Annotated in this window: 54 protein-coding genes and 1 pseudogene (1 of these 55 cut by a window edge); 27 read left to right on the top strand and 28 right to left on the bottom strand. The window is 38.7% G+C overall.

From position 1 onward, the window contains the following. Window positions 1–147 precede the first annotated feature (147 nt). Complete coding sequence (locus FW778_RS08920; RefSeq protein ID WP_150414250.1) at window positions 148–669, top strand: transposase; 522 nt, start codon at window positions 148–150, stop codon at window positions 667–669. Between the two features lie 352 nt (window positions 670–1,021). Beyond that, entirely contained in the window at window positions 1,022–1,543 is a 522-nt protein-coding gene (locus FW778_RS08915) for a transposase (RefSeq protein WP_150414249.1), read from the top strand. Between the two features lie 151 nt (window positions 1,544–1,694). Here the strand turns inward: FW778_RS08915 and FW778_RS08910 are convergent, their stop codons facing one another. The 4 genes from FW778_RS08910 to FW778_RS08895 form a co-directional block, all read right to left on the bottom strand. Then, window positions 1,695–2,042 (bottom strand): hypothetical protein, encoded by a 348-nt coding sequence (locus FW778_RS08910; RefSeq protein WP_150414248.1) that lies wholly within the window; start codon window positions 2,040–2,042, stop codon window positions 1,695–1,697. 309 nt (window positions 2,043–2,351) lie between these two features. Continuing rightward, window positions 2,352–2,675: an MmcQ/YjbR family DNA-binding protein gene (locus tag FW778_RS08905; RefSeq protein ID WP_150414247.1), complete on the bottom strand. Its 324-nt coding sequence runs from the start codon at window positions 2,673–2,675 to the stop codon at window positions 2,352–2,354. Window positions 2,676–3,633: 958 nt separating this feature from the next. Next, window positions 3,634–4,278: a YHS domain-containing protein gene (locus FW778_RS08900; protein WP_150414246.1), complete on the bottom strand. Its 645-nt coding sequence runs from the start codon at window positions 4,276–4,278 to the stop codon at window positions 3,634–3,636. Window positions 4,279–4,749: 471 nt separating this feature from the next. Further along, the gene (locus FW778_RS08895; protein ID WP_150414245.1) at window positions 4,750–6,276 is read right to left on the bottom strand and encodes a sensor histidine kinase; all 1,527 of its coding nucleotides are present in this window, start codon (window positions 6,274–6,276) and stop codon (window positions 4,750–4,752) included. A 177-nt stretch (window positions 6,277–6,453) separates the two neighbouring features. Here FW778_RS08895 and FW778_RS23075 point away from each other — a divergent pair, with 177 nt between their 5' ends. Continuing rightward, complete coding sequence (locus tag FW778_RS23075; protein WP_202552126.1) at window positions 6,454–6,600, top strand: hypothetical protein; 147 nt, start codon at window positions 6,454–6,456, stop codon at window positions 6,598–6,600. 101 nt (window positions 6,601–6,701) lie between these two features. On the opposite strand, the gene FW778_RS08890 is transcribed toward FW778_RS23075, so the two are convergent. The 3 genes from FW778_RS08890 to FW778_RS08880 are packed head-to-tail and all read right to left on the bottom strand — an operon-like array spanning window position 6,702 to window position 9,659. Further along, window positions 6,702–7,544, bottom strand: coding sequence for a metal ABC transporter permease (locus tag FW778_RS08890; protein ID WP_150414244.1), 843 nt, complete (start codon window positions 7,542–7,544; stop codon window positions 6,702–6,704). A gap of 26 nt (window positions 7,545–7,570) precedes the next feature. Next, complete coding sequence (locus FW778_RS08885; RefSeq protein WP_202552125.1) at window positions 7,571–8,476, bottom strand: metal ABC transporter substrate-binding protein; 906 nt, start codon at window positions 8,474–8,476, stop codon at window positions 7,571–7,573. Between the two features lie 31 nt (window positions 8,477–8,507). Beyond that, on the bottom strand, window positions 8,508–9,659 hold the full coding sequence (locus FW778_RS08880; protein ID WP_150414242.1) for a hypothetical protein: 1,152 nt from the start codon (window positions 9,657–9,659) through the stop codon (window positions 8,508–8,510). Between the two features lie 872 nt (window positions 9,660–10,531). Between FW778_RS08880 and FW778_RS08875 the strand changes: the two genes are divergently transcribed. After that, entirely contained in the window at window positions 10,532–10,804 is a 273-nt protein-coding gene (locus tag FW778_RS08875; protein WP_150414241.1) for a hypothetical protein, read from the top strand. 236 nt (window positions 10,805–11,040) lie between these two features. Here FW778_RS08875 and FW778_RS08870 read toward each other — a convergent pair whose 3' ends face one another. The 3 genes from FW778_RS08870 to FW778_RS23070 all read right to left on the bottom strand — a co-directional run bounded on the left by FW778_RS08870 (window position 11,041) and on the right by FW778_RS23070 (window position 14,692). Next, window positions 11,041–12,537 carry a sulfatase gene (locus FW778_RS08870; RefSeq protein ID WP_150414240.1) on the bottom strand — a complete coding sequence of 499 codons (1,497 nt, stop codon included), beginning with the start codon at window positions 12,535–12,537 and terminating at the stop codon, window positions 11,041–11,043. A gap of 59 nt (window positions 12,538–12,596) precedes the next feature. Continuing rightward, window positions 12,597–14,249: a sulfatase gene (locus tag FW778_RS08865; RefSeq protein ID WP_150414239.1), complete on the bottom strand. Its 1,653-nt coding sequence runs from the start codon at window positions 14,247–14,249 to the stop codon at window positions 12,597–12,599. A 203-nt stretch (window positions 14,250–14,452) separates the two neighbouring features. Next, the gene (locus FW778_RS23070) at window positions 14,453–14,692 is read right to left on the bottom strand and encodes a RagB/SusD family nutrient uptake outer membrane protein (protein WP_262714405.1); all 240 of its coding nucleotides are present in this window, start codon (window positions 14,690–14,692) and stop codon (window positions 14,453–14,455) included. 211 nt (window positions 14,693–14,903) lie between these two features. On the opposite strand from FW778_RS23070, the pseudogene FW778_RS08855 reads away from it, so the two are divergent. Further along, window positions 14,904–15,164, top strand: a pseudogene (locus FW778_RS08855) (T9SS type A sorting domain-containing protein); the annotation flags it as partial. A gap of 104 nt (window positions 15,165–15,268) precedes the next feature. Here FW778_RS08855 and FW778_RS23065 read toward each other — a convergent pair. Next, window positions 15,269–15,670 carry a hypothetical protein gene (locus tag FW778_RS23065; protein ID WP_202552122.1) on the bottom strand — a complete coding sequence of 134 codons (402 nt, stop codon included), beginning with the start codon at window positions 15,668–15,670 and terminating at the stop codon, window positions 15,269–15,271. 207 nt (window positions 15,671–15,877) lie between these two features. On the opposite strand from FW778_RS23065, the gene FW778_RS08845 reads away from it, so the two are divergent. Both FW778_RS08845 and FW778_RS08840 read left to right on the top strand, forming a co-directional pair. Beyond that, window positions 15,878–16,765, top strand: a complete 888-nt coding sequence (locus FW778_RS08845) for a hypothetical protein (protein WP_150414236.1) — start codon at window positions 15,878–15,880, stop codon at window positions 16,763–16,765. A gap of 152 nt (window positions 16,766–16,917) precedes the next feature. Further along, window positions 16,918–17,238, top strand: a complete 321-nt coding sequence (locus FW778_RS08840) for a hypothetical protein (protein WP_150414235.1) — start codon at window positions 16,918–16,920, stop codon at window positions 17,236–17,238. Window positions 17,239–17,685: 447 nt separating this feature from the next. Here the strand turns inward: FW778_RS08840 and FW778_RS08835 are convergent, their stop codons facing one another. Together FW778_RS08835 and FW778_RS08830 are read right to left on the bottom strand one after the other, a co-directional pair. Beyond that, window positions 17,686–18,369, bottom strand: a complete 684-nt coding sequence (locus tag FW778_RS08835) for an MBL fold metallo-hydrolase (RefSeq protein ID WP_235906177.1) — start codon at window positions 18,367–18,369, stop codon at window positions 17,686–17,688. Window positions 18,370–18,767: 398 nt separating this feature from the next. Further along, window positions 18,768–19,301, bottom strand: coding sequence for a c-type cytochrome (locus FW778_RS08830; RefSeq protein ID WP_150414233.1), 534 nt, complete (start codon window positions 19,299–19,301; stop codon window positions 18,768–18,770). A gap of 258 nt (window positions 19,302–19,559) precedes the next feature. Here FW778_RS08830 and FW778_RS08825 point away from each other — a divergent pair, with 258 nt between their 5' ends. Next, window positions 19,560–20,294 (top strand): hypothetical protein, encoded by a 735-nt coding sequence (locus FW778_RS08825; protein ID WP_150414232.1) that lies wholly within the window; start codon window positions 19,560–19,562, stop codon window positions 20,292–20,294. A gap of 90 nt (window positions 20,295–20,384) precedes the next feature. Here the strand turns inward: FW778_RS08825 and FW778_RS08820 are convergent, their stop codons facing one another. The 5 genes from FW778_RS08820 to FW778_RS08800 all read right to left on the bottom strand — a co-directional run bounded on the left by FW778_RS08820 (window position 20,385) and on the right by FW778_RS08800 (window position 31,367). After that, window positions 20,385–23,531: a hypothetical protein gene (locus FW778_RS08820; protein WP_150414231.1), complete on the bottom strand. Its 3,147-nt coding sequence runs from the start codon at window positions 23,529–23,531 to the stop codon at window positions 20,385–20,387. Window positions 23,532–23,651: 120 nt separating this feature from the next. Further along, window positions 23,652–24,092, bottom strand: coding sequence for a LytTR family DNA-binding domain-containing protein (locus tag FW778_RS08815; protein ID WP_150414230.1), 441 nt, complete (start codon window positions 24,090–24,092; stop codon window positions 23,652–23,654). A gap of 135 nt (window positions 24,093–24,227) precedes the next feature. After that, on the bottom strand, window positions 24,228–25,907 hold the full coding sequence (locus FW778_RS08810) for an adenylate/guanylate cyclase domain-containing protein (RefSeq protein WP_150414229.1): 1,680 nt from the start codon (window positions 25,905–25,907) through the stop codon (window positions 24,228–24,230). A 33-nt stretch (window positions 25,908–25,940) separates the two neighbouring features. Then, window positions 25,941–26,321 (bottom strand): response regulator, encoded by a 381-nt coding sequence (locus FW778_RS08805; protein ID WP_150414228.1) that lies wholly within the window; start codon window positions 26,319–26,321, stop codon window positions 25,941–25,943. Between the two features lie 60 nt (window positions 26,322–26,381). Continuing rightward, the gene (locus FW778_RS08800; RefSeq protein WP_150414227.1) at window positions 26,382–31,367 is read right to left on the bottom strand and encodes an ATP-binding protein; all 4,986 of its coding nucleotides are present in this window, start codon (window positions 31,365–31,367) and stop codon (window positions 26,382–26,384) included. A gap of 318 nt (window positions 31,368–31,685) precedes the next feature. Here FW778_RS08800 and FW778_RS23060 point away from each other — a divergent pair, with 318 nt between their 5' ends. Then, complete coding sequence (locus tag FW778_RS23060; protein ID WP_202552121.1) at window positions 31,686–31,832, top strand: hypothetical protein; 147 nt, start codon at window positions 31,686–31,688, stop codon at window positions 31,830–31,832. Window positions 31,833–32,246: 414 nt separating this feature from the next. Next, a complete protein-coding gene (locus FW778_RS08795; RefSeq protein ID WP_150414226.1) occupies window positions 32,247–34,433 on the top strand; it encodes a sulfatase-like hydrolase/transferase in 2,187 nt (728 codons plus the stop codon). Window positions 34,434–34,485: 52 nt separating this feature from the next. Here the strand turns inward: FW778_RS08795 and FW778_RS08790 are convergent, their stop codons facing one another. Both FW778_RS08790 and FW778_RS08785 read right to left on the bottom strand, forming a co-directional pair. Next, entirely contained in the window at window positions 34,486–35,253 is a 768-nt protein-coding gene (locus tag FW778_RS08790; protein WP_150414225.1) for a LytR/AlgR family response regulator transcription factor, read from the bottom strand. Between the two features lie 5 nt (window positions 35,254–35,258). Next, complete coding sequence (locus FW778_RS08785; RefSeq protein ID WP_150414224.1) at window positions 35,259–36,281, bottom strand: sensor histidine kinase; 1,023 nt, start codon at window positions 36,279–36,281, stop codon at window positions 35,259–35,261. Between the two features lie 271 nt (window positions 36,282–36,552). Between FW778_RS08785 and FW778_RS08780 the strand changes: the two genes are divergently transcribed. From FW778_RS08780 to FW778_RS08765, 4 genes are all read left to right on the top strand, one after another. Continuing rightward, window positions 36,553–37,080: a GNAT family N-acetyltransferase gene (locus FW778_RS08780; RefSeq protein ID WP_202552120.1), complete on the top strand. Its 528-nt coding sequence runs from the start codon at window positions 36,553–36,555 to the stop codon at window positions 37,078–37,080. Window positions 37,081–37,227: 147 nt separating this feature from the next. Continuing rightward, a complete protein-coding gene (locus FW778_RS08775; protein WP_150414223.1) occupies window positions 37,228–38,079 on the top strand; it encodes a DoxX family protein in 852 nt (283 codons plus the stop codon). Window positions 38,080–38,118: 39 nt separating this feature from the next. After that, on the top strand, window positions 38,119–38,991 hold the full coding sequence (locus tag FW778_RS08770) for an alpha/beta hydrolase (RefSeq protein ID WP_150414222.1): 873 nt from the start codon (window positions 38,119–38,121) through the stop codon (window positions 38,989–38,991). A 30-nt stretch (window positions 38,992–39,021) separates the two neighbouring features. After that, the gene (locus tag FW778_RS08765; protein ID WP_150414221.1) at window positions 39,022–40,185 is read left to right on the top strand and encodes a DUF1624 domain-containing protein; all 1,164 of its coding nucleotides are present in this window, start codon (window positions 39,022–39,024) and stop codon (window positions 40,183–40,185) included. Window positions 40,186–40,471: 286 nt separating this feature from the next. Here FW778_RS08765 and FW778_RS08760 read toward each other — a convergent pair whose 3' ends face one another. From FW778_RS08760 to FW778_RS08740, 5 genes are all read right to left on the bottom strand, one after another. Then, entirely contained in the window at window positions 40,472–41,677 is a 1,206-nt protein-coding gene (locus tag FW778_RS08760; RefSeq protein WP_150414220.1) for an NAD(P)/FAD-dependent oxidoreductase, read from the bottom strand. 35 nt (window positions 41,678–41,712) lie between these two features. Further along, a complete protein-coding gene (locus FW778_RS08755) occupies window positions 41,713–42,090 on the bottom strand; it encodes a glycosyl hydrolase 53 family protein (protein WP_150414219.1) in 378 nt (125 codons plus the stop codon). Between the two features lie 220 nt (window positions 42,091–42,310). Further along, window positions 42,311–43,051, bottom strand: a complete 741-nt coding sequence (locus FW778_RS08750; protein ID WP_150414218.1) for an NUDIX hydrolase — start codon at window positions 43,049–43,051, stop codon at window positions 42,311–42,313. A 74-nt stretch (window positions 43,052–43,125) separates the two neighbouring features. Continuing rightward, entirely contained in the window at window positions 43,126–43,392 is a 267-nt protein-coding gene (locus FW778_RS08745) for a T9SS type A sorting domain-containing protein (protein ID WP_150414217.1), read from the bottom strand. Between the two features lie 8 nt (window positions 43,393–43,400). Next, entirely contained in the window at window positions 43,401–43,889 is a 489-nt protein-coding gene (locus FW778_RS08740; RefSeq protein WP_150414216.1) for a hypothetical protein, read from the bottom strand. 201 nt (window positions 43,890–44,090) lie between these two features. Between FW778_RS08740 and ligA the strand changes: the two genes are divergently transcribed. Genes ligA through FW778_RS08725 form a run of 3 tightly spaced genes read left to right on the top strand, consistent with a single transcriptional unit; the run spans window position 44,091 to window position 47,479 of the window. Continuing rightward, window positions 44,091–46,172 carry an NAD-dependent DNA ligase LigA gene (ligA, locus tag FW778_RS08735; protein WP_150414215.1) on the top strand — a complete coding sequence of 694 codons (2,082 nt, stop codon included), beginning with the start codon at window positions 44,091–44,093 and terminating at the stop codon, window positions 46,170–46,172. Between the two features lie 29 nt (window positions 46,173–46,201). Then, window positions 46,202–46,765 carry an HNH endonuclease gene (locus tag FW778_RS08730; RefSeq protein ID WP_150414214.1) on the top strand — a complete coding sequence of 188 codons (564 nt, stop codon included), beginning with the start codon at window positions 46,202–46,204 and terminating at the stop codon, window positions 46,763–46,765. 45 nt (window positions 46,766–46,810) lie between these two features. Then, a complete protein-coding gene (locus FW778_RS08725; protein WP_150414213.1) occupies window positions 46,811–47,479 on the top strand; it encodes a DUF2461 domain-containing protein in 669 nt (222 codons plus the stop codon). A gap of 251 nt (window positions 47,480–47,730) precedes the next feature. Here FW778_RS08725 and FW778_RS08720 read toward each other — a convergent pair whose 3' ends face one another. After that, window positions 47,731–48,618, bottom strand: a complete 888-nt coding sequence (locus FW778_RS08720) for a cupin-like domain-containing protein (RefSeq protein WP_150414212.1) — start codon at window positions 48,616–48,618, stop codon at window positions 47,731–47,733. A gap of 167 nt (window positions 48,619–48,785) precedes the next feature. Here FW778_RS08720 and FW778_RS08715 point away from each other — a divergent pair, with 167 nt between their 5' ends. From FW778_RS08715 to paaI, 8 genes are all read left to right on the top strand, one after another. Next, window positions 48,786–49,379, top strand: a complete 594-nt coding sequence (locus FW778_RS08715; protein WP_150414211.1) for a TetR/AcrR family transcriptional regulator — start codon at window positions 48,786–48,788, stop codon at window positions 49,377–49,379. Between the two features lie 9 nt (window positions 49,380–49,388). Beyond that, window positions 49,389–50,462 (top strand): 1,2-phenylacetyl-CoA epoxidase subunit PaaE, encoded by a 1,074-nt coding sequence (gene paaE / locus FW778_RS08710; RefSeq protein ID WP_150414210.1) that lies wholly within the window; start codon window positions 49,389–49,391, stop codon window positions 50,460–50,462. An 80-nt stretch (window positions 50,463–50,542) separates the two neighbouring features. After that, complete coding sequence (gene paaA, locus FW778_RS08705) at window positions 50,543–51,505, top strand: 1,2-phenylacetyl-CoA epoxidase subunit PaaA (protein ID WP_150414209.1); 963 nt, start codon at window positions 50,543–50,545, stop codon at window positions 51,503–51,505. Between the two features lie 66 nt (window positions 51,506–51,571). After that, window positions 51,572–51,856: a 1,2-phenylacetyl-CoA epoxidase subunit PaaB gene (gene paaB, locus FW778_RS08700; RefSeq protein WP_150414208.1), complete on the top strand. Its 285-nt coding sequence runs from the start codon at window positions 51,572–51,574 to the stop codon at window positions 51,854–51,856. A gap of 3 nt (window positions 51,857–51,859) precedes the next feature. Then, window positions 51,860–52,618, top strand: coding sequence for a 1,2-phenylacetyl-CoA epoxidase subunit PaaC (paaC, locus tag FW778_RS08695; RefSeq protein ID WP_150414207.1), 759 nt, complete (start codon window positions 51,860–51,862; stop codon window positions 52,616–52,618). Window positions 52,619–52,623: 5 nt separating this feature from the next. Continuing rightward, entirely contained in the window at window positions 52,624–53,121 is a 498-nt protein-coding gene (gene paaD / locus FW778_RS08690) for a 1,2-phenylacetyl-CoA epoxidase subunit PaaD (RefSeq protein WP_150414206.1), read from the top strand. A gap of 48 nt (window positions 53,122–53,169) precedes the next feature. Beyond that, window positions 53,170–53,946: an enoyl-CoA hydratase-related protein gene (locus FW778_RS08685; protein ID WP_202552119.1), complete on the top strand. Its 777-nt coding sequence runs from the start codon at window positions 53,170–53,172 to the stop codon at window positions 53,944–53,946. A gap of 48 nt (window positions 53,947–53,994) precedes the next feature. Further along, window positions 53,995–54,417 (top strand): hydroxyphenylacetyl-CoA thioesterase PaaI, encoded by a 423-nt coding sequence (gene paaI / locus FW778_RS08680; RefSeq protein ID WP_150414204.1) that lies wholly within the window; start codon window positions 53,995–53,997, stop codon window positions 54,415–54,417. A gap of 58 nt (window positions 54,418–54,475) precedes the next feature. Here paaI and FW778_RS08675 read toward each other — a convergent pair whose 3' ends face one another. Next, window positions 54,476–54,814, bottom strand: coding sequence for a DUF6970 domain-containing protein (locus FW778_RS08675; RefSeq protein WP_150414203.1), 339 nt, complete (start codon window positions 54,812–54,814; stop codon window positions 54,476–54,478). A gap of 141 nt (window positions 54,815–54,955) precedes the next feature. On the opposite strand from FW778_RS08675, the gene obgE reads away from it, so the two are divergent. Next, entirely contained in the window at window positions 54,956–55,966 is a 1,011-nt protein-coding gene (gene obgE, locus FW778_RS08670) for a GTPase ObgE (RefSeq protein ID WP_150414202.1), read from the top strand. Between the two features lie 34 nt (window positions 55,967–56,000). Further along, window positions 56,001–56,897: a diacylglycerol/lipid kinase family protein gene (locus tag FW778_RS08665; RefSeq protein ID WP_150414201.1), complete on the top strand. Its 897-nt coding sequence runs from the start codon at window positions 56,001–56,003 to the stop codon at window positions 56,895–56,897. On the opposite strand, the gene FW778_RS08660 is transcribed toward FW778_RS08665, so the two are convergent. Next, window positions 56,894–57,671 carry the final stretch of a hypothetical protein gene (locus FW778_RS08660; protein ID WP_150414200.1) on the bottom strand. 1,442 nt of this gene lie beyond the right edge of the window, so only the last 778 of its 2,220 coding nucleotides appear in the window; the start codon falls outside the window, past its right edge — the gene reads right to left on this strand; its stop codon occupies window positions 56,894–56,896. The two genes, FW778_RS08665 and FW778_RS08660, sit on opposite strands and share 4 nt — an antisense overlap.

Below are 57,671 nucleotides of genomic sequence, written 5' to 3'. Positions count from 1 at the left end.
ACTCCATAATACATTAAAACAGCAGCAAGAAACAAAAAATATAAACGGCTGTAATTTCGGGAGGGCGCTAATATCATGCCTCCTGCTGATGTTGGCGTCCCGCCAACATCTGTATTTATAATCAGCAGATAATATTTATATTTATTGATGCTTCAAACTTATCACACTGAATTTTTAACCGGAACGATTTTTAACTGGGAACATCTTTTAGTAAGTGACGCTTTTAAAAATATCATTATCAGCTCTTTTGAATGGCTTGTTCAGAAAAAAAAATGTACTATAAACGCTTTTGTCATAATGCCAAATCATATCCATATGCTTTGGAAAATTTCGGACGGCTTCGACAGGGAGGATGTTCAGGGGGCGCTATTTAGCTTTACTGCCCACGAATTTAAAAGACATTTAAAGACAAAAGATGCTATTACTCTGCAAAAATATTCTGTAAAAAGCTCAGACCGGGATTACCAGTTTTGGGAAAGAGAGCCAATGGTGAAAGAATGCTGGACCCAAAAATTTTTTCGGCAAAAATTGAATTACATTCATTTTAATCGCTGCCAGCAACATTGGAACCTGGCTGGCTCGCCGGAAGAATATAAGTGGTCATCGGCATTTTTTTATGAAACCGGGATAAAGAGCTCTTCCTGGCTGAGTCATTTCAATGATTATTAAATGTTGGCGGGGACGCCAACATTAGCAGGGGTAACCACCGACGAAGAATACAATACGAACCTTAATAAACTAATTCTTTCAACCAAGGGAATTTGGCAGGATAACAACACACAATCTTTTTATAATGTAGTTAAAGTGGGCTTTACTCTGTTATTGTAAACCTTAATTGCTGCAAAATGCCAGATAGTGTTGATATAAAATACAAAAGTAGCCCTTCCTTTACTCCGGGTAACGATACAATGATTTGCATTGGCCCGCACTTAACTCTGCCATTGCCGGTGTTCCTCCTGCTGATGTTGGCGTCCCGCCAACATCTGTATTTATAATCAGCATATAATATTTATATTTATTGATGCTTCAAACTTATCACACTGAATTTTTAACCGGAACGATTTTTAACTGGGAACATCTTTTAGTAAGTGACGCTTTTAAAAATATCATTATCAGCTCTTTTGAATGGCTTGTTCAGAAAAAGAAATGTACTATAAACGCTTTTGTCATAATGCCAAATCACATCCATATGCTTTGGAAAATTTCGGACGGCTTCGACAGGGAGGATGTTCAGGGGGCGCTATTTAGCTTTACTGCCCACGAATTTAAAAGACATTTAAAGACAAAAGATGCTATTACTCTGCAAAAATATTCTGTAAAAAGCTCAGACCGGGATTACCAGTTTTGGGAAAGAGAGCCAATGGTGAAAGAATGCTGGACCCAAAAATTTTTTCGGCAAAAATTGAATTACATTCATTTTAATCCCTGCCAGCAACATTGGAACCTGGCTGGCTCGCCGGAAGAATATAAGTGGTCATCGGCATTTTTTTATGAAACCGGGATAAAGAGCTTTTCCTGGCTGAGTCATTTCAATGATTATTAAATGTTGGCGGGGACGCCAACATTAGCAGGGGTTTTTAATTGCAAAACTCCATAATACATTAAAATAGCAGCAAGAAGCAAAAAATATAAACGGTTGTAGTTCCGGGAGGGTTCTATTCCTTTAGTGTCCCGGTGGGTTTTCATAGCAAATCTTAATGGCAACTATAATAAAAATTTGTTTTACCATAAAAAGCTGCGATTCCCTGTTGCAAATCTCCGCTAGCTTCTCCGGACAAAAGATAGCCATTCAGGTCAACCTTATAATTGCCATAATTAGTTGTCCAGGTATCAAGCAAGTTGCCTGAGGAAGGATCATAAATTTTAGTAACAACCTGTTTTAATGGATTGGCAGCATGGTTGCCAAAATTCAACACGGTTAAATATACATATCCTTCCAGCGCATCAGGGAAAGTATATATCCAGTTTTTTATCTTTAAAGAATTATCATAAGTGAGAGTCGATTCAAGAACTTTTAAATTACCGGAGCTTGCAGCTGTCATTACGCAGTTGGTTAATAAATTACCGGAATAAGTATAGGCCGTACTAAAGTTTGGAAGCCTGGAACCATTTATATATAGATTTTTTGTCGACAGGTACCCGTTACTGTTATATATATATTCAAATACATAATTATCCGAATGCACAGGATCGGCAAGATCAGATTTAGTAGCAAAGCGGACAACCCGTTTATTGGCATTTTTTTCTTATAGAAGCTGGAATTTAAAATTCCAGCATGTTGATTCAAGGGAAATCCTATTCTGCAATCGTAGAACTTATTTTTATGGCCACTATTCACCAATGACTGCTATTCAAGTTGCCTGCTTCTTTTTCAAAACATTTTCATAAGCACTGTTCAGTGCATCGAGTATTACGGGCCGTTCAGCTTTTTTTAGTTCAAAAGTAGTCCAGCCTTGTAGGCCCCACTTATTAGGAACAGGATAAATGGATTCGTCTATAGAACTGAATGCTTTTTGCTCTTCCGGAGTCAGCAGCATATTTACGGATTCACTTTTTTCATGCAGTGTGACAAAAATTCTTTTGCCGGTTATTTTAAATGCGGTCCTCTCAAAATGCGGCTGGGAAACCGTCCCGGGGAATGATAAGGCCATTTCTTCAAATTCTCCTGGAGTCATAAAGTATATGATGAGGTGTTAGATTCTTAAATATAAGAAATGTATTCTTTCGTGTAAAAATTACTGCGGCAGCGGGAGCAGGCATTTTTAATTTAGCTGCTGTGCGTATGTTTTGCTTTGCCAACTTCCATGAACAGATAATTGTTTCGTGTGCCAACCAAGGCTGAGTTTACAAAGCTGGGGATGTAAAGTAATCTTGCCGAAAACCCGGTATACCTGTCATCAATACAAAAGAAGCGCGCTTATACAATAATTATTTACCTCACTCCGTTATTCCATATGTACATAAAAAGTTAGTTTTTGAATTAAAAAAATGAAAGCCGGATTAACATCCGGTTTTTTGTTTTTAATGATGCAGCTACCTGTCCTGTTAGCACCAGCGCCCACCGGAATGATTTTGTGCAAATTTTTCGAAAATCGTTTACCCCCCTGCTATCTGAAGTAACCTTATAATTAAAAGAGCCACTGTCCGTACGTCTGTGACTACGGACATTATTGTCAATTATAAACGGCGATTTATTTCCTTCCAATAACGAATAAAATATTTTTAACGCTACTATAAGACCTTAACAAGGCGAATGAAGGCCCTTTAGCGAGAAAAAAAATGCAAAAAAAATTGCTGGATTCACAGAATCTTAAGTCAAAATAATTTATACCAGGTAAACAGTTTATGCAGTGCAAAGGTTGTTAAATGTTTATGAACGACCTAAATAACATCAACGCATAAACGAAACGAGTAAAAGGGAGAGAACGGTTCTGACATTTGCAAACCCCTTTGGAATCGGGTTTCCTTTTTAATGATTTCCCGGGCGACCTGTTTTTTATTAAGGCTTTAAAAACTTCCAGGTTTTTTAGGCTATTTAATGAAGCACAACTCGTGTTAAAGATGGGCGTTATTTTTTGTTTTTATAACCCCACTGGCCTCGCGGGTTTGAGATAGAAACAAGGATTACGGTCACTAAATATTATTTAAGGACTTGTATATGTCAACACACTTCTGCGAACAGAAATAATAGCGTTCTTTTTTATACTCCAGTTGAAGAGCGTCCGCAGGTGATTTGATAAGCATATGACATACTGGATCGATCACATACTTTTTAGTCATGAATTCAATACAGCAGGACATGTGAAATAATTCCACGGGTTTCATTACATTTTTGAGTACATGCATACCCTTTCGCTCCACAATATAGGGGTGGCCTTCCGGCAATTGATTTAAAAATTCGGCTGAACAAAATATCTGGCCTTTCTCTGCTACCGATGCGATCCTTGATGCAGTATTGATGGTGCTCCCATAATAATCACCATCTTTTTTTACGATAGGTCCATAATGTAAGCCGGCATGCAGTGGTAAAAATTGATTCTGATCCTGGGCCTGTTCAAAAAGAAAGATGGCAGTATAGGCAAGGTCTTCAGCTGAGTCTGCTACTATCACCATTTCGTCACCTACCCGCTGGTGTAAATGGCTGCTGCCCACCAATGATTTATTTACAAGAGAAAGGTATTTATCAATAATGCCGGCCGCGGAATCAGCTCCATGTACCTCGGTCATGGCGGTATAGCCAGAAAGATCAGCCATCATTATTGCTATGTTTGTTTCCATATTTTAAAATACAAAAGGTTCACAACGCAAGTGTCTTTATTTCCTCACTTTTTACCGTCTTCATTTCCTGGCTCTATTCCCTTGGGTACGTAAATTCATATAACAAAAGTAATTTTTCTTTTCAGCAAAGTCGGCCTGTGATATAATTTAATGATTCGCTTTAAAAAACAAAGAAATATTTTTTTAAGCGTACGCGCCGGGAAGTAAAATGCTGGGTTCACAGGTCAAATTTTAGCCAATGTCGGTGTTCACTGAGCCAGTTGTGTCGGCGGCCGCTGTGCAACTTCCAAAAACTTCTTTTCAAATCGTTTGTCCCTCTCAGCTATGTAATAAAGTTTTTAATAACAACATGCCACCATACATTAAAACACCAGCCAGAAAACAAAAAATATAAACGTTGCGGTAATTCCCGGAAGGCACTGATATCATGCCTCTGAAAAACCTGCTAATACAGTAATCGCTTATGCAGCTTTATACAATGGATTTATTCTGTGAAAATTCGATAGTAAATGCAGTGCCTTCACCAGGTTTACTTATCACACTAATACTTCCCTCCAGCAATTCAACATATTTCTTTACAATACTTAGCCCCAGGCCTGTGCCCTTTATATTTTCTGCGTTCCCGGCCCGGAAGAATTCGGTGAACAATTTTTGTTGGTCCTCCTGTGAAATTCCAATACCATTATCTTTTACAGTGATGGATACCATATCATCAGCAACAGATGAAATAACCTGGATCTCTTTTTCCCGGGGAGAATATTTGATGGCATTGGAAAGCAGATTTAATATTATATTTTTCAGTATTTTTTGTGATTGCTCAATGATTTCCCTGCCATGGTGATAATATTTAACCTGCTGGTTCTTTTCATTCGCCATTGCCGCCATTTCTTCCCCTACCTTCTTTAAAAATCCGGGTAAATTAAAGACGATGCTTTCCGGTTGGATAATACCTTTCGTCAACATTTCGTGCAGGAGAAAATCATCAAGGATGCCACTAAGATTTTTTACAGAAGAGAAAATATTATCTACCGCCTTTAACCTTTCTTCTTCGGCTTCCGGTTCGTTGGCCATCCCGATTAAAGAGGCGTTTAAAAGAATAATAGATAAAGGAGTGCGAAACTCATGGGATGCCATATAAACAAAACGTGATTTCATTTCACCTAATTCTTTTTCACGCCTGATCGATTCGGTAAGTTCTAAAGTTCGTTCCTTTACTTTGGCCTCCAGTATTTCCCGGGAGCGTATTTGTTTCGAAATGTCTATTATTAAGGATTGCGCTAAACTTTTATCAGCATTTAATTTAATATACATATCGGCCCAAAAGTGGGTGCCATCTAATTTTTTCATTTCTATCACCCTGTTTCTTATTTCGCCCTTTTCTGCCAGCGTTTCTAAGTTTTTTTTTCTCTCTTCAAGGTTTATGAAATGAGCTGATGGATCATAATTATTTAAAAAATCGGTTGGTGATTTGTATCCGAAAAGCTGTGAGCAAACTTCATTAACCCTAATTGTTTTTAATAACCGCATATCTGTGGTTACCATTGGTACCATAGTGTTTTCATAAATATCCCGGTACTTTTCTTCACTGGCTTTAAGCTCCTCAATACCGCGTTTACGTTCTGTAATGTCCGACCGGATGGCAAGGTATTTAAATGGCTTTCCATGTTCGTCGAGAAAAGGAACAATGGTAGTATCCACCCAATAGAAAGTTCCGTCTTTTGCTTTATTTTTTATTTCGCCTTTCCATATATTACCCTTTGCAATAGTTACCCAAAGATTTCGAATAAACTCTTTTGAATGATAGCCTGAGTTGATGATACGGTGATCCTGTCCTATCAACTCATCTTTTGTGTATTTTGAAATTCTGCAGAAGTTTTCATTAACGTGTTGTATAATTCCTTTTTGATCGGTTATAGCTACAATATTGGATACATCTAATGCATATTTATAATCAACGCCATCTTTATTTATACTTCCTGGTTGTGCTCTGCTCTTCATTGCTTCCTGTTACATTTCCCGGTTAAGAATTTTGTATTGCATCCGGACGATTGCATAATTCTGTTTCCTTTTCAAACCGCCATATATGTAAATCGTCAATTGCCTTCTCCCTGGCAGTATTGTAATAAATATATTGGTCAGAAGGGTGAATAACTATGAGGAAGGTCAAAACTATGAGTGATCTGCATCATCCCTGCTAACGGGGACAGGGGAACACCTGCAAGGGGTAGAAATCTTAAAAGCCATTCCAGGAGTGATGGCATTATAGACGTGATAGAAAATAAAAAAACATTCAAAAATTTATCTCAACATTTAACAGGTTAAAACATACATTATCATCCCGGGCGCCTGCGGTAATGTATGGGAATTTAGAAATGAATGTTGCTTAAAAGAGATATTAGTTTCCCGTTTCTATGCAGCATACTTCATATAATTACTTTCTCTTTTTTCCTGCTTACCTGAGATTTCAGGATATTATATAATGAAGCCAAAACAAAAATAATCCCCAATACAGTTACAATGGAAGAGCCCGCCGGGAAGTCGTAATGGAATGAAAAACTCAATCCAAAAAAGCTTGCCAGTATGCTAAGAATACATGCCACTATTATTACAACTATTTTATTTTTTGAAATCAATATAGCCGAGACAGCCGGAATAATAAGGAAAGAAAAAACAGGTATTACCCCATTCACTTTTACTGCAAATACAATTGCCAAACCAATGGACATATAGAAAAGAAAATTCCAGACATTAAAAATGCCTACCAGGTGATTTTCCCCGTTTTCAAATGATTCAGTTAATGCAAAAAATTTACGAAAGAAAATTAAATGCACCAATGCAATAGAGCCGAAAACAATAGCAATCAATGATATCTGCTGCCAGCTTATTGATAATAAATTTCCGAATAATACTTCCTGTATGTCAGAATCGCCATGCGGTGTTTTTGAAATAAGTAACACAGTAAGAGCGGATGAAAATGCATAGAGTATTCCGATGATTGCCTCCTGCTTCAGTCTCTTGTCGTGTATATTAATGAACGACATAAGAAGCGCACCCACTAAGGTAAATATCAGTGGAATTGAAGTAAGGCCGGTGCCGATAAAAGCCCCGAAAGCCACGCCCAATGATGAAATCTGCCCGAGTGCGAGGTCAACAAATACAATTCCCCGCCCTACAACATGTACGCCCAGGTAAGATAATAAAATGCCTGTTATCATGGCAGCTGTAAAAGCCTGTACCATAAATGGCAATTGAAACATATCAAACATAATCTACCAAATTTAATTTATAAATATTATTTAAGCACTGCGCTCAGCTGCTTAATATCATAATCAAATAAGTCAAAATAATTTTTTATTGATGGGAATGCGCCTACTGAAGTGGCCATTGTTAAAACTTTAATTCCGGTTTGCTTTGCTACAACATCAGATGATGAAGTGGAAAAATAAGGCGATGAAATAATCACTTTTATATTGTTGGCTTTCACTTCTCCAATTACTTTTACTAACTGCGAGGGCGTTGGCGGTATGCCCGGCTTAGGTTCCATAAAGTCAACGATCTTCAGTCCGAAACGGGTTTCAAAATAAACCCATTCATTATGGTAGGCAATTACTTTTGATCCTTTAAACGGAGCCATTTCAGCCTGCCATTCCCTCATCTTTATATCTATATTATTAAAGAAGGCCTGCAGGTTATTTTCATACATCGCTTTATCTGAAGGGTCAATTCTTTCCAGTCCGTTTGCTATATTCCTTGCAATTACCTTTCCATTCAGCGGATCGAGCCAGTAATGTGGGTTTCCAAAAATATGAATATCTCCTTCTCCCCTGTTTGCAGAGGTGGGAACCTGGTACAAACCTATACCCTGGGAGGCATCTACATATCCTGCTGAACCTTTCTGAATTTTTGTATTCCTTGAACTTGCTAATAATTGGGGAGACCAGCCAATTTCAAGATCAAGCCCTAAAGTCACAAACATATCGGCATTACTAAGGTTGATAATATAGCTTGGCTTGGGATCTACAAAGTGAGGATTCTGGTATCCCGTTGCAATAGAAGAAACCGATACTTTATTGCCGCCAATTAATTCAGTAATGCTTTTCAGGTCGGTGGTAGTAGTTACTACTTTAATCGTGCCTGCATTGGCAAATGCGAAACCCCAAAATAAAAGGGAAATACTTATGACTAATCTTTTTTTCATCTTGTTGATTTTATCTTTAAAATAATTTTTTTTAATATTGATGTGCGCCATGTGCGCCAATTACAAATATCCACCGCAACCATGCCTGGTAAAACCGCGCCTGGATATTATCATCGGTTGTTTTTGCTTCCAGCTCAATTTTAGAGAACTCTGTAGCGTACCATCCTGCTGTTAATGAATATGCCTGTTCCCTTATTGATTTATTATAAGGTTTTTGCGCATAATCATACCTTGCTGTTAAAAACCATCTTTGTGCCAGTTGGTATTGAAAAAAGGAATATAAGCCAAATGAATTAATGGTATTGCCCGGCGCATTATGATTATTACTATAATAAAATTCACTTTGCCATGTTACGGAATGGTACGTATTCAATTGAACTGGTTTCCATTTGTAAGTTAAATCGCCGGCAGCAATATTCGTGGTTCTGGAAGAATCGTTTGGTCCGGAAATTCCTGTAAGGCCTAATTCTAATGTAGCATTATCACTAAGGGTAAAGAAATTTTTAAGATGGGCGAGATATACCAAATGATTTCCTTCACTACGGGTAAAAGCCGGGGATTCGGAAAATCCTGATGTGGTTTGGAATATAAGTTCCTGGTAAAATGCTTTAGTAGGCATCAGCCAGCTAAGCGATGCACCTTCATCATTCAGTCCCTCCTCGCCAAATAAATTCACATAGGCATTTGGTAAATCAATAAAAGGAAGTGCATGTGGATGTGTTGGATTTATTCTGCCCACCGCTTCCCTGAATTTTCCCACCTTCAGTTGCAGTTTTGCAGGCAAAGAAAGCGTGGTAAGGTATCCTTCTTCCACTGCAGCGCCATATTTGCCTGTTAGCGGATCTCTTCCAAACGTAAGAAAAAAATCTGCACGTATATAAGGATCCACAACTGCCTGCAACGAAACTTCTGTTTCATTTAAATACATATCAAAGTTCTTTTTAGCCCGGCTTACATAAGAAGACTGAAAATCTCCAATAACGCCTATATCAGGATTGAAGGTAAGGCTGGAACGTGTTTGCGTAGGAGCCGGTTGTTCAGTTGCACTGGCCTGCATTTGCTGTTCCACCTGTTTCAGTAATACAGAATCTGTTGAAGTGCTGTCTGCAGGAACCTGGGCAAAAGATATAATGCTGATAAAAAGAGCAGGGAGAAAAAAAAGATTAACTACTATTAATTTCATACTTGTTTTTATAGTTTCATTTTTATACTTGAGTAAGAATACCTTTAGCTGGTTAATGCAGAATGCGGTTTTCCCAAAGGTATTGAATAGTGTGATTGAAAAACCTGATTGCAGGTTAGTTATATTTTTTTACAAACATGTGTCTTTTTAATGTAAAGAAATGAAGATTAAATTATTGCAATATTTATTTACGTTGTTATAAAATAATAACGGGGTGGCTTATACGATTTTTTTTAGCTGAACCCGGCCAACGTCGGTGTTCCCTTTCGTTTACAAGCTCACACTGACCGCACAAGGCAGCCAGCGCCTGGTCTCCGACCTGCGCCCGTTAACGAAGCAATGACATCTGTAATTTTGGATATTGCTGCATGGCCCAAAACGAAAGGCAGCATAAAGATGAACCCCTGTTTGCGTCGGCGTCCGCTGTGCAACTTCCAAAAACTTCTTTTCAAATCGTTTGTCCCTCTCAGTTATGTAATAAAGTTTTTAATAACAACATTCCACAATACATTAAAACAGAAGCGGGAAACAAAAAATATACACGGCTGTAATTCCGGGTGGGTTCTGTTCCTTTCTGTCTCCATTTTTCAATAAAACTTACTTTTTGCAGAGCAGTTAAGGCAAAGTATTCCTAAGGCTGGAAATATAAAAGCCATAATAAAAAGAAGAACAAATTTCAAAGGCATTATTATATCATCAGTATTGTCCAGCCGGGACAACAAATGGCTGTTAAAAGACCGGGCGCTGTGAAAGTGGTATTATCCTGCTGTAAAAGATATAAATTCTTCCTGTATTTTGACGCCTGGAGACCGTTGAAACCAGCGATGTTAATTTGTGGCAAAGCGTTTGGAAGACTTATTTAAAACATAGTTATGAAAAAAACAATTATCGCTGCCGTTCTAACATTCCTACTAATGTCATGTGGCAATAATACCAGCTCCAATAGTAAAACCTCTGACAGTACTTCAATAAATTCTGCCTTTGACAGCTCCAGTTCTATGCCCGGCAGCGGAGCCCCCTCCGCAGGCTCAACCGGCACAACCGGTACTGGTACTGTATCAGACTCAGGAAATGCGGCCCATCCCGGTTCAGACACCATGCACATGCACAATAAAATGAAGGATTCTTCTATGAAAAAGAAATAAAGGATATTTTGTTACGGCAGGTTTTCCGTTTATAATCTCTAAAGTAAAAAATAACCTTCCCGGAAACTCTGCCTTCCCAGGTGTTCCCCTTTGTTTCACAATGCCGTAAGGGCAGGCTTGTGTGAATTACCGGAAGATTACCATTGGCAACCCCTGCTATCTGAAGTGATCTTATAATTAAAAGAACTGATGTCCGTACGTCTGTTACTACGGACATTATTGTTAATTATTATACCTTACTTTATTTCTTTACTTACTACTCCGTCTTTCTTCTTATCATAAACACCGGTATTCCCTTTTTCCCACGTCTTCATTAATTTTTTTACGAGCGCCGGATGTGCTGCTGCAACATTATCATTTTCGAACGGGTCTTTTTTATGATCATACACTTCTATCGTAGGTTCTTCTGCCCTGAAATATTTTGTGAGGCGATACCGTGTAGTCCTTACTGTTATCCCATTGTTAAAATAGCTGTAAGCTGTGTTTCCCCAATCTTTCATATTTGGTTTTTTTAATAACCGGGTAAAACTTGTCCCATCCGTTTTATGAGGCATTTCAATTCCGCATAATTCCATCAAGGTTGGGTATATATCCACAGAACTTATTACTTTATTGCATGTAGAGCCGATTTTCATACCCGGGGCTTTCACTATTAAAACACTTCTTAAAGCCCAATCAAAAAGTGTATGTTTACCCCAAACCAAGTCGTCGCCGAGATGCCATCCATGATCACTCCATAGAATTACAATGGTATTCTTGTCTAATCCCAATTGCTTTAATTCACCCAGCACTTTTCCAACCTGGGCATCCGAATAACTGGCAGCAGCAAAATAGGCATGTTTTAATTTTCGTGCATAGTCATCAGAAACTGGCCTTTCCAAAGAAGCCTTTTCATCTCCAAGCTTATATTGATTAAACTCACCACTTTCATGCAAACTTTTTTTGTTGACATTTTTGGGTATTCCCGGTGAAGGCGTTAAAGGTATTTTTGATTCGTCATATAAATCCCAATATTTTTTAGGCGAATTGAAAGGGAGGTGTGGCTTAAAAAAACCTACCGCAAGAAAGAAGGGTTGATCTTTCTTCGCTAATTCCTGCATTTTTTTTACGGCCAGGTCAGCGCTCAATCCGTCCGGGTAGCCGTCATCACCCACTTCACCTTTCTCATATGGTTTTACCTGGGCCTTAAGAGTATTTCGGTTGGTACCGTTGGCATAAGCAAAAAATGCATTCCAGCCATCTCCCCATTTGCCTGGATTTAACAGCATTTCATCCCAACTGTAAGGCAATTCCAGTTGGTTACTTCTTGGCGCCAGATACGGATATACATATCCATCGGGAGAATGGCTTATTTTACCAATCCCCACCGTATAATAACCATGGCGCCTCAGGTTATCTATGAATGTTTCCGGGATATTCGTTTTTGGCATTTTGGAAAGGGTTCCCTCAGAGGCACCATTATCCAATTCTACTTTTTTTCGTGGAAGCATTCCTGTTAAAAGACTGTTACGGGATGCACCACAGGTAGGCACAGTAACAAACTGATTTGTGAAAACACATCCCTGTGACTCCAGTGCGTCTATATTCGGTGATTTAATAAGAGGATAGCCAAAGCCCTTTATATCAAAAGGCCGCAAATCATCTACCATAATAAATAACACATTGGGGGAGTGAGAGGATGATGATTGGGTAAAAGCGCCAAAACACACAAATGACAAAAAAATAACGAGCATTACTGATTTTATTAATGTCATAATAAAGGTTCCTCTGATTGGTTTAATATATATTGAATTTAGTTTTTATTATGGTATAAACGGTTATATTGATCCCGAAGATCTTTCGACACATTTGGATCGTATATTTCTTTACTAAAGAGTGTATCATAATGAGATAAATATTGTCGCATACTTTCATTATTTTTCTTCATTAGCTCCTTATAATCCGGATTGTAATAAGGATTAATTGCAGGCATTTTAGCACCTGCTTGCTTTTTCCAAAGGTTCAATAAGTGTAACATATCAGCAGTTCTTCCTGGTAATGTATAAGATAGATCACGTCGTTCTTCAATATCTGCACGCAGGTTATATAACTCAACATGATTGTCTTCATAGAACTGTACTAGTTTCCAATTATTTTCCCGAATGGCGGCACCGGGGCCACCTCCCTGGTTACTATAATGTGGGTAATGCCAGTAGATAGCTGGTTGGTCAATGCTCTTTTTACCTTCCAGCAGAGGTGCCAGGCTTACTCCATCCTTATGTTGTTCAGGCATCAAAGGCATCCCTGCCATCTGCAAAAATGTAGGATAAAAATCAGTATTGACAACAGGAAAATCAGATATCGACCCACCTTTTGTCACGCCCGGCCATTTGATAATTAATGGAACTCTTATACCGCCTTCATAGTTCCACCCCTTGCCATAACGTAACGGGTAGTTTGATGTTGGTGACCCTTCCGATGTGGACAAGCCTCCGTTATCGGATGAAAATACTATAATGGTGTTTTTTTCTATACCCAGTTGCTTCAATAATTTTAAAATACGGCCAACATTTTCGTCAACACTATAAAGCAGGGCCGCATAAACTGGGTTAGCCTGTACAATTCGTTCTTGAAAGCCTGATTCGTCCTTCATCCATGCGGCATCTTTCACAAATTGCTGCATGGTATCCAGTCCAAGATGATGCGCTTTCTCTTTAAATTTAGTTATATATTCCTGTTTAGCTTCTATGGGCTGATGAACTGCATAAAAGGATATGTCTACAAAGAAAGGGAGACCCTTTGACGTTTTTTCTTTTATAAAACTAATCGCTTCGTTAGTCAAACGATCTGTAAGGAATTCACCTTTTGGACCGTCACTCAGCCTCGGATTGTGATAGGGGCTAAAATACCCACCCATGCCATAAGCTTTTGGATTACCTGCTGCCCAACCGCCTTTATTTACATCAAAACCTTCTTGTTCAGGCCAATATCTTTCCGTAAGCCCCAAATGCCATTTACCGGCAAAAAAAGTAGCATATCCTGCATTTTTTAATGACTGGGCAATAGTAACCTCAGAAGAATCCATTTGAAAAGCAAAAGCGGGGGGCAATAGCTTATCATAAGGCATTGGTCCTCCGGATTGCCTGCCGGTAATCCAGTCGGTAATACCGGTATGAACAGGATATTGCCCGGTCATAATGCTGGAACGGGACGGAGAACATACATTGCAACTGGCATAGGCATCCGTAAAAAGCATGCCTTCGGATGCCAGCTTATCCAGGTTAGGTGTTTCATCAAATGTACTTCCATAAACACCCAAGTCTCTCCACCCCAGGTCATCGGTCAAAACAAAGATAATATTAGGCCTGGATTGTCTTGCTTTTTGTTGTGCAGATAATACCAATGGGCAAAACAGGTACAAAAAACCGACCAAGAGAAAAATTAGCGCATTTTTGTTCTTTGTCATAAAGCACAATTAAATTATTAGTGATGAAATAATAGGTAAGTTATTAAATAAAGTCTATAGAGTATCGATCGTTCAATAGCCGGGATTTTGTGAAATGCTGCCCCGGAATTAGCATCTATAATATTTTGCGGAATAGGTAATAAATTATTAAAGGTTTGGATGGCCGGGGCAGAAACCGAATTGTACTTTTTTACCCTGTTGTACTATAACCCCAACCTTGCCAGCGTCAACCAACGAGGCTCTTCTACCATTAACTCACGTGCTCTCTCATCCAAAATATAGGCAATATTTACATTGCCAGGCGCCACCGGGTCAGCATTTGCCCTGGCTCTCACCACATTAACATCAGCAGCTGCGTTTACTATATCGCCTTTATCCAAATATGCCTCAGCACGCAATAAGTAAGTTTCTGCCAATCTTATGGCGTAAATATCAGTATACAATCTGCATACAAAAAAAGCCGGTTTATAAAATAATTATTAACTCACTTCGTTATTCAATATGAAACATAGATAGAATAAGTTTGGTTAAAAAATGGAAGCCGGATTAACATCCGGTTTTTTATTTTTAAGATGCAGGTACTCTTCCTGTTAGCACCAGCACCCACCGGAATGACTTTGTGCAAACTTTTCAAAATCGTTTACCCCTCTCAGTTATGTAATAGAGTTTTTAATAGCAAAACTCCACAATTTGTTCGCGACTGAAAAAATTGCTGTTACAATTACTGACGCTTCGGGACGAACAATCCAAACATCAATATTGAAAGTGAATGCAGGGAAATCTATTGTTCGTTTAAACCTTGATAAATTGCCGTCAGGGGCTTATTATTTGAATGCAAAATTTAATAAGGGAAAAGAAACTATTTTGTTTATGAAAAAACAGGAGACAGTACGTCTACCCATATCAGTTATGTAATAAAGTCTTTAATAGCTAAATTTCCCAATACAACCAACCAGCAGCAGGGCAATTTACTGTTTGCCGAGTTCGATAACTGTCCCACATTTTCCATAACTTCATTACTACATTTTACAAAAACACTTCTCATGCGAAACAGGAACGGGGGCATTATCTACTTTATACTGGGCATCTATGCGGTGCTGGTAAGCTGGTATTACAATCATTCCATCATACTGGCCATTGTTCATTACATCATCTGGCCCATCTACCTTATATGGGAGATACTTCATGGTCGCCTGGCCCATGGCATGTGGAAAACCATCCCGGAATCGTATTTTAAATAGGATCCATAATTTCAAAATAGAAAATGCACAGGAGAATTTTACACATTTTCCCGCGCCGTATACTGAAATAGTGTACCCGTTAGAGTTATCCCAGATTGCTACCAGGCTATCCCACCAAGATCGAAATTCTCTTCCGCAAACCGGCACGGAACCACGAACTCCGTAAAATTTTACTTTCACTTTGTTCAATTTTTATTAAAATTCTAAAAAAGAATTGAGACTTGCTGTTGCGAATTTTTTACTTGTGCTATTTAAACTTTACTGTTTATTCAATGTCTTTGTTTTTGCATAAAAACTATTGTAACAGGGTTGTAAAATATCTATTTACTATATAACTGGCAACAATAAACGCAAAATATTAAAGTTAATCACTTCTATTTACTATTTATGAGAAAATCTTATCTGCCTGTAATGCTGTTAATAATGAGTTTCTTTTCATTTCAAGGATTGACAGCCCAGGAAAATGACGAAAATGCAACAACTGCAAATTCCCATTGGCAGGCGGGCATAAACTATCTTAGTAATGATGTTTACCTGGGAAGAAAAGATTCAATGAACCTTCCTTACATTACTCCGGCTATAGGTTATTATCATAAATCGGGTTTATTTGTAAGCGGTTCTTTGTCGTACTCCAGCAGCGCCGCCCAAAGCCAGTTAGATCTTTTTGAATTGGTGGCGGGCTATACTTTCACCTCTAATAAACTTGATGGAGAAATCTCTTTCTCCAAGGATTTTTACAATAGTAAAAGTTATGGTGTAAAGTCTGAAACGAAAGGCAGCCTGGATGGTTCTCTTTCTTACGACTTTGGATTTGTAAAACCAACGATAGAGACAGGCATTTCTTTTAATAAGCGACCTGATTACAGTGTGGCATTTGGATTGGAGCATTCTTTTTATGCCGCAGATAATAAGCTTGAGATAGCTCCCTCTTTTTTATTAAATGCCAGCACACAAAACTATTATAGCTCGTATTACTCTAAAAGAAAATATGCGCTAAAGCGAAAAAAAGGAAATACCACGGGAGGCGCCACTATTACGGCGTACCTGCCCAATGCCGGTGAGTTCAAAATAATGGATTATGAATTTAGCATACCTGTTAATTATACAGCCGGTGATTTCACCTTTAATTTTACACCCACTTTTGCAGCGCCAACAAATCCTGCTATTGTAGTGCTTACCGTAAAGCCGGTTGCGGGCAATAGCTATACAAAAACATTTACTGAAAAAATAAGCGATGTATTTTATTGGTCGGCCGGAGTAAGCTATAATTTTTAACCAGGGTATCAGGAACAGGGAGGGCAGGTATACGGTTGATTAAAAAAAATTAATGAGATCCTTTAAACCCCGGTGTTAAATTTCAATCATAATAATCTTCTTTTTAACCATTAATATTTTAAAAACAAACACAAACCAAAAAAAAGTAAAAAATGAAAAAAGTAATTTTAACGCTGTTAGTAGCCATTTTTGCAGCAGGAGCATTTGCACAAACTACTACCCCGAAGACTGACAAGAAACAAGACATGAAGGATTTAAGAAAGGATGACAGGGAGGTTCGCCACGACAAACGCTTAAGAAACTATGAACTAAAACATGGTGATAAAGCGGAAGCTAAAGCGGAAACCAAAGATATAAAAGCAGATAGAAAAGACATGGCCGGTGATGTTAAAGACTTAAAACACGATGGTGTAAAACATCCAATGAAGCGTGCCAACAATCAAATTCACAGGCAAAACGCCCGTCATCATTAATAAATATCGCTTATCTCTTTTATTACTGGCTGCCCCGAAACAGGCAGCCTTTTTTATTTAAACATTGCGGAGCCTCATTCCCTGTTCTTCCCCTTTTTGCGCCGGTATATGCTGTGTGGCTTTATAAAAACTTTTTCAAAATTGTCTATCCCGTGCTTGCGCTTCAATGAAGTCGACCTGCAGGAATCACAGGTTCGTGCCAGGAGGTAACTATTGTGGGTAACCGCCCGTTATTCTGTTATTTTTTATTTCCTCCGTTGCTTTTGTGTTAAATGTATGTTGTGAAAACCCCGACGCGACACCAACTTTTCGGAAACCCCGACGCAGAATACACCATTAACTTTAATAAAACCTGCTCTTTCAACCCATGCAATTTTATAAATCCATATCATCAATGTCTCTCAAAATTATAGTGTACCCGTTACAGTTAGACGTGGAGTAGAGAGGCTACCCCACTAAAACCTCCATACCTTCTTTGGCAAATAAAGAGTTGGGAAAAACTTTTTGGCATTCCTGTTCAAGGCCGTCCAGGAAATCATCGTTGTGGTCAGGATCGTGATGGGTAATGATGAGCTTTTTCACATGCGCAAGCCGGGCTACTTCGGCAGCCTGCTCCCACGTGCTGTGGCCCCATCCTTTAAATACGCCATTGTTTTCCGCCGTGGTATATTGCCCGTCGTGTATCAGCAGGTCGGCACCTTTGGCAAAGTCTACAATACTGGCGTCTATGCCGTTTACATGCTCCAGGTCGGTACACACCACCAGCGAAACGCCTTCATCATCCAGCCTGAATCCGTAGGACCCGCCGTGGTATTTATGGAATTGCGGGATGGATTTTACGTGGGCGCCGAAAATAGTCTCCTTATCGCCGTAAGCATAAAACTCAAACCGGGCGCCCATGGTATCCATTTGTATCGGAAAATATTCTTCCTGCATCTGCTTGGAAAAGATGCCCTTAATATCGTGCACTTTTCCCTTCCTGCCCATGGCGAGTATGCCGATCCGCTGATCAGGATTGTAGGCCGGAGCGAAAAATGGAAATCCCTGGATGTGGTCCCAGTGGAAGTGAGAGAAAACAATGTTGATGATATTTTGGGTAACGCCGTCGCGGATCAGTTCCTTGCCCAGCATGCGGATACCGGTTCCCGCATCGAGTATGGCAACCCGGTTGGCTTCTTCACGAAGGATCCTGATACAGGTGGTATTACCCCCGTAGCGCTGAAATTCTTTTCCGCAAACGGGAATAGAACCACGAACTCCGTAAAATTTTACTTTCACTTTGTTCAATTTTTATTAAAGTTCTAAAAAAGAATTGACACTTACTATAGCGGAATTTTTTACCGGTGCTATTCCCCAAAATTTGTTTTATGAAAATGATTTCAATTATCCTGCCACGAACAGTTGCCCGCATTATTTAACGTTATGATGGATAAGAAAAATCTTCGGATAGCCGGGAACGATAGCCGGGCGTTATAGTAAAGATCAGGCTTATTTAAGCTAACAGGAAGTGATCGAATATTCTTAAATGATCAATTAGCGGATACGTCCTTTTCTGAATATTTTTTTATCCATAACTGGTATTCAGCCGGAGACATCCTACTTAATTTATTTAATAAGAAATCAGTAATCGCCCATATCTTCTCATCCTGATGGGTAGGTCCGAAAGCGGGCATGCTTGTCATTTTAATTCCGTTTTTAATAATCCAGAATGCCTCGGCAGTATCAGGTAAATCGTCGGACTTATAGAATTTGGGAGGCTTGGGGTAGAGGCCCTTGGCTAAATCCCCCGGATCGACACCCGGGCCGCCATGGCAGCTTACGCACATCTCGTTGTAATGGCTAAATCCCTCTACCAGCATAGCCGAATCATTCATCGGTGGCACTTGTATATTTTTAAGTCTCTTGTCGATCGAATTATGCGTGGTAATATTGATCGCCCATTTTGTGATTGCATTATGCGGCACCAACTGGCTTACGTTATAACTTCCTGAATAAATATATATTGTAAATACTGCAGCTATAACAACCAAAGTGATGATTACCGTAAGGATTATTTTTTTCATGGCTAAAGATTTCACAACGAATATAGTTTAATGAACAAATAAAAACTACAGGTTGGGATCTTATTCCCGGGTCATAGATGTAATGTACACATGAAGCATGCCGGGCGCTTTGTCATGTTTTAGCCATTATCTATTCAACGGGAGCTATTGACAGGAATAATTTTTAATTACTTAATTATTGTCATAAATTTATAGACAATCCAGCCTTAGGGAATTCTGTTTCCATCTTTTATATTTTCAAACCTTAAATCTTCTCCAATGAAGCAGTTTAAATTTTTATCATCAGCCATTGTCATGCTGATGCTGTTTTCCTGTAATTCCGGGGGCAACAAATCAACCACTACCAGTACGGATTCGACCATGAAGGACTCGACCACTATTGTGACGCCGCCTCCGCCATCAACTCCTGCTCCGCCCGCCATTACTATGTTAATAAAACATAAAGTCGCGAACTTTGCCAAATGGTTCCCGGGCTACGAAGCCCACGATTCTGCAAGAGCTGCCAGCGGACTACACAATTTTGTGGTGGCCAGGGGTCTTAAAGACAGCAACATGGTGATGGTGGCTTTGCATGTGGATGATACAGCCAAAGCAAAACAATTTGCCATGTCGCCCGGGCTAATGGAAGCTATGAAAAAAGCTGGTGTAATTGGCAAGCCAACGGTTTATTACACAATAAACAGATTTCACGACAGCACGACCGATGCCTCTACTGAAAGGGCGATAGTTAATTTCAAAGTAAAGGACTACGACTTCTTTAAAGGTGTATTTGATGGCGATAAGCAGGATAGAATGAATGCAGGAATTACCGATAGGGCTATTGGCCAGTATATAGGCGATCCTCATATGGTATCATTGGTTTTTGCTATAGCAGATATGAAGAAGGCAGAAGATTTTATGCATACAAAACAACTGAAGCATAGAATGGACTCAGCGGGTATAGTAGGGCCGCCGGATATTTTCTTTTATCATGTAGTAAAGCAATATCAATAAGCTAAAAGGATATAATGTAAGCTATCGTTACCGGGTAACGATAGCTTTTTTTTTCTTAAAAATTAATGTCCGGCAGGAACACTTTAACCCTTAACAGTGAATTTTAATTCCGCAAATTTTTTCCGGCTCTTTTTTGTGAACCGTTATGGTAACCAGCAACCTGTCTCTGCAGGCGCGTAAGAGCAACTCCCCTAAAGTTTTTTCATGCGATTTGAACTTCCGGCTTTCAGAACAGCAGGACTCGAGGACGAAGCCCTCAAGGTCGCCGAAGCAATCATAAAGGATTACACAAATCTTACCGGTGTAGGTTGCTTTATCCTGTTCAGTAATCACCTTTATGGGAGCACCGCCAACGGAAGGTGGTATCGCGTTGGGATCTCCTCCTAAGCCGGCAACGCGGTCGGAAATATAGGAGATGTATCGTTGTAACACTGGATACCAGCGATTGGAGGGTACCATTTGCTGCAGGCGCCACTTCATAATGGCCAAAGTATTTTCTTCCAGTGGAAGCATCTTGTCGCCTGTCGTTACCGGAATCTTTACCTGGAAAGAGCCGACGTCATATCGCCAGCTAAATGTGCCGCGGGGCTGTTCGGATGGATGCCTTTTACTTTCTAATCCCGCCTTTGCTTTTACAGGTTGTTTTCCCTCAACCATTTCTCCTTTTGCCCCTTTGCCAAAGTTGGCCGGCATGCTGTGGTTTGCGGGAGGTGTATTAATGGGCGGTGGCGGAGTGTACGTCTTCGATGAAAGCCTGCGTACGAGTATGGTAAAGGTTTGTCCCGTGGAGACTTTGCCGGGAGGAAGGTCAACTGTGAAGAGCCCGGCAAAATTGTCACCGGCACCGCCCGGGATGGGAATATAACTGAGCCCTTCAGTTACCGTCAGCCTGATGGTGTGGCTGTCGAAAGCCGAAAGGGGATTCGTAGAGTAAAACTGAGTTGCTAATTTTATTACATCTGAGGCATTGATCTGGGGCCAATAGATGGATGCGACCGAGCCATTTGGAATTTTCCCCCAGTCAATTACCAGCTCATCCGGAAGGATAGCTTCCTGGTTTGTTCCCGGCGGCACAATGAGGCCGCTTGGGCGGGTGTCAAAAGTTTGCGGGATGCGGTGGGTTTCAGCACCCCCGGGATTATCGGACAAAGTCACCTGCAGGTTTCTCTGGGCAAGCTGGTCCCACCCCAAAGGTGAGGCGCCCTGCGGAATCGGCGCATCGTCAAAGGCTATTTGTGCAACAAGGCAATTATGCGTACCTGTCAGCCAGGCTTGTACGGGCTTTCCGTCAATTATATTACCCTGATCATACAAATTCAGGAAGCAGCCATAGTACTTATACACCCCATCCTGGTTGTTGGGAATTTCGATTGTCTGAATATTCGGCCCCCCGGATATATAGTCTTGCTGACTTGAAAAATTAGCCGTAGCAAAGAAAGGAAGGGTGCCATCGCCGCTGCCGACGAGTGGTGATCCCGGTTTGCCGGCTGCATCCGGTTGCGACGGATATGTAGAATTGATATCATAATCTGTATCGCTCGTTTGTGTGGCAAAAAGCCGGAAAAAAACACGTACATCTTTAGCTTCGCCAGCCACCCCGGAAGAACCCTGCAATCGTACACGGGCCACCGCAAAGTTGTAATTGTTATCGAGCTTGAACGGGAAGGTACTTAAGTCAAGAGTGAAGGGTGTAACGGAGGAGTCTGTCTGGTTGGCTCCATACTGATCCGGGAAGACCGTAGTAAAGGGATCGGTTGCCCCCGGGATGGTAAAGCCCGGGGTGGAGTTCAGGTAGTTCAGCAAATCCTTAATGTATTGGTAGGCACCTGCCACACTATCATTAAGCCCGGGGCCACCCACAACAGGAACAGCGTTTTTAGCCGGTGTTGCCGTGAACACACGGAGGTCCTGGCTGAGGTAGGGTTTGTTATCTGCTTTTACATCCACATTCAGGAAGTAAGGATTTGCTCCTGCCAGTATTTCAAACTGCATAGAGTTTGTTGAGCCACTGACGGCACTCACGGCGGGCGTACCCGGGTTGGTAAAATTATCGGTACAGCTGAGCGAGCCGGTAAGGATGTAAGTACCGGGAGACTGGTTTAAAAAGGGGCTGCTCAGCGTGAGATCGAACGGGATCATGATCATCTGGGGTGTAGTGTCGTTAACACCGGCCTGGAATTGCGGGCCTTCGGGATTGGGCGAGATGCTCACCCCGGGAAGGCTGAAGAAGCTACCGGAAAAATTGCCGCTGGCAGTTACTTTAAGCGCATTAAAGGATTGTTTGCTGAAGCCTTCCACTTCCAGCCACAGGCCACCTGACACCAATCCTCCATGCTGGTTGATAATGTCTTTGGCTTCATCAAGGCCAAAAGTATTTTTACCGCCAAGCCGTACGATGGCGATGGGGAATGGATTGTCGGTTATGGGTCCGGGAATATTTGCGGGGGTTCCTGAGGGATATACGCTGGAGATGAGACGCATAAAAAAAGGAAACGGGTCTCCCGCATCGCCTGTAACCGCTTTATAAATGGAGGCCAGGTTTGAATTATAATTGGAGATGACCTGGTTGATGCTGAAATTAAGTTGAACATTCAGGTAGTAGATAAAGGCAAGGGAGCAACCAAAACTAACCTGGTCGCCATCCCCGTTTACCTGGTCGCCGGAAACATTTTTACCGGTGAAGGTGGTATTAACCCAGTCTGATCTTGCCGCATTGGGAGAAGGTATAAATTTTTTATTATTCGACGACCAGGCCTGCCCGGTACCATCGAGCCAGTTTGAAACAAAAGAACCGTAATAGCTGTAATGTCCCGTCCTGAACCTCATAATGCCGGAATACTGGGATAAACCTTCGCCATTGCTGTCGCCGGCATTCCAGTTTGAGGTGATTGACATAAGAATTTCGGACCATTCATTCATCCACACCATCTTCACACTTTCCTGCAGGTTGGGACCTCCTCCAATAGAATCAACGTGAATGTCACTGCCATATCCATTATTGTTGGCGCCAGAGCCAGCTGCAAGACTTAGATCAACCTTTTGACGGTTGCCGGTACCAAATTTGCCGGAAGGTGTATTGAACCAGCCGGTGGTTACTGTAAATTCATTTTCTACTACTGCGAGCAATGCGTTTGCATTTGCTATTACACTTGCCTGGTTCGGAAGTGTGTCTTCATACCAAATGCTGAAGTTGGTTGTATCACCGGAAGGTGTAAGGTTTTTTTGTGAAAGTGCCATAGGGCTTTCAGTTAGTTGCCTACTCTATAAGCGGCTTTTCGGCTTACTCCGTTTTAATTTACCGGAGCTAAAATTATAATGTGAATAAAACCTTTAGGAAATTATTTCGTGAAATGCGTTTCACGTATAGGTGTGTTTGAGCATGTGGAGCAGATAAGGCGATATCCGGTGTGGAACTTCAACAGAAAAATTATTTTTCAGAAAAATAGTCTTGTTAGATCGATCAATATGAGAGTAATAAGTAAGATTGAGAAGATAAAACCTGTTCAGGCGAATAAAATTCTCACTATCCAGGTTTTGGAGTAATTCTTTTACGGTGCTGTGCCTGGTTGCCCATTTAAAACCATCGCCGCTCTTTATTAATGCCTTAATATAATGATCGGCGCTTTTTACAAAACAAATTTCATCGGCATCCGCCCAGATAAACAGATCTTTCTTTTCTTCGAAACGCATAAACTCGGTGACCATTGGAACGTTATCGGGGTGATTGGGGATTGAAATGATGATACTTTTCTTTGAAGGGCGGTTCAGATTGCTTTGCGTATATAAATCGAATTTCATACAACAAGCGGGATTTAGTTTCCTCTGGAGTGTTTACAAAAATATAAAACAAGAATTATTTATTCAAGCGTTTCCGCTGGAAAATATTCGGGTGTTTCCGGGGCTGTTGTTGGCGGGGACGCAATTGCACGGATGTTATTTATTGGCCATTTCTACAACTCCTGACCAATGTTGCGGCGTTCCGTTTTGTAAAAAGCTTCTTGAATTATCAAGAAAAAATTGTGTGGTGAGGTCTGTGGGGTTAATATCTGTAATAGACCTGAAAACTTTAACAGCGTTGTCAAATGATTTATTCAAATAGTGATCCATTCCTTCATTAAAAGCAGCAAGTGTTTTTTCTTTTTTGAAAACCTGGTCTTCACTATCGCTGCTAAAACATTCATGTATACCTATAGAAGATTGTTTGCCTTTTACCTGCACCCTCCCGAGATAACGCAAATGGAAAATTTCCGGGTGTTGTATTTGTTGCAGGGTTACTTCGCTGAGTAATATTCTTACTTTGTAATATTTAGTAAGGCTTTCTATGCGGGAAGCAGTGTTAACTGCATCAGAAATAGTGGTTGCATCGAGGCGGTTTTTGTCGCCGGTGATTCCCATTATGAGCGGCCCGGTATGCATACCAATACCCATCTTTATAGGTGGTAAATTTTGAAATTTTCTTATAACATTGAACTCGCGAATATTCTGTTGCATTTCAATTGCGGCCGACAAGGTATGTTCCGCACTTTCAGGAAAAAGAGCCATGATGGCATCTCCAAGGTATTGATTGATGAACCCGTCGTGCTTCCTGATGATAGGGCCCATTCTCTCATTATAAGCATTTACAAACCGGAAGTTCTCTTCCGGTGTCATTTGTTCTGACAGGGAAGTATAATCCCTGATATCGGTGAAAAGAACAGTAACAACTTTTTCTACCTGGTCGCCAAGCTTTACATCGGTGATGAAGTTATGTCCTAAAGAACCGATAAATTCATAGGGAACAAATTTTGCGGTTATTTCATACACACGCCTCATGGCTTCCTCCCTTTCGCGGGCCTCTTTTAAATTCTTTTCATGCAGTAAGGCGCTTTCAATGGCTGATGAAGATTGAAGCGCCAGCGTAGTAAGAAATTTGAGATCTGAAGCGGCATATTGCATTTGCTTATTGCCTGCCAGGATAATAGCGCCCATAATCCGGTGCTTCACTTTAAGCGCCGAATAAATAAGTGAGTGTACACCAGGGCCAATGATACCCTCCTCTCTAAGAGAGGAAAGATCGCTCATAATCTCTGACTGGCCGCTTAAGCCAATTCTTAGTAAGAGATCAGCATGGCTGCTTATCTTTTCCTGGTCAAACAGTGGCTCACCGGCTGTAGCGGGTATTTGTAACTGCATGGTTGCTTCATCCCACAATACAACAAGTCCGCTGTTTGAATGAATGAGGTGCATGGCTTCGTCTACGGCTAACTGTGATATGGCGACCGGCCCGATTGCCTGTGCAAGTTTGTCGGAAAAATTAAACACCATGTTCACTTCCTGGTACAACAGCAGTACTTCGCTGCCCAGTGATTTTCTCTCGAATTCCCGTTGTGCCAGGAGTGTAAGCAGGCCCGCGATGTGAGTAGCATTTTCATCACCCTTCACCCAGCCGATAGCTTCATCATTAATAATAACTGGAAGGTTGTTAGCGGTTAATATCTCGGTATTACCACATAAAAGAATTCCGCTTTCGTCTTCAATACTTATGTGCGCATTCATCTGCTCAATAAGGGAATTCACCAAAGGAGAAACATCATTTTTTTTTGAAAGAATGCTTTTGAGCGTTACCCTTGCCATAGTTTTATAAAAGAATAAATTGCCAGTAAGATGTTATTGTAAACCCAGTACTTCCCTTGCTTTGCTTAAAATAGCTTCGGGGTCAAATGGCTTTGTCATATAGATATCTGCACCAACTTCCTGGCCCTTCTGCCGGTCTAATTCCTGCCCTTTTGCGGTAAGTAAAACGATAAAAACGCCGGTGAGTTGCAACTCCTTTTTTACTTTCCTGCATACTTCCATGCCATTCATTTTGGGCATCATCACATCGAGGAAAACCAACCTGGGCATTTCTTTTTCTATAATATCCAAAGCCATCTCGCCGTTTTCTGCTGTTAGAAATTCTACATCGTCATCTTCCAGTTCCTCCAATGTTTGTTCAATCAGCATTCTTATGTGAGGCTCATCGTCTACGATCAAAATTTTCTGTTCCATTAAATCAATTGGTTTTAAATTAAAGCTTTTAGTTTTTTAGAATTGATGTTTTACTACACGTTACTGGTAAATTAAAAACAACACATTTTCCAGTCCTTTTTCGAAACGCAAAGACTGAACGATTTCATTTTTGTCGGACACAACCGAATTGAGAATGATAATATCCGGCTGTGTTGAAATTGCTTTTTCAATTAATTCTTTTCCATCTGATTCTACAACAATGTATCCTTTCGCCTGCAATACTTCAGTTAACGAACGCACTGCCGAACTATCTTCATCCACTACCATTACCTTTCTCTTCGATTTTCCCTGTTCTAATAAATTACCAACCTCTTCAAATAATTGTACCGTATCGATAGGTTTGGTGAGATAACGGTCTACGCCTATACGGAAACCTCTTGCTTTATCCTGTACAATGGATAATATAATGATGGGTATATCCATTGTTTGCGGATCATTTTTTAAAATCGCGGCTACATCAAATCCGTTTATTTCCGGCATCATCACATCGAGAATAATAAGGTCGGGACGATTTTTGCGAATGCTTTCCAATGCCATTTTGCCGTCTCTGGCTTCTTCAATCACATAGCCAGCATCGCTCAATTCCTGGTGTAGCAGCGACCGTATTGAATCATCGTCATCGACTACCAGTATCGTCGCATTTTTTCCATCAGTTTTTATTTTTGAAAAAACCATTTGTTCTTTCAATTGCTTCATCAATTCATTTAAATGAATCGGGGTATCCTGTATTTTCTTTCCGGATGGAGTAAGCGGCAATGCAAATGAAAATGTGCTTCCCTTGCCTACCTCGCTATCGAGCCATATGCGGCCACCATGATGTTCTATTATTTCTTTGCAAATTGGTAAACCTAAACCGGTTCCCTTAGGCTTATCCGTTAGTGTATCTCCGCCAACCTGTTTAAATTGTTCGAACACTGCTGCGAAATCGTCCTTTGCAATGCCAATGCCCGTGTCCGTAATACTAACGACTACTTCATTATTACTATGTGATAACGTACAGGTAACGGAACCTGAATCAGTAAATTTAACAGCGTTGGACAATAGGTTGATGACTACCTGGATCAGTTTATCGGTATCACCGACAACGTTTGGAACATCGCTGTCGATATGCTTTTCAAGTTTAATGTCTTTCTGATCGAAAAGTGAAGTAGTTGCCGCAATGGCCCGTTCAATTACTTCGGCAAGAGACACATTTTCCTGGTTCCATTCCATTTTGCCGGCTTCAATCTTGGCCAGGTCAAGCACGTCGTTTATGAGGTGCGTTAGTCGTTCTCCTTCGGAGATAACCACTTTTAAATTTTCAGAAATCTGGTCAACGGTCTTTTCGGTTTTAGGATCAGTTTTGTCCAGTGTGGGGAAGATTTTTTCTTCCAGTCGCTTTTTTATTATTTTGGCAAAGCCTAAAACGGAGGTTAGCGGCGTTCTGAGTTCATGACTAACGGTGGAGAGAAACGCACTTTTTGCTTCATTGGCTTTCGCAGCATTCCTGCCCGATAATTCTGCTTCCCTTTTTGCCTGTTCGACTTCTCCAAACAACTGGGCGTTTTTTAATGAAACACCTACCGAAGAAGCAATAGTTGACAACAACCGTAAATCATTCTCATTAAAACGGTTTTCCTGTTCAGTACTTTGAACGCTTAATACCCCGATGATTTCTTCGCCAACAGGTATCGGCACACCGAGATAAGAAGCAGCCGGTACGCCCACCTGCTGAATGCCCAACTTTTCCGCTTTGCCCACAACATCGGCATTAATGAGGAGCGGTTCGCCGCTAAGCAGTATTTTGGAAGTGAGACCATCGCCAATTTTCCTGGAGGGCATTACTTCGCCATATTGGTAGGCAAAATTGATGATGCGGGTAGTTTTATTTAGCAAAGCGAGGTACACGATATTGGCCTTAAATAAATCTTTTAACTGGTTACCTACTAACTGAATTAAGTCGTCAGGATTTAATTGAGAGGCAATAGCCTTACTCACGCTGTTAACGGTGCCCAATTCGGTTGCCCGCTGCTTTGCCTCCGCAAGAAGAAGCGTTGTTTCGTGAAACAGCCTGGCATTTTCCAGCGCAACGCTCATGCTGTTGGTGAGAGTACCCAATAACCTTACATCATTATCACTAAAGGCATTCTCCTTCTCAACATTTTGAAGGCTTACCGAACCTCTCACTTCATCTCCCACGATCATCGGTACAAAAATGGCTGACTTCGGCGGCAATCCCTTGCTAACGCCGGTGCCGCCGTGTTGAGCAGCAAATTCCTGGTAGTTTTTATTAATTAACAGTGGTTGTTTATCCGATAGCAACAGCTTATTGGCCCATATTAACGGGCACGGATCACTGTACAGCCTTTGGCCTCGTTCGAGTGCAAATTGCCACTCTTCATTCCCGTTAGCATGGTTAAATGTTCTTATGATTACAGTTTGCGTATCGAATAATTCGCAAATCCGGTTTCCTACCATTTCGTAGATGGATTGCATATTCATTTCGCGAACCAATCCGTCCTGGACGCTGTTAATCACGGAGAGCTCCTCGGCTCTCTGGCTTAGTTCCCTTGTCCGTTCATCCACTACTTTTTCCAGTTCTATATGCTTTTCTCTGAGGTGACGCACCTTCCGGTTAACGAAGAAATAAATGATTAAGATGGCCGCTATAGCATACAGCAGGTAAGCCCACCAGGTTCTGTACCACGGGGAAAGAATTATAAATTCATAAGTGGCTTCCTCGCTTTGCTTTTTAAAAATATTTAAAGCCCTCACATGAAATTTATATTTGCCCGGAGGCAGGTTGGTGTATTCTTTATAATAATTATTTCCCCAAAGGGACCATGTTTTTTCAAATCCTTCCAGCCATGTTTGGTACTGAATTTTATCATGCCCTTCATAAAACGGCGCGGCATAATCGAACCTGAGCGAATTATTATCAAATGCCAGGTTCGGAAAATTCTTTCCGGCAACGTAAGGGTTAAGTTGTTGCTTGTTGGCGGCTACGGTAGTTATGAGCGTTTTATAAGGTTTATCGATGTCGGTTTTTATATTTTCATTGTACCGGATCACTTTATCATTCGAAATAATCCATACAATACCATCCTTATCACTATGCACATTCGTAAAGGACTCCTCAGCTATGGGCAACAAGGAGGTGGAGTCTAAAGAGTAGCTCCCATCGGGCTTTGGAGTGGCGATCATATATTGCACGGCGCTAACTCCGCGCCTGGACCGACCTATCCAAACTTTACCTGAGCCGTCCTCGATACCGCCGAAATTCCTGATGCCGTTGAAAGTAGCCTCCTGAAACCGGCCTTTCTCATCATTAAATATGTAGGTGGCGGAGTCGCTGGTAAAATAAGGTTGGTTCCTGATTGAATAGATGTAACCGAAAGGGCGATCTGCTCCCTGTGCAGGTCCAAAATTTTGGACAATTGTTTTTGACAGATCAGGTTGCCCATTTTGATCAAAGAACAATTTAATGCGGTGAGCCAGTCCATCCTGCGTGACCGTCCAGACATTACCGGCGGAATCCTCCTGTAACGAAAATGCTTCTCCTTTATATCCCGGCAAATAGCTGAGGAATTCCCATCCTTTAACGGATGAAGGATCACGCTGGAATACCGCCATTCCAAAAGAAGCGCTGGCCAGGAGTATGTTTGGATGCTGACGAAGAATGATAAGCGCGGAAATCTTCAGGTTGTTACTAACGGACGGCTGCACGAGAATTATCTTTCCATCTTTAATCATGTACAAGCCATTGCTCGAAACAAGGAGACTGTTACCATCAACACGAAGAGCAAAAATCTGGTCTCTGGGAATGGCGTCAACTATTTTGAATGAGGAAGTTTTGTCGTCAAATTCCAATAGGTTATTATTAGTACCTACATATAATTTCCCGTTGGGAAGCCGGGCGATCGAAATGGGGGTAGCGACAATTCCGTTTTGTGCAGTAAACACTGTAAACGGCGAGTTCAGTGCCAGTCTTGAAATGCCATTATCTGTAGTGAGCCATACCGCGCCTTTTGAATCGGGGTACATGGAATAGATGATATTACTGGGAATATCGATTGTGCTCCGTGTCAGTTCCTGCACGATCTTCCCCTGGGGATTCATAATGATTATTCCATACCCCAGCAATGACAGTACATAATTGCCGTTTAAATAAAGTCCCTTATAGAGCATGTAATGCCTTTCCAGGCTGTCGGCCTCGTTCTTAAAAGGCGTAAAAGTTTTTCCGTCGAAGATATACATGCCATGGTTAAAGGAACCGGCCAGGTATTTTTTGGATAAACTGGTGTTGTTGGAATCTTTATTATCATGGTAAGGAAGCATTACCTGCACACGGTCTTGTCCCATAAATTCGCTTCCGGGTATCAGCGTTAGCGAGTCACCAACCATTTTTAAAAAGCCAACGCTTTGCTCATGCGCATAGAATGTTCCATCAAGGTAAAAGGTGTACATGAAATGTGTGGAAGGTTCCCACGACTTCACCGACCATAAGCGGTCGTTTCCTGCATTATTTTTTGTTAACCTGAAAATCCTTTCACGTGCCTGGAAATAAATTCCGTTATTGGTAACCTGGATAGACCAAACGTCGGAAAAGTTTCGTTTGTCTTTTGGTATAAATTCCAACAATGAATGCTGGAATGTTCTGCCTATGCTGTCTTTATCGAGATAACCGAAATCGCCGAGGCCGCCATAAAATACGGTTCCATCCTTGTCCTTCGCGAAACAGCGGGTAACAATTGAAATATTCGCACCACCTATTTGGGACCACTTTTCTCCATCGAACTGTAAAATATTAGTTTTCGCTTTATTGCCCCCGAAATACATTATCCCGTCATTGTCTTCTATTACACTCCAGTTGTTGGGGCTGGCATTGTATAATTTCGGCGAATAATTGGCAACGAACGGGAAACCTTTTTCCGATTCATTTTGTGCAGATGCCGAAAGGACTATTGATACAGAAGATAGACACAATAACCATTTGCAACAAATGAGTATTTTGCCCGTGACAATACATTTTTTGTTTTTAAGCATACTTATGAGATGGTTATTAATAATGGCAGGCGTTTCTCAAATCAACTTGAAAACTGGCAATACAACGAGTTAGCTTTTAAATTCCGATTAGTAAATATAAATGACTTTTGAGAAACTGTAACATTTGCGAAAAGAAGATTTTTTATTGCAGGTGGGCCGATGCATTTATGTTTCTGCTCTTAACAATTTTTGTTAGCTATATAACCATTTCTATCCAAGGCATGCAGCAGTGCTAAAAAAAAACTTACTGTTCCGGCAGTTCACGGCATATCCTTACTTCATAATTAAATTTTCCGGGAAACCCTGGCCCATCAAGCCTTGACAAAAGAAATCAATGCCGATATTATTGCTTATGCAACAGTGCCAAATCATCTTGATGCGGTCGTTTATTTACCGGAGGGAAGTTTTAAGCTAACTATGGTTATCGCCAATGGAAAAAGATTTATGGCTTATGAAAATTACTAACAGGTTAAAACCTGCCGGAAAATAAAGAATTATTTTTTCGTTTTGAAGCCCAGTAAGCCCCAGGAGAAAAAGGAAAGGACAATTCATAAAGTAGTTAAAGATTCATTTGATGCAAAGCCCGATTTTTGTGAAGAGTTTTTGGTTCAGAGAATTAATTGCGTCCATCGCGGGAAATGAATGCTTGCAAGAATTTTCTTGAATAGGAACACAGCTTTACATCTTTTCAGGAAATACATTACGGAAACATTTCAGGCAGCCGTTATATGGATTTATAAAATTCGCTCGATTAAAAAAGTTAGTTTATTAAAGTGAGTGGTGTCTTCTTCGCCGGGGTTTCGTAACAGTAATGCTTTTGTACCAAAAAAAATGCCTTTTATTTGAAGTTTTTTTTTGAATATTTTAATTCTTTCTTACATGCCATATAAAAATGTGATTAAAACAACGATTCCCATTCTATGTCTATTATTTTTTTTGAGCGCCCATTCTCAAAAACAATATGAAGAAAATAATATTCAGAAACGACCGAATATTATTTTTATACTTGTGGACGATCAGGGTTATGGAGACATAGGTGCATTCTTTCAAAATCAACGAGCGCAGGAGCATGACAGGAGTTTACCTTTTGAAAGGTCTCCACACCTCGATCAACTTGCCAAAGAAGGGACTATGCTTACCCTGCATTATTGCGCAGCCCCGGTTTGTGCACCTTCACGGGCTTCTATCATGCTTGGTGTAAGCCAGGGACATGCAAATGTAAGAGACAATCAATTTGATAAGGCTTTGGAGAATAATTATACAATGCCTTCAACTTTGCGGCAATTGGGTTATAGTACCGCTATAATTGGGAAATGGGGCTTACAGGGCGATGATAAGTTTGATCCAAATGGATCTACATGGCCGGCACATCCTTTGAAACGGGGATTTGATTATTCCTTCAGCTATATTCGGCATAGGGACGGGCATGAACACTACCCGAAAGAAGGCCTCTATGATGGTCCAAAGGAAGTCTGGGAAAATTATACCAATATAGCTTCTGATTTAGATAAATGTTATACAACTGACTTATGGACTGCCAGGGCTAAAAAATATATTATCGATCACGAAAAAGGAGATGAAGCAAGTAAACCATTTTTCCTTTATTTAGCTTACGATGTGCCTCATGCAGTATTAGAGTTACCAACTGAACAATATCCAATCGGCAGGGGATTACATGGAGGCATTCAGTGGATTGGCAAACCAGGGCATATGATCAACACGGCAGAGGGAAAAACAGATTCTTATGTATACCCCGAATATGCGCAGGCAACCTACGATGATGATCATAATCCTGCCACTCCGGAGGTTCCATGGCCGGATACTTATAAGAGATATGCCACAGCGAATCGGCGGATAGATGACGCGGTAGGCGATTTAGTGCAATTGTTGAAAGATATGAAGATTGATTCCAATACCTTAATTGTCTATACTTCTGATAACGGTGCCTCTGTCGAGTCTTATCTACCTAAAACTTATGTTCCGGTTAAACCTACATTTTTTGGCAGCAACGGACCATTTGATGGTATTAAACGTGATGATTGGGAAGGGGGCGTGCGAATTCCGACTATTGCGTGGTGGCCTCATCATATTCCAGCCGGAAAAGTAATTTCAAATCCAAGTATTTCGTACGATTGGCTGCCAACGTTTCTAGAGTTAGCTGGTTCTCCTGCCCCGGTAAGGATCGATGGTGTTTCACTGTTGCCCTCTCTGACAGGTAAGGGAAGGCAAATGCCAGGTCTGATTTATAATGAGTATTATTTTCATGGAAAGACTCCTGATTTTAAAGAGTATTCCCCTAACCATCGGGGACGTGAAAGGAATCAGATGCAATTTATGCGAATCGGAAATTATGTAGGGGTTCGGTATGATATAGAATCAGCCAATGATAATTTCGAAATTTATAATATAGTAAAAGACCCCCAGGAAAAGTATAATTTAATGACGAAGCCTGATAAAAAAGAAAGTGCCATTGAAGAAAGAAACACAATTAACACAAAAGTTTTAACCAAAGGGAATGTAGAGAGGCTTAATATGCTCATGAAAGAGCGGGTTTTACAGGTTCGTCGTCCTAATTCTTCTGCCCCCCGTCCTTACGATAGTTCGCTCATTCCTCCTGTTAAACCTATCGTGGAACCTGGAATAATATGGAAATATTATCGCGAAAACTTTCTTTGGATTCCACAGGTTGAAGCACTTCAACCATCAAAGAGCGGGTACAGTACAAAACCCAATCTAAAGGTGAACCAGTTACATCAAAACGGTACTTTGTTGTTTGAAGGGTTTATAAAAGTGCCAAAGGATGGAGAATATACCTTTTATTTAGAATCAGATACAAAAGCGTTCTTTCGCATTCATGACGCCGAGGTGATAGATGAGGATTTTGGATATGAAGCTGGCACGGAAAAAAGTGCTTCTATATTAATGAAAGTAGGCCTGCATCCCTTTCTGCTTTATTACAAAAAGCAAATCGATGGCATTCCATCATTGAATTTTGAATGGAGTGGCCCAGGTATACCAAAGCAATTAATGCCAGGCAATGTATTTTTTAGGAATAAATTGAAGTGAGCTGTCCCGGGATAGGTTTACGAAAAGAAAATGTATTCTATAGTTCAAATTTCTAACGGTTCTCCAGCCACCTTAATAAATCCGAAGATTTAGCTTTGCTCACAATTATAGGTTCCGCAATAGCTTGAGTAAGTTTTATCAAAAGTTTTCTATCGAAATAATTTTCGACTTCTTTAATAGCATTATACGCAATCAAATACTGCCGGTTGGCCCGGTAGAAAAAATTTGGATCTATAACAGATTCAATATAATCAAGCGAATAATTTAAGCGGTATTGCTGGCTGTTTCTGGTACTTAACTCTACCGTATCATCTATAATGCGAAAAAAAACGATGTCGTTCACATTCACAGGAATCATCTTATCGCGATAGGCAACCAAAAAGGTGGATTTGTAGGATTTGGAAGTTCTTGTAATTTCTTTTATTAATCCATTTAGCAATTCACGATTATTATTGTTCAATGGCTTATTAAAGAGATTGATTTTGTCGAGGCTTTTTTTTAAGGCTTCCTGTTTTATTGGTTTCAAAAGATAGTCGATACCGTTATTTTGAAAAGCCCTTAAAGCATACTCATCATAGGCCGTGCAGAAAATTACCGGGCATGTAAGTGACAATTGTTGCAGCATTTCAAAAGCTAGCCCGTCCCCTAATTGTATGTCGGAAAAAATAAGATCGGGTTGTTCATTACTGCTAAACCATTCAAGACCGGCTTCTATACTATCTATTATTGCAACAACTTTAGAATCGGGCCGCAATACCTGGATTGAGTTTTGCAAATGCCATGCTGTTTGCAATTCATCTTCTATAATTACGATATTCATTTACGTTACATTATCGGTAATAAAACAATAAATTGTTCATCAGTTTTTTTAATGATAATATCCTTTCCTTTTAACAATAAATACCGGTTGCTAATGTTATTCAATCCAACAAGATGAGAAGAAGGAAGCTGTCCATTCTTACTTCGTAAATTATTTTGCACGGTTAAATAATTATTCTCGGCATAGATGGAAATGGACAGCGGTTTCTGTATGGACAGCGCATTGTGCTTCACGGCATTCTCAATAAGTAGTTGTAAAGTGTTGGACGGCATTGAATAGTTTAATAATTCTTCCGGCAAAGTTATTTCTGTTATAATCGCCTCCCCAAATCTTATTTTTAAAAGATATAAATAAGATTTGAGAAATTTAATCTCGTCGCGAAGAGTAACATTTTTTTTATCCTGGTGAACAAGCATGTACCTGTAAACAGAAGACAATTCAGATATAAAATCAATAGCCTGATCCGGGTTTCGCTTTGTTAGAAATGCCAGGGTATTTAAACAGTTAAATAAAAAGTGAGGATTTACCTGTTGTTTTAAGCTTTCGTATGACGCATTTAAATTTTCTCTTTTCAATACTTCGTTTTCCAACTCTATTTTTCTTTTCTCGGCATTGATATCGAATAAGTATTTCAATAAAATAATTAAGGAATTGAATAAAATAATTTTCATGCACAAATAAAACCAAGAGCTGAAGGATTTGCCCCAGTTTCCTCTTGATATGGAAAGTATAATTCCCGAATGTTGTAATGAGAGCCCCAGTGAAATATAAATGATGGTGGCAAGGATAAAAGATGCGGCGAAACGGCCATAAAATGCAGGGTTTATTTTTGCTGAGCGTGATTCCGGGTTTTTAAAATCAATCAAAACAGCATTTACAATCCAAAACGTAAAGGTTATGACAAATGAAAAAATAAAATGGCTGAAGATGTTTGAAGGGTTACTGTCCAACGCAAGGAAAATGGTGGGGAATGCTATTGAAAGCAGGAAACCTTTTCTTAGATCATATTTACTGATAAAATTTTTCATGAGCAACCAATAATACAATAAAAATAAGCCATGATATTTATGCTGTTTTTTAAACGGGCAATTTTGATGCTGATGCAGCCTGTTTGCGAACCGTAATAATAATAAAACATTTTATTGTTTTGAATTTTGTTAAATAAATGTCTGGATTTGCGTTTCCCCGACAGCACCATTTGTTCGCAGTCTAATGGGCAAAAGAAACATTTTGAAATGAAACATTCAATTAAATTTGATTGACGATACTATTAAAACGAATAAAACCATTGATTCAATAATGAAAGACAGAATGCGGGAAATCAATACCTCAATCCCGGCAACCATCACAACGGAAAGACTTTCGCTGGATTTATTGACGACACAGGATGGCCCGTTTATGCGTGAGCTTATGAATACTCAAGGATGGCTTACGTTCATCGGCGACAGGAATATTCATTCGGATGAAGATGCAATCGTTTATATAAACAAGATTAACAGTAACCCCGACTTTACGTATTGGACGGTGCGTCTTAAACAACTGGATAAACCTATCGGCGTCATAACATTTTTAAAAAGGACTTACCTAAAGCATTTTGATATCGGTTTTGCCTTCCTGCCTGAATATTGCGGCCAGGGCTATGCATCCGAGGCCGCTGGGGAAGTGCTATCGATAGTACAGCGATTGCCCGCGCACGCGACCGTTCTTGCAACTACAATACCTACTAATGCAAGCTCAATTAAATTACTAACGAGGCTTGGGTTTCGTTTTGAAAAAGAAATTGAGGAAGGGGGCAACAAACTACATGTATACGCTAACGTCGTATAGCCTATCACGTTATGATGGTTTCAATCTTAAAGGACATTGCCAATCCTGATACGTCAGCTTCTTTTAAACAGGCAAATTTAACTGCCAGGCGGCCGGTTGCCCACTTGTAATTGAAAATAGTGACAACGATTGTTTTGAATTTTGCTAATGCTTCTTAGCAAAGAACACATTGAAAGCATTCATCGTAACATAATGAATCTTTTTACCAAAGTAAACTGCACATTCTATGGTGTTGCCATAATTGTTTATGGCATTCAGCAATTTATTTATGGAAATTTTAGAAGGGTACAACTGCCGCCATGGCAATACGATCTTCCCGCACTTAATATTATCGCGTACATTACCGGCACAGGGTTAATTGTTGCCGGTGCTGCTATTATTTTTTATAAAAATGCGAGGGAAGCAGCATTAATTTTAGGGGGCATTTTTTTATTAATGTGTTGTTTTGTGCATGTACCCTACGAGCTAATTTCAGAACCTAATAAAAGTTATCATTTAGGGTTGTGGGAAAATGTTTTAAAAGAACTTGCGCTGGCTGGCGGGGCATTTTTGGTTGCCGGAGGCTGCAATGACATTCACATGAATACAAAAAGCGTTATCATAAAATCTTTAGAAAAATTTATCCCGTACGGCAGTATTTTCTTTTCAATTACAATCATGAGTTTTGGCATAGCACATTTTATGTATGAAAAATATATAGAGGCAATGATTCCCTATTGGGTGCCGGACCATACTTTTTGGGCATACTTTACTGGTACAGCGCTAATAGGCGCAGGAGTCTGTATTATATTGGATATCAGGAAAAGAAAAATCGCGGCTTTGCTGGGTACTATGTTATTTTTTTGGTTTATCGTTGTACACATACCGGGAGCTATTTCCAACCCGTTTGCAGACAGAGGTAATTCAATTTCAAGTGCATTTGATGCGCTGGCTTTCAGCGGCACTGCTTTTCTTATTGCCATTAACAGGAAAACACCAGTAAGTGACGACATAGGTTAAATAAATAATTATACTAAGAACATAAATTTGATATAATCAATGCGAATCAGCAACCTATTTATTATCCTAACATTTTGCGCAACTCCTGCTTTTTCTCAAATAACAAACTCGATCCAGGGAGACAGCAGTAAACACTTTATACTAGGGGTTATTGAACAAATCCAATCAAAACAATTGAATGAAAAAAGGATATTAAATATCTATCTTCCGGACGGCTATAATAATAACGACACTGTACAATATCCTGTTGTTTACCTTCTCGATGGCTCAGCAGATGAAGATTTTATACATGTTGTGGGGCTTTACCAGTTCAACAACTTTTCCTGGATTAACAGGGTTCCAAAATCAATAGTTGTGGGAATTGCCACCCTTGACCGGATAAGAGATTTTACTTATCCTACAACCATTGAAGGAGAAAAAAACAAATTTCCAAACGCAGGTCATTCAGATAAATTTATTGGATTTATTGAAAAAGAATTACAACCCTTTATTGAAAAAAGGTTCAAAACAAATTCTTCCAAAACAATTATCGGGCAATCGTTAGGCGGCCTGTTGGCTACTGAAATATTACTGAAAAAGCCAATGTTGTTCACCAGGTATATTATTGTTAGCCCGAGCCTGTGGTGGGATAATGGTTCGTTATTAAATCAGCAACCAGGTATTCTGCAGGAGAATTTTTCTCAACCAACAGGCATTTACATAGGTGTGGGAAAAGAAGGACTTACGCCTACGAAAATTCCACACGTAATGGAAGTAGATGCCAACTTATTGGCTGAAAAACTTAACAACACAAAGAGCAAAGTAGTGAAGGTTTATTTTGATTATTTACCGAATGAAGATCACGCAACAATTATGCACCAGGCGGTTTTTAATGCGCTAAGATTACTCTATCCTGAACCCGCTAAGAAATAAAATGTTGGGAGCTAATTAAAAGTAAAAAATATGAAAAGAATTTACAGCATAGATTTTACAAGAGGAGTTGTAATGATAATAATGGCCTTAGACCATGTAAGAGATATGATTCATGTAAATTCAATTGCACAAAGCCCGACTAATTTAGAGACTACTACACCCATACTTTTTTTCACGCGGTGGATAACCTATTTGTGTGCTCCTATATTTGTTTTTCTTGCAGGCACGTCTGCATTTATATCCTTCAGAAACAAGGATAATTATTTGCAAAGCCGCAATTTTTTATTGAAACGCGGAGTGTATCTTATTTTATTGGAATTTGTGATAGTAAATTTTGAGTTATTCTTTGACCTCCGTTATCATACATTAATTTTTGAAGTGATCGCAACGATCGGTCTGGGGTTTGTTGTGCTTTCATTTTTATTAAAATTGTCTTCAAAAACGATTACCATTGTTGGGTTGTTAATAATATTTGGCCATAACCTGTTTTCTATTATTCCGTTACAACAGGGATCAATAATAAAAACCTTTTTATCACCGCTCTTCAATCTTGGTGCATTCCCCATGTTTACCAATAGAGTATTTGTGATGGCATATCCGCCCATTCCGTGGTTGGGTATTATGCTTGTTGGCTTCGCCACTGGAAAATTATTTGAATTGCAACCAGCAGGAAGAAAAGATTTATTCACAAAAATTGGATGGAGTGCCTTATTGCTGTTTGTTGTTGTTCGTTTTGTAAATGTCTACGGAGATCCTGCACCGTGGTCGGTTCAAAAGCAGGGGGTATATACATTCCTTTCATTTATGAACGTTACCAAGTATCCTCCCTCCCTTGTTTTTTGCCTGGTTACGTTAGGAGTAATGTTTTTGATAATGTCATTTTCAGAAGGGAGAAAAGGCAGAGTCATGAATATTGTTTCAGTATATGGGAAAGTGCCACTCTTTTATTTTCTCGTTCACTTTCTTCTTATTCATCTCACACTACTTGCCATATTGCTTTTTCAGGGTTTCCATTGGTCACAATTAGATTTTGTTTCAGGCACTTTTGGCCGTCCGAAAGGTGTTGAAAGCGGTCTTCCTTTGTGGGGCATCTATTTGATTTGGATGGCTGTTGTTGTAGTCTTATACAAGCCATGTGTATGGTATGGCCAATATAAGTCTACTCATAAAAACTGGTGGCTTAAGTATTTATAGTTTCTTAAAAGATAGACCACTTTGGTATAATAAATTACTTCAGTGGGGTTTGTCCGGGCACAAACTTCGATGTTAAATAATTTTGCTTAAAACTCAAATGCTTCACAGACTATAAATAGATGAAGGAGAAATTTTCGTTGTGTCGGAGTTTTGGTGGAAGGTTATTTTAATTTAGAGATAGATATAAGTGGAAAACACTTTATAACCCCGGAGATGGTTTCGTGTATACGTTAAAGTGATTGTTGAATAAATTCTTTATGAAATGAGATATACATTATCAAAAAAATCAAATTCTTTCAAATGAAAAAACAGCTGCGTCCTTATTATCATTTCCTGAAATTAAATCGGTAATAATTTCGGCAGCAACCAGGCTGAAAGTAATTCCATTTCCGCCAAAGCCTAAAGAAAAAAAACTATTTGCCAACGGCTTATAATGCCCAATAAAGGGTAATCCATCTTGCGTTGAGCCGAAGGTACCCGTCCAGTTAAATTGCGGTTTAAATTCAATTTGAGGAAATAAATTTTTAAAATCTTTTTGTAACTCCTTTGCTTTTTGTGCAATCAGTTTATCTCGTTTAGCGGGGTTATAAAATTTTTCATCTCTTCCACCTATCATAATTCTGCCATCAAAAGTTTTTCTTATATACAAGTAAGGATTATCAGTATTCCATATCAATACATTCTCTTTCCAAAAATTATCAGAACCCGAAATTGGTTCACTTGCGGTAACATAGGTTGAATTGAGGTCTACAATTTTTTTATTTATAAAATTTACAACTTCATAACCCGTTGCATATACCAGCTTCTTAGATTTAATAATATAGCCTTCGCCCGTTTTTAAATGAACACCTTCTTTGTTGTGTTTGATTTTCGCAGCCGTTGTACGTTCGTAAACCTTGCAATTATTTTTGATATTATACTGGTGCAGGTAATGTGTGAAAGCGTAAGCGTCAGTCTGTCCACCCAGCTCTGATAATATAGCTGCAGGAGCTTCAAATCCAAAGTCATCCTTAATATTTTCTTTTTCTAAAAAGGAAACCTCAAAATTATTTTCCTTTCTGATTGCAAATTCTTCTTTAAGAAATTGCACGTGTTTATTACTCGCCGCATAATATAAACTATTCTTCAATTGAAAATCTTTAAAGCCTATATCATCTGCAATGTCCTGCAATTTCAAAATAGATTGGGCGCATAATTCATAGGCTCTTACGGCTTTTTTATAACCTATCTTTTTTTGCAATATGCACAAGGGAACATCAATTTCATATTGTAGTAATGAAGTACTGGCACATGTGCTTCCAAGCCCGATGCTCCTTGCATCTACTACCACGCAATCAAATCCGGCTTTAGATAAATAATACGCCGAAAGCGCCCCCGAAATTCCTGCACCAAGAATTACCACATCAGCAGTTAAAGAATTTTCAAGCTTTGGATAGTTATACATAAGCCCGTTCTTTACAAGAGAGTAAGGCATTCCGGATTCCAAATCCATATAAATTAATTTAGAGCAAGGTCTACTTTAACGACTTAATTATGAGTAATTTTAAATTCTTTACTTATTGCATCGTAACTTTTAATCAGTTCATTTGATTTTCCATCTTTATCAAAAATTGATTCCCATGTACTCAAAGGCTCCCAAATAAAGGTACCTTTCATATCCTCGCCCGGAAGCATAAACGCAATTTTATTAACCTCATTTTTGAGCTGGGAATATTCAGCAACAATAACGGGCTTCTTATATTTACTTTTAAGTGCCGTTAAATTAGTTTGAAGATCTTGTAATGTTCCATGCCATTTCGGATAATAAGATTCTCCAATTACGTCAAAGTCAACACCACCCTTTATCATATTATCCAGGAAAAATTCTGACTCAGCATTTTGGCCTATGATGGAGTAACGAGCCAAAGCTTTGGTGGCACGACTTTTTTAACCCATAGAAACGATGGTTTTGTTTTGATAAAACCGTAAGAAAATCTTTCAGTTTCGTTTAATGTGTAAGAATTACACAAAGTTAAATATAGTTCGTTAAAAACAAAATTTATTATTTGAAAACCAGGACTTTTTTGTTATGAGATACATCATGCTTTTGCATGACCGCAATCGTTTCGCAGATTAAGAAATTAAATTAGAAATCAATCCCCGACCAGGTTTTTTTCTTTTTTTCATATTTTTCATAATCAAACTTATACAACCTTCCCGGCCTGTGCGGTACATTTTGTTCGTCTTCACCCATATCTACCAAAAAATCCATTGCAAAAAATTTCTTGCGGAAATTTCTCCTGTCGAGCTTGATGTTTAAAATAGCTTCATAAAGATTTTGCAGTTCTCTCAAAGAAAATTTATTGGGAAGCAGGCTTAGGCCGAGGGGGTGTTCCTGTACTCGTTTTTGTAGCCACGAATAACAGGCCTGGAATATTTTCTGGTGATCAAATGCCAGGTCCGTTATACTTTCAACCGCATGCCAGTGCAATTCGTGGTCTAAAATTTTTAAGCGATGATGCTGAATATTTATAAGCGAGCAATAAGCAACCGTAACAACACGGCCTGCAGGATGCCTGTTAACTTCGCCAAAGGTATGAACCTGCTCCAGGTAAACATCGTGTAGCCCTGTACGTTGTTTTAAAATATGATACGCTGCTGTATCAAGATCTTCATCGGGCTTCACAAGATCCCCCAGTAAAGACCATTTACTTTGATATTTTTTTAAATCAGAGCGAATCAGTAACACCTTTAGTTTGTTTTCATCAAATCCAAAAATTACGCAATCAACCGAAAGAGCAACGCGATTGATGCTTTGCACCTCTGATTGTATTTTTTTTAAAGTCTTTATGTTTTTCTGAAGATTTTCCTTTGATGTTACTGCCATAATAATTAGAGGTATAAAGAAAATAAAATTAAAGATTGATTATAAAATAAAACAGTTCTACAAATAAATTTTTATTAATTGCCTTTTATTACTTTAATACTTTGCGTTTGCTTTGATTCAATAACCGTAAGTATGTACATGCCCCTTGAGAGTTTTGCAGCTTCGTTTATTTCTATCTCATTGGTTCCTGCTGTTATGTTTTTACTTTGCTTATATAACTGTCTTCCGCTATTGTCGTTTATAATAAGAATTACTCTTCCGGGAATTAAAGCTTCGATAGTTACTAATAATTTTTGTCTAAAAGGATTAGGGATTACACTTACAAACCTTCTGTTAGGCATTTTTATTTTTACAACGGGACTGTATTTAAAATGACATCTTTATCAAAGCTCTTCAACCGATAATAAAATACTCCCGCCTCGGTGTGTATTGAATTATCAACATAAGAATAGTTGCTGATACCCATAGCTTTAATTTGTGCAATTGTTGAGAAATCTTGTCCATCGTAAGAACGCAAGCCACCTGTTATTGTATAAGACCACCTATTCCCGCCTAAAGAAGTTGCCTGAAACAATGGATTCGTAGTAGCCCAAACGCTTGAAACATACTTCCAATCAGAAGCGCCGGTGCTCAAATTTGTTATAACACCTATGTGTAAATATACATCAGAAACAGGTGTATAATTCAATAACCCATGATTGCCTTTCGTTGCATCAACTGTTATCACAACAGGCGTGCTGCTTTCCTGTATGAAGCCGGGAGACCACGATAATAACTGGGAAAAACTTTGAAAACCAAATAAAAGCAAGGCGAAAGTAAAAAGTAGAACTTTCTTCATATCAGGCAATTTATTGTGTAAAATAAACACATTATTCTAAACTTTTAATCAGGCAGCAAAAAAAATTTCGCGGAGAATTAAAGTAAATCAAATTTAACTCCTGATATTGCCTAAATTTTTCACTTTTTTATTGCGCCAGCTTTTACCTGCTTAAGTGTAATACTTAAAAAGACTATTTTTATTTTTACAACAAACTTTTTAATGTACACAAAAGAACAAACAAAAGATTTACAGGCTTTAACTAACAGGCTGCCGAAAAATGCAGGTACAATTGATGAGCTAAGAAATGTCTTAAGGTTTCATGAATACCGGTACTATATTTTAAACGATCCTCTAGTTTCAGACGCAGAATATGACAGTCTTTATAAGACACTGGAAAAGCTGGAAAAAGAAAATCCTTCATTAATAACTTCCGATTCTCCGACTCAAAGAGTTGGCAATAGTTTAAATAAAGAATTTATAACCGTACCGCACCTGGTACCCATGCTAAGCCTGGAAAATAGTTATAATTCGCAAGACCTTATTGATTGGGATAAAAGAATAAAAGGCCTTGTGAATACCAGGCACATTATTTATAGCGCCGAACCAAAATTTGACGGAGCAAGCATTTCACTTATCTATGAAAATAATATGCTGAAAAGAGGAGCCACCCGTGGCGATGGAAGTGCAGGTGATGATATTACCGTTAATATTAAACAGATCGGGTCTGTTCCTTTATCTGCAAAATTTTCTGATTATGGAATTGAATTAATAGAGATACGTGGAGAGGTATTGATGACGAAAGAAAACTTCAGGCAATATAATAAGTCTTTGGCTGAAGAAGGATTAGCTCCGTTAGCCAATCCAAGAAATGCTGCTGCAGGTTCCCTGAGAATGAAAGATCCGGGTGCTGTAAGAAAAAGAAAGCTCGAGGCAATTCTATACCACATAAGTTATATTAAACTGAATGAAAAAAGCATTTCAAAAAATAAAAGCCTTCTAACAACACACGCCGGATCTCTCCAAATGCTTGCGGAGCTAGGGTTTAAAACGCCGGTAAACGAAAAAAAAGTGTTACCGGACATTGAACAGGTTATAAACTTCTGCAAAGAGTTCGAAACAAAAAGAGATGAGTTGCCTTATGAAATAGATGGAATGGTGATAAAAGTAAATGAGGTCGAGTTACAGCAACAAACCGGTAGCACAACTCATCATCCACGATGGGCAATTGCTTATAAATTTAAAGCAAGGCAGGCAACTTCAATATTAAGAAGTGTTGAATTCCAGGTAGGCCGCACAGGCTCTATAACGCCTGTGGCAAAGATAGAGCCCGTGCACATAGGCGGGGTTACTGTTTCTTCAATTTCACTTTTTAATGCTGATGTAATTGAAGAAAAAGATTTGCGCATAGGCGATTCAGTTATAGTAGAAAGGGCAGGCGATGTGATTCCATATATTGTAAAGCCTCTTGCCGAATTAAGGACCGGAAAAGAAAAGAAAATAATTTTTCCATCAAATTGCCCCGTGTGTGACGATCCGTTAGTAAAGCCTGAGGGCGAGGCGGTATGGCGATGCGTAAATATTAATTGCGAAGCACAGGTTGTTGAACGCATTATCCATTTTGTAAGCAAAGATGCTATGGACATCAAAAGCATGGGAGAAGCTAATGTTCGTAAATTTTATTCCTTAGGATTGCTAAAAAATATTCCAGGCATTTATTCGCTTAACTACGAAGAAATTTCAAGCCTCGAGGGCTTTGGACAAAAATCTATTGATAATCTTCGCAATGCAATTGAGAGCTCTAAAAATCAAAGTCTACACCGGCTTATCTTTGGCCTTGGAATAAGATATGTGGGTGAAGCCACCGCAAAAACGTTGGGCAAGAGTGTTGAAAATATCTTTGAACTACAACATTTTTCAATAGAGCAATTACAACAATTGAAAGACATTGGAAGCAAAGTGGGCGAAAGTATTTATGAATTTTTTCATAACGATGATAACATAAAAATGCTTACTATACTTGCTGCCATTGGATTAAACACAAAGGGGGATAAGGTTGAAGATAAAATAGGAAAGCTTTCAGGGCAAACTTTTTTATTTACAGGTACGCTGCCAACTTTAAAAAGAAACGAGGCTGAAAAACTTGCAGAAGATAACGGAGGGAAACTTCTTTCCTCCGTTAGTAGTAATCTTGATTATCTTGTAACCGGGGATTCAGCAGGCAGCAAACTTGATAAAGCAAAAAAAATAAAATCTATAAAAATTATAAATGAACAGGAATTTTTGAATATGATCCAAACTTAGTTTTGTAACTTTATTTTAAACAATTGGCTATGATAAAAAAAATAAACGGTGAACAATGGAAGCAACTTCAGTTTAAAGGCTGGAAAATATTGCGCAAAAAATACGCCATCTCCTCTCATGGCCGGGCGGCCAGTTATTATGAAGACATTCATAAAGATGGAAAGTTATTGGAAGGATCTCTTACTTCCGGGTACAAAACGCTAAACCTCCATATCGATGGAAGTAACGGTACTATTTATTTCCATCGCGAAGTCGCTAAGTTTTTTACCAAGAAAAGTTCTCCGAAAGATAAATTTGTTATCCATCTCAATCACAACAAAACTGATAACAATGCTAAAAATCTTAAATGGGCATCTCAAAAAGATGTAAGTGCACATCAACAAAAAAGCCCGGAGAAAATTGCCTACAAAAAAGTTCAACATTCAAGAACGCAGGGCTTAAAACTTAATTTAACCCAGGTAAAGGCTATTAAAGCTTTTATTGACAATCCACGCCGTAAGCTTACTTATAAGCAAATTGCAGATAAGTATAAAGTAAGTGAAATGACCATTTACAGAATTAAAAGCGGGGAGAACTGGAGTAACGTAAAATAAAATTTCCCTTTATTAAATTCTAAGACGGAAACTCTTTTCCTATCAATGTTTCATGCCTCAACTGTAAGCTTTTTAAAAGAGCTTAAAAAAAATAACAACAAGACGTGGTTCGATGATCACAAGGCAAAATATCTTTCAGCCAAAATTGATTTTGAAAATTTTGTCCGGGAACTTATTGTCAAAATTTCAGCATTTGATGATGATATAAAAGAACTTCAACCTAAAAATTGCACTTTTCGTATTAACCGGGATATAAGATTTTCAAAAGATAAAACTCCTTACAAAACTAATATGGGTGCATCTTTTAACAGGGGTGGCAAGAAGTCAATATTTGCCGGCTATTATTTTCACCTGGAGCCCGGAGGAAAGAGCTTTGCAGGTGGAGGACTTTGGATGCCTGAACCCATCGCTTTAAAAAAATTACGGCAGGAGATCGACTATTGTTTCCCGGAATTTAAAAAAATTATTACCAGTTCATCATTTAAAAAACAATATCCTGGTCTTGAAATGGACCAAAAGCAAATGCTTGTAAATGTTCCCAAAGGATATGACAAAGAAAATCCGGCAGCGGCTTTTTTAAAATTGAAAAGTTTTGTGGCGACTAAAGACATCCGCGACACATTACTTTCAAATAAAGATCTTGTAAAAGAAGCGGAGCAGGCTTTCAGGGCATTAATGCCATTAGTAAAATTTATCAATCGCTCGATGGAATAACCGAAAAAAAATCCCACTCAAATCTGTATAATAAAAACGGCCAGTGATAAAAATCACCGGCCTTGCTTACCTCTGAAACCACAAGAAAAAGTTCTAATTTCTTGAGAATGTCTTGAAGAGGATATTAATAAATATCAACCTTATTTAAAGCTATTGGGTTTTTGTGTGAGCGGTTTTTAAATTCAGGAAAAGGAATCAGGAATGGGCTGCTAAATTAACAATTATTCGTAATAAAAAGAATTTTCCGGCAGTTAATTAAAATTTTTTTTTAATTCTTCGTCGGCAAGCTTGTTGATTTGTTTTATTTTATAATTATACCACCACTTGGGGTATGTCTTTTTCATAACTGTATCAATACTTCTCATTCCAAATAAGTTCCACGCCCCTTTAGCTTTTCCGGCCAGGGTGCTTTGCAGGGCACGAAGACTCATCGCAAATCCGCTGTCAAGATACTCCATGTGATGCCAGTAACCTGCTGGCATAAATAGTGTATCGCCATGTTCCAGGATTAATTCGTATCCCTTCGCATATTTCAAAGCAGGAAATTTTTCATAATCCGGGTTGCCCGAGCCTTGATTATAATTTGAAAAATCAGCCAGGCTCAATACTTCAAAAGGCTTGCGATATAACTTGTGCTGTTCTTCATGGCGAAATAACAAGACCTTTTTTCTGCCGGCAAACTGTGTATGCAGAATGTGAGAAAGATCAATATCAAAATGCATGTGTGTTATTGATGTTTGGCCCCCCGTAAATAACATTGGGTATTTTTTTACATAACCTTTCATAAGATCTTCAGGCCAGGTAAAGTCCTGTATAAGTTGCGGCGCATGATCGAAAATATTAAAAAGAAAAATTCTCCAACCGGCTGGCCCCTGCTTAATCATATCAACATATTCACCGAATGTTTTATAATCATCTGCAGTATTTATCGGCGTATAAGCATCGCTCTTCACATTATTATAAAGGCCTACTTTCTTATCGCCCACAATTTCCTTAAAATAATCCCACGTCCATTTATTATAAGCGGGCCATTGTTTCGCAAGCCCCGTTATTACGAGTGGTTTTTTAGGCAGGTAATAATTATTCTTAAAATCTTCCGGAGAAATGAATTCGACTTTATCTACAGGTTGTAATTGCATTAACAATATTTGAGTTGCAAAAATAATTATTCTTCACGCTTAATATCCCCGAAAATGATAATAGTACTTTAAATTTTAAAAATAATAATTAAGAATAATTATCAAATTCCTTTAAACTACAATAAAAAAACTAATAAGTGTTAGTTTTGAAAAAACTCTTTTTATAAATGGGCAAAATCATTATAGGGAAAAATGGCTCTAAAAAAGAAGTAATAACCCGAAAGGCATCCTCGCTTTTCAGGAAGAAGGGCTTTACGGCAACTTCCATGCGTGATATTGCTGAGGCTATTGGGGTGGAAGCTCCCAGCCTGTACAATCATATAGAATCAAAAAATGAAATTTTAAAAGACATCTGTTTTAGAATTGCGAAGATGTTTACAGATCATTTAAGAGAAGTTGAACTCTGCCGAAAGTCGAACCTGGAAAAAATTGAAAATATTATTCGGTTTCATATTTCAATGATGATAGATGAGTTTGAAAGTGTATATATTTCCGACCATGAATGGAAACATTTACGTGAGCCATTTTTAACTGATTTCACTAATCAGCGGCGAAACTACCGCTCACGGTTAGCCGCAATTTTACAAAAAGGGATTGATAATAAACAAATAAATGCTGTTAATCCTTATGTAGCAGTGCTTATCATTTTATCAGCTTTAAGTGGTATTGAAGGATGGCAAAAGTCCGGGAAAAAGATAGATGCAAAATTGCTCGAAGAAAATATGATTAAGCTATTAATTGAAGGATTAAGGAACAAATAAAACCAAAAAGTGGCGCTCCATTTTCATAAGTTAAAGGTTAAAAATATACGGAAAGAAACAAGCGATTGTGTTTCTATTGCCTTTGATATTCCTGATCAATTAAAAAATGATTTTGTTTTTAAGCAAGGGCAAAACATCACCATTAAATCAACAATTACCGGAGAAGAAATCAGGCGCTCCTATTCAATTTGCAGCAGTCCGCTTGATAATGAATTAAGAATTGGAGTAAAAAAAGTTACTGGTGGCGCATTCTCTTCATTTGCCAATCAAAAATTGAAAGAAGGAGATGTGCTTGATGTGCTGCCGCCCACGGGAACTTTTTTTACTGAGGTAAATATTCTAAACAAAAAGAATTATGTTTTTTTTGCAGCAGGTAGTGGTATCACCCCCGTTATTTCCATTATTAAAACAATCCTTTTAACCGAGCCCGAAAGCTATGTAACCCTTGTATATGGCAATAAAAATGTTTCTTCTATAATCTTTAAAGAACAACTCGAAGCACTAAAAGATAAATACCTGCAACGCTTCCGAATTTACTATGTTTTAAGCAGGGAGAGAACAGAAGCTGACATTAATTATGGAAGAATAGATGCTGAAAAATGTCGCCAGTTTTCCAGGCTGATTGACTTTAAATTTATGGATGAATTTTTCATCTGCGGACCCGAAGGAATGATATTTACTGTGAAAGAATTCTTGGAAAATAAAGGAGTTGAAGACAACAAAATTCACTTTGAATTATTTATTACACCAACAAGAAAAAATATAAAAGCTTATAGTGATGTAAAAGAAAAAAAAGATGAAGGCAGTGAGATCACAGTAACATCTGATGGCCGCAGCTTTAACTTCAAACTCGACTATGATAGCAATACTATTTTAGATGCAGCCTTAGCGCAAGGCGCTGACCTGCCATTTGCGTGTAAAGGCGGAGTTTGTACAACCTGCAAAGCAAAACTTATAGAAGGTAAAGTTGAAATGGAAGTGAACTATGGCTTAGAACCTGATGAGGTAAAAGCGGGTTTTGTATTAACTTGTCAATCTCATCCAAGAAGTGAAAAAGTTTTTGTTGATTTTGATAATAAATGAATTTTAAATTTATCATTTTAACTAACACTTGTTAGTTTTTACAATTCAGAATTGTAACTTTATTTCTATAATTTATCACAATGGCTACAGAAGAATTACAAAAAGTTTTTGACGATAAAATAGCGGAGGAAATAAGAATAGAGCCCAAAGACTGGATGCCCGATGACTATCGAAAAACATTAATAAGACAAATAAGCCAACATGCACACAGCGAAATTGTAGGGATGCTTCCTGAAGCAAACTGGATAACCCGGGCGCCATCCTTGCGGCGTAAAGCCACTTTGCTTGCTAAAGTTCAGGATGAAGCCGGCCACGGTTTGTATTTATATTCGGCTGCGGAAACAATGGGTATCACCAGGGAAGAAATGGTTGACCAGTTATTAAGCGGTAAAGCAAAATATTCATCCATCTTTAATTATCCCACTTTAACATGGGCTGATATTGGCGCAATTGGCTGGCTCGTAGATGGAGCTGCCATTATGAACCAGGTTCCATTGTGCCGGGCTTCTTACGGCCCCTATGCACGTGCGATGGTAAGGATTTGTAAAGAAGAAAGTTTTCATCAGCGCCAGGGTTTTGAAATTTTGCTTACTCTTTGCAAAGGTTCAAAAGAACAAAAGGAAATGGCCCAGGATGCATTGAACAGGTGGTGGTGGCCAAGCCTTATGATGTTTGGCCCAAACGATGATACATCGCCACACACAGCCCAAAGTATGAAATGGAAAATAAAAAGATTTAGCAATGATGAACTAAGGCAAAAGTTTGTTGACGTTTGTAATGAGCAGGCAGATATTCTTGGTATTACTATCCCGGATGATAAACTTGTATGGAATGAAAAACGGCAACACTATGATTTTGGTGAAATAAACTGGAATGAATTTTTTAATGTAATAAAAGGCAATGGCCCGTGCAATAAAGAGCGTTTAGCCGCAAGAGTTAGTGCACACGAAAATGGTGAATGGGTGAGAGAAGCTGCGTTGGCTTATGCCAGGAAAAAAGCCCCTAAATCCCCTTCAGGGGAATTTGAAAGTTTTAGAAATTAGTAAGTCTGCAATCGTATCAAAGATTAAATCAATTAATATTTAATAAATATCTAAAGCAGAAAATAAATGAATAATGAAGAACCTCTTTGGGAAGTTTTTATAAGAAGCAAGCAAGGTCTTGATCATAAACATGTGGGAAGCCTGCATGCTGCTGATGCACAAACGGCCATCGAAAATGCAAGAGATGTGTATACCCGCAGAATGGAAGGAGTAAGCATTTGGGTGGTGGAATCAAAAAATATTCATTCATCGAACCCGGATGAAGCTGCAAGCCTTTATGATCCGGCCAACGATAAAATTTATCGTCATCCCACTTTCTATAATTTACCGGATGAATTGAAACACATGTAATACATGGAAAATAATTTATTTAATTATACACTTCATCTTGCAGATAACAGTCTCACAATGGGCCATCGCCTGAGTGAATGGACGGGCCACGGTCCTATGTTGGAACAGGATATTGCTATTAGTAACATCGCTTTGGATTTAATTGGCCAGTCAAGAAATTTTTATCAATATGCCGCAGCATTAAAAGATGATTCTGTTACAGAAGATTTACTTGCCTATTTGCGGGATGCACGTGAATTCAAAAATCTTTTAATTACTGAAATACCAAATGGTGACTGGGCGAAAACAATAATGAAATTGTTTTTATTCAGTACTTACCAGTTTTGTTTTTATCAAAAATTAATAGATTCTTCTGATAAGCAACTGGCTGCCATTGCCGAAAAATCACTAAAAGAAGTTACTTACCATGTAAGATGGAGCAGCGAATGGGTTATACGACTTGGAGATGGAACTGAAGAAAGTAACAAAAGAATAAAATTAGCAATGGAAGAGGTTTGGCCTTTTACCGGCGAAATGTTTCAACCGGCGGAATATGAAAGTTTGCTTATAAATAATCGAATAAGCGTTGACGTAAGTGAGATAAAAAATGATTGGATGGGTAGAGTAAAAAGTGTTTTAGAAGAAGCTACCTTATCATATCCTGAAGACAAAAATACCTGGATGCAAACGGGAGGTAAAAATGGCATCCATACAGAACATCTCGGTTACCTGCTTGCAGAAATGCAGTTTTTACAAAGAGCTTATCCTGGTTGTGAATGGTAATAATTATGGAAGAAACAAAACAAAATGTTACAATTAATAAAGCCTGGAAATTAATGGAAGATGTTTATGATCCTGAGATTCCGGTTTTATCAATTATTGATTTGGGAATTGTGAGAGACATTCAATTGAGCAATGATGCAATTGAAATTTTCATTACTCCAACATACAGCGGCTGCCCTGTAATGGATGTAATTTCAATGAATATAAGAATAGCTCTTACAGAAAATGGATTCAAAAAAATAAAAATTACCCAGCAACTTTCTCCTGCCTGGACAACAGATTGGATGATCGAAAATGGAAAAGAAAAATTAAAGGCTTATGGAATTACACCACCTATCGGTAAAAGTTTTGATAAAAAATATTTAGAAGAATTAAAAGTAGAGTGCCCGCATTGCCATTCTTTAAATACAAAATTGATAAGCCAGTTTGGTTCTACTGCATGCAAAGCTTTGTACCAATGCAATGATTGTTTAGAGCCTTTTGATTATTTTAAATGTCATTAAATCCAATGTATCTTTAAAGAGATAAAATTTAGTTTACTTTACTCTATTATGTCTTTAATTATTTCAGAAATAAAAAGCAACATTGCAGTTATCACCCTTAACCGTCCCGAAAAATATAATGCATTCAACAGGGAAATGGCTCTGTCTTTTCAAAAGACTTTAGATGAATGTGAATGCAACAACAATGTAAGATGTGTTTATCTCACTGGTTCTGGTAAGGCCTTTTGTGCCGGTCAGGATCTTGCAGAAATAACGGATCCGGATGGGCCGGGAATGGAAAGAATTTTAAAGGAACATTATAACCCCATCGTTACTAAAATAAGAAATTTAAATAAGCCCATACTAGCGGCTGTAAATGGTGTAGCCGCTGGTGCAGGCGCCAATATTGCTTTATGTTGTGATGTAGTAGTAGCCACTCAATCGGCTTTCTTCATACAGGCTTTTAGTAAAATTGGATTGATACCAGATAACGCCGGAACTTTTTTTTTACCCAGGTTGATAGGTGTGCAAAGAGCAAGCGCCTTCATGATGCTTGGAGATAAAATTTCGGCACAGGAAGCTGAAAGAACTGGTATGATCTATAAATTTTTTGCAGATAAAGTATTTACCAAAGAAGCTGAAAAAATTGCTTTTACGCTTGCTGACCTCCCTACTAAAGGTCTCGCCTACACGAAACGAGCACTTAATAAATCAATGGAAAATAACTTAATGCAACAGTTAAGTGTGGAAGATGAACTGCAGCAAATGGCTGCGCTTACAAAAGATTTCAAAGAAGGTGTTGCCGCTTTTTTTGAAAAGCGAAAAGCTAATTTTACAGGGGAGTAGCAGGAAAATTTAAGGGACTGCCAGATTAATGGGAATAAAAGAATTCAAATGATACCAAAGGATGAATTAGCCAACGAAGTCGTAAATCAAATGATGAAAGATGATCTTTTCAGCCAGTGGCTTGGTATTAGCATAATAGAAATTAAAGAAGGATATAGTAAAATAAAAATGACAGTACGAAGCGAAATGATAAATGGTCTTGGAATTGTGCATGGCGGAATTACATTTTCACTGGCGGATAGTTCGTTCGCTTTTGCTTGCAATAACCGGAATAATTTATCGGTTGCTTTAGACACATCAATCAATTTTTTAAAACCCGTGCATGTGGGTGATAAGCTTATTGCAGAAACAAAGGAAATACATAATGGAAAGTCAACCGGGCTTTACCAGGTTACAATTACCAATCAGCGCAACCATATCGTTGCCTTATTTAAGGGAACATGTTCTAGAACTAATAAAAATCTTGTTTGACGATTAGAATTATCATTAAAGATCTTCTAAATGATTTTAGCAATAAATTCTGCAATTATTACGGGTCGTCTTTCCAAATAACTTTTGCATATTTTGCATCTTCAAAAAAATTTACCGGCGTTCCATCACCCTTTCCAGTAAAACCTCCATCGGGGTGTCCTATTAAATTACAATTATCATCGTAAACGTCACTATATTGATCGCAACACTGTGGTGGAATATAAAATACTTTTTTCTTGTGATAAGTATATTGTATTATAGATTGGGGCGGGTTTCCCTTTGGTTCGCTTTTAAATGTGTTCACCTTTTGCTGTATGCATGAAGGCGACGTTTGTAAAATATTTTTTGTGCATGAAAACATACACACACATAAAATCAATAAGCTATATCTCATCATTCAAAAATTAATTTATTAATACTTTTATTACTGACAATGAAAGAATAAGCTACGTTGCATTTAAAAATGAAAAATTTGGTTAACTATTTGAATGCACTTCTTAAAAATTATTACTAAAAAAACTTTGCGACCTTTACCGGAATGGAAAAGACAAATTTTATTGATTATATAAGAATATTTTGCAAAAGCGGTCATGGAGGTGCCGGGAGCACACATTTCATGCGCAATAAACTCACCGCTTTTGGAGGCCCTGATGGAGGGGATGGTGGAAGAGGTGCGCATATTATACTTCGTGGAAGCAAAGATTTATGGACGCTGTTACATCTTCGTTATTTTAAAAATGTATTAGCTGACAATGGGGAAAACGGAAGTAAAAATAATTGCACCGGGCGTGATGGTAAAGATGTTATTATTGAGGTTCCGTTAGGAACTATTGCAAAAGATGAGGAAACCGGTAAAGTCGAAGCGGAAATTTTAGAAGACGGACAAGAAATAATTTTAATGAAAGGCGGTCGGGGAGGCCAGGGTAATTCTCATTTTGCAACGCCAACCAACCAGGCACCGCAACATTCGCAACCCGGAGAAGAAGGCGAGGAAGGATGGAAAATTTTAGAATTAAAAGTATTGGCTGATGTAGGATTAGTAGGTTTTCCTAACGCAGGAAAATCAACTTTATTATCGGTTATAACGGCAGCAAAACCAAAGATTGCAAACTATGCATTTACCACTTTAACTCCACAACTTGGAATGGTTGATTACCGCGATGGTAAAAGCTTTTGCGTTGCCGATCTGCCGGGAATTATTGAAGGCGCTGCAGAAGGCAAAGGCCTCGGCTTTAGATTCTTACGACACATAGAACGTAATCCCGTTTTACTTTTTGTAATCCCTGCAGATAGTAACGGTCATCGTGAAGAATTTGAAATATTAAAAAACGAACTCAGGGAATACAATCCTGAATTGCTTGATAAAAAATTTATAATCGCCATAAGCAAAAGTGATATGCTCGATGATGAATTAAAAGAGGCTATTGCAAAGGAATTACCAGAAGATGTTCCCCATATTTTCATTTCATCATTAGCTAACCAGGGGCTTGTAAAACTTAAGGATCTGTTATGGGCTGCCTTAAATGAAAATGAAATTATTCATGAATAAGATGTGTTTCTTCCGAATTTCTCCTTAAAACAATATGCGTAACATTTTATTTTTCATAAATCCAATTTCGGGTACACGCAACAAGTTGCAGTTAGAAAAGAAAATTGTGCAAAAATGCGAGGAGCATAATATTGGCTTTAAAATATTATTTACCGCAGCAGATGGGAATTATTCGTTCTTGAGGGAACAAATAAAGCAGGATAAAGTTACTGATGTTGTTATTTGCGGTGGCGATGGAACACTTAGCCCTGTTATATCTTCCTTGTTAAACGTCAAAGTTAATATTGGTATTATCCCAACAGGTTCCGGCAACGGGCTTGCTTTTACTGCTAAAATTCCACGCTCAGTTGATAAAGCACTTGAAATAATATTCAAGGGCAAAACCAGTTGTGTTGATTCTTTTTTAATTAATGGAAAATTAAGTTGTATGCTGTGTGGCATTGGCCTTGATGCACAAGTTGCCTATGATTTTTCGTTACAAAAAAAAAGGGGTTTGTCAACTTATATAAAACAAACTTTTAAAAATTTCTTAGCTGCTACCCCATATCATTTTGAATTGAAGGTTCGCGACACGACGTTTAAAGTAGATGCTTTTTTCATTTGCATTGCAAACAGCAACCAGTTTGGCAATAATTTTACTATCGCACCCGAGGCAAGTTTAAATGATGGTTTGCTTGATATAATTGTGGTTAAAAAAATGAGTAAACTTCGAATTATATGGTCGGTTTTCAAACAAATGAAAACAGGAAAAATAATCACTTTTGAAGAAAAAAATTTTCATAAGAAAAACATACTTTATTTTCAAACCGGATCACTTCAAATCATAAATCCCGAAATGGCTCCTTTGCATATTGATGGCGACCATGCACCTACCGCTAAAAAATTTGATATCGAAATTTTGCCCTCAGCTTTTACTCTAATAAGGCCTTAATGTTGTAAGAATTTTTTTACTTCTTCAAAAGCTTCTACATTATTTTTTCTTCCTGATGAAGCAATTACTTCTTTTTTTTCCCTTGCAGTTAAATGAAAATTAAGCGTTGCGCCCTTTTCTTCTTTTTCAGGAATATACATAAAAGTAACCCGGTGAAGATTACTATCGAGACTTTCCGTGTAGGTAATTTCATCATCCTGGAAGTAGTCCTGCAACCTGAACCAGTTAACCTGCAACATGGAAAAAGGTTTTGTAAGAATACTAAGTATACCTCCATTCTCATAAGGTGTTGCCCAACTTCCTTTTTGCATAGCCCGAACCTGGATAATTAATACTCCACGCGTGTTAGCGGCTATCCAATCTTTAAAAACATGCAAAAAACGTAAGGACGTTTCCTGGCCGTAATTATCACGAAGTCCCGCATCCATCACATCTATTACGGGCCTTGAGGGGAGCCATACGCTTGGTAAAATATAGGGATAACTTGCGTTCATTCTAAGGGCCGTTAGCAAACGAAGATTCATCGGATTCTCATTTTTGAACATAGCTGAAAAGTCCACTGCATCCGGGCCACTCATTGCTGTTGAGCTGTCAACAAATGTTGGCTGCATCATAAAACTTATTGGCTGTGTTGAAACCATCATCTTCTTAAGATCTCTTGTTATAACCGAATTTAAAATCATGAGCGGGATATTAGCGTCCTTCTCATCTTCCTGGTAAAAGCCAATATTTTTATCAAGAACACCATGTGTGTTGTAATTTAATTTTTGTTCA

Origin of the sequence: Ginsengibacter hankyongi, from assembly GCF_008710285.1 — a bacterium.
GTDB classification, from domain to species: Bacteria; Bacteroidota; Bacteroidia; order Chitinophagales; family Chitinophagaceae; genus Ginsengibacter; species Ginsengibacter hankyongi.
This window is presented reverse-complemented; position numbering and strand designations above follow the sequence as displayed.

Excerpts from the sequence above, each read along its gene's own strand:
- FW778_RS08820 (WP_150414231.1), bottom strand. The coding sequence starts at position 23,531 with ATGGCACTTTCACAAAAAAACCTTACACCTTCCGGTGATACAACCAAC.
- FW778_RS08775 (WP_150414223.1), top strand. The coding sequence starts at position 37,228 with ATGCTTCTTAGCAAAGAACACATTGAAAGCATTCATCGTAACATAATG.
- FW778_RS08740 (WP_150414216.1), bottom strand. The coding sequence starts at position 43,889 with ATGAAGAAAGTTCTACTTTTTACTTTCGCCTTGCTTTTATTTGGTTTT.
- FW778_RS08815 (WP_150414230.1), bottom strand. The coding sequence starts at position 24,092 with ATGAAATTCGATTTATATACGCAAAGCAATCTGAACCGCCCTTCAAAG.
- paaD (WP_150414206.1), top strand. The coding sequence starts at position 52,624 with ATGGAAGAAACAAAACAAAATGTTACAATTAATAAAGCCTGGAAATTA.
- FW778_RS08900 (WP_150414246.1), bottom strand. The coding sequence starts at position 4,278 with ATGGAAACAAACATAGCAATAATGATGGCTGATCTTTCTGGCTATACC.
- FW778_RS08780 (WP_202552120.1), top strand. The coding sequence starts at position 36,553 with ATGAAAGACAGAATGCGGGAAATCAATACCTCAATCCCGGCAACCATC.
- FW778_RS08760 (WP_150414220.1), bottom strand. The coding sequence starts at position 41,677 with ATGGATTTGGAATCCGGAATGCCTTACTCTCTTGTAAAGAACGGGCTT.
- FW778_RS08730 (WP_150414214.1), top strand. The coding sequence starts at position 46,202 with ATGATAAAAAAAATAAACGGTGAACAATGGAAGCAACTTCAGTTTAAA.
- FW778_RS08885 (WP_202552125.1), bottom strand. The coding sequence starts at position 8,476 with ATGAAAAAAAGATTAGTCATAAGTATTTCCCTTTTATTTTGGGGTTTC.
- FW778_RS08715 (WP_150414211.1), top strand. The coding sequence starts at position 48,786 with ATGGGCAAAATCATTATAGGGAAAAATGGCTCTAAAAAAGAAGTAATA.
- FW778_RS08870 (WP_150414240.1), bottom strand. The coding sequence starts at position 12,537 with ATGCTCGTTATTTTTTTGTCATTTGTGTGTTTTGGCGCTTTTACCCAA.
- FW778_RS08890 (WP_150414244.1), bottom strand. The coding sequence starts at position 7,544 with ATGTTTGATATGTTTCAATTGCCATTTATGGTACAGGCTTTTACAGCT.
- FW778_RS08800 (WP_150414227.1), bottom strand. The coding sequence starts at position 31,367 with ATGCTTAAAAACAAAAAATGTATTGTCACGGGCAAAATACTCATTTGT.
- FW778_RS08865 (WP_150414239.1), bottom strand. The coding sequence starts at position 14,249 with ATGACAAAGAACAAAAATGCGCTAATTTTTCTCTTGGTCGGTTTTTTG.
- FW778_RS08770 (WP_150414222.1), top strand. The coding sequence starts at position 38,119 with ATGCGAATCAGCAACCTATTTATTATCCTAACATTTTGCGCAACTCCT.
- FW778_RS08685 (WP_202552119.1), top strand. The coding sequence starts at position 53,170 with ATGTCTTTAATTATTTCAGAAATAAAAAGCAACATTGCAGTTATCACC.
- FW778_RS08750 (WP_150414218.1), bottom strand. The coding sequence starts at position 43,051 with ATGGCAGTAACATCAAAGGAAAATCTTCAGAAAAACATAAAGACTTTA.
- FW778_RS08805 (WP_150414228.1), bottom strand. The coding sequence starts at position 26,321 with ATGGAACAGAAAATTTTGATCGTAGACGATGAGCCTCACATAAGAATG.
- FW778_RS08920 (WP_150414250.1), top strand. The coding sequence starts at position 148 with ATGCTTCAAACTTATCACACTGAATTTTTAACCGGAACGATTTTTAAC.
- paaA (WP_150414209.1), top strand. The coding sequence starts at position 50,543 with ATGGCTACAGAAGAATTACAAAAAGTTTTTGACGATAAAATAGCGGAG.
- FW778_RS08910 (WP_150414248.1), bottom strand. The coding sequence starts at position 2,042 with ATGACAGCTGCAAGCTCCGGTAATTTAAAAGTTCTTGAATCGACTCTC.
- FW778_RS08795 (WP_150414226.1), top strand. The coding sequence starts at position 32,247 with ATGCCATATAAAAATGTGATTAAAACAACGATTCCCATTCTATGTCTA.
- FW778_RS08875 (WP_150414241.1), top strand. The coding sequence starts at position 10,532 with ATGAAAAAAACAATTATCGCTGCCGTTCTAACATTCCTACTAATGTCA.
- FW778_RS08835 (WP_235906177.1), bottom strand. The coding sequence starts at position 18,369 with ATGCTGGGCAAGGAACTGATCCGCGACGGCGTTACCCAAAATATCATC.
- FW778_RS08790 (WP_150414225.1), bottom strand. The coding sequence starts at position 35,253 with ATGAATATCGTAATTATAGAAGATGAATTGCAAACAGCATGGCATTTG.
- paaC (WP_150414207.1), top strand. The coding sequence starts at position 51,860 with ATGGAAAATAATTTATTTAATTATACACTTCATCTTGCAGATAACAGT.
- FW778_RS08765 (WP_150414221.1), top strand. The coding sequence starts at position 39,022 with ATGAAAAGAATTTACAGCATAGATTTTACAAGAGGAGTTGTAATGATA.
- FW778_RS08745 (WP_150414217.1), bottom strand. The coding sequence starts at position 43,392 with ATGCCTAACAGAAGGTTTGTAAGTGTAATCCCTAATCCTTTTAGACAA.
- FW778_RS08895 (WP_150414245.1), bottom strand. The coding sequence starts at position 6,276 with ATGAAGAGCAGAGCACAACCAGGAAGTATAAATAAAGATGGCGTTGAT.
- FW778_RS08810 (WP_150414229.1), bottom strand. The coding sequence starts at position 25,907 with ATGGCAAGGGTAACGCTCAAAAGCATTCTTTCAAAAAAAAATGATGTT.
- FW778_RS08905 (WP_150414247.1), bottom strand. The coding sequence starts at position 2,675 with ATGACTCCAGGAGAATTTGAAGAAATGGCCTTATCATTCCCCGGGACG.
- FW778_RS08830 (WP_150414233.1), bottom strand. The coding sequence starts at position 19,301 with ATGAAAAAAATAATCCTTACGGTAATCATCACTTTGGTTGTTATAGCT.
- FW778_RS08880 (WP_150414242.1), bottom strand. The coding sequence starts at position 9,659 with ATGAAATTAATAGTAGTTAATCTTTTTTTTCTCCCTGCTCTTTTTATC.
- FW778_RS08840 (WP_150414235.1), top strand. The coding sequence starts at position 16,918 with ATGAAAAAAGTAATTTTAACGCTGTTAGTAGCCATTTTTGCAGCAGGA.
- FW778_RS08665 (WP_150414201.1), top strand. The coding sequence starts at position 56,001 with ATGCGTAACATTTTATTTTTCATAAATCCAATTTCGGGTACACGCAAC.
- FW778_RS08785 (WP_150414224.1), bottom strand. The coding sequence starts at position 36,281 with ATGAAAAATTTTATCAGTAAATATGATCTAAGAAAAGGTTTCCTGCTT.
- FW778_RS08845 (WP_150414236.1), top strand. The coding sequence starts at position 15,878 with ATGAGAAAATCTTATCTGCCTGTAATGCTGTTAATAATGAGTTTCTTT.
- FW778_RS08720 (WP_150414212.1), bottom strand. The coding sequence starts at position 48,618 with ATGCAATTACAACCTGTAGATAAAGTCGAATTCATTTCTCCGGAAGAT.
- paaI (WP_150414204.1), top strand. The coding sequence starts at position 53,995 with ATGATACCAAAGGATGAATTAGCCAACGAAGTCGTAAATCAAATGATG.
- paaB (WP_150414208.1), top strand. The coding sequence starts at position 51,572 with ATGAATAATGAAGAACCTCTTTGGGAAGTTTTTATAAGAAGCAAGCAA.
- FW778_RS08915 (WP_150414249.1), top strand. The coding sequence starts at position 1,022 with ATGCTTCAAACTTATCACACTGAATTTTTAACCGGAACGATTTTTAAC.
- ligA (WP_150414215.1), top strand. The coding sequence starts at position 44,091 with ATGTACACAAAAGAACAAACAAAAGATTTACAGGCTTTAACTAACAGG.
- obgE (WP_150414202.1), top strand. The coding sequence starts at position 54,956 with ATGGAAAAGACAAATTTTATTGATTATATAAGAATATTTTGCAAAAGC.
- FW778_RS08675 (WP_150414203.1), bottom strand. The coding sequence starts at position 54,814 with ATGATGAGATATAGCTTATTGATTTTATGTGTGTGTATGTTTTCATGC.
- FW778_RS08825 (WP_150414232.1), top strand. The coding sequence starts at position 19,560 with ATGAAGCAGTTTAAATTTTTATCATCAGCCATTGTCATGCTGATGCTG.
- FW778_RS08725 (WP_150414213.1), top strand. The coding sequence starts at position 46,811 with ATGTTTCATGCCTCAACTGTAAGCTTTTTAAAAGAGCTTAAAAAAAAT.